19 protein-coding genes are annotated in these 42,195 nt (G+C 67.2%); 14 read left to right on the top strand and 5 right to left on the bottom strand.

The features are described from left to right. From KF785_16315 to KF785_16295, 5 genes are all read left to right on the top strand, one after another. Positions 1-306 (top strand): acyl carrier protein (locus KF785_16315; GenBank protein MBX3148330.1); only part of this gene is annotated, 306 nt, incomplete at its 5' end. Beyond that, a complete protein-coding gene (locus KF785_16310; GenBank protein ID MBX3148329.1) occupies positions 303-7,919 on the top strand; it encodes an SDR family NAD(P)-dependent oxidoreductase in 7,617 nt (2,538 codons plus the stop codon). The genes KF785_16315 and KF785_16310, both read left to right, overlap by 4 nt. Positions 7,920-7,921: 2 nt before the next feature. Further along, positions 7,922-14,638: an SDR family NAD(P)-dependent oxidoreductase gene (locus tag KF785_16305; GenBank protein MBX3148328.1), complete on the top strand. Its 6,717-nt coding sequence runs from the start codon at positions 7,922-7,924 to the stop codon at positions 14,636-14,638. Next, complete coding sequence (locus KF785_16300) at positions 14,635-21,138, top strand: type I polyketide synthase (GenBank protein MBX3148327.1); 6,504 nt, start codon at positions 14,635-14,637, stop codon at positions 21,136-21,138. Before KF785_16305 ends, KF785_16300 begins: the two co-directional genes overlap by 4 nt. Further along, positions 21,135-22,013, top strand: a complete 879-nt coding sequence (locus KF785_16295; GenBank protein MBX3148326.1) for a DMT family transporter — start codon at positions 21,135-21,137, stop codon at positions 22,011-22,013. Before KF785_16300 ends, KF785_16295 begins: the two co-directional genes overlap by 4 nt. Here the strand turns inward: KF785_16295 and KF785_16290 are convergent. From KF785_16290 to KF785_16280, 3 genes are all read right to left on the bottom strand, one after another. Next, positions 22,010-23,296: an amidohydrolase family protein gene (locus tag KF785_16290; GenBank protein ID MBX3148325.1), complete on the bottom strand. Its 1,287-nt coding sequence runs from the start codon at positions 23,294-23,296 to the stop codon at positions 22,010-22,012. The genes KF785_16295 and KF785_16290 overlap by 4 nt on opposite strands. A gap of 82 nt (positions 23,297-23,378) precedes the next feature. Beyond that, positions 23,379-27,017 carry a multifunctional oxoglutarate decarboxylase/oxoglutarate dehydrogenase thiamine pyrophosphate-binding subunit/dihydrolipoyllysine-residue succinyltransferase subunit gene (locus KF785_16285; GenBank protein ID MBX3148324.1) on the bottom strand — a complete coding sequence of 1,213 codons (3,639 nt, stop codon included), beginning with the start codon at positions 27,015-27,017 and terminating at the stop codon, positions 23,379-23,381. A gap of 278 nt (positions 27,018-27,295) precedes the next feature. Beyond that, positions 27,296-28,969 carry a glycerol-3-phosphate dehydrogenase/oxidase gene (locus KF785_16280; protein ID MBX3148323.1) on the bottom strand — a complete coding sequence of 558 codons (1,674 nt, stop codon included), beginning with the start codon at positions 28,967-28,969 and terminating at the stop codon, positions 27,296-27,298. Between the two features lie 27 nt (positions 28,970-28,996). On the opposite strand from KF785_16280, the gene KF785_16275 reads away from it, so the two are divergent. Genes KF785_16275 through fadJ form a run of 3 tightly spaced genes read left to right on the top strand, consistent with a single transcriptional unit; the run spans position 28,997 to position 32,958 of the window. Further along, complete coding sequence (locus KF785_16275; protein MBX3148322.1) at positions 28,997-29,533, top strand: class I SAM-dependent methyltransferase; 537 nt, start codon at positions 28,997-28,999, stop codon at positions 29,531-29,533. A gap of 2 nt (positions 29,534-29,535) precedes the next feature. Next, on the top strand, positions 29,536-30,819 hold the full coding sequence (locus KF785_16270) for an acetyl-CoA C-acyltransferase (GenBank protein ID MBX3148321.1): 1,284 nt from the start codon (positions 29,536-29,538) through the stop codon (positions 30,817-30,819). Positions 30,820-30,822: 3 nt separating this feature from the next. After that, positions 30,823-32,958, top strand: a complete 2,136-nt coding sequence (fadJ, locus tag KF785_16265; protein MBX3148320.1) for a fatty acid oxidation complex subunit alpha FadJ — start codon at positions 30,823-30,825, stop codon at positions 32,956-32,958. Here fadJ and KF785_16260 read toward each other — a convergent pair. Together KF785_16260 and KF785_16255 are read right to left on the bottom strand one after the other, a co-directional pair. Next, entirely contained in the window at positions 32,946-33,608 is a 663-nt protein-coding gene (locus KF785_16260) for a response regulator transcription factor (GenBank protein ID MBX3148319.1), read from the bottom strand. The genes fadJ and KF785_16260 overlap by 13 nt on opposite strands. Beyond that, complete coding sequence (locus tag KF785_16255; protein MBX3148318.1) at positions 33,605-34,642, bottom strand: PAS domain-containing protein; 1,038 nt, start codon at positions 34,640-34,642, stop codon at positions 33,605-33,607. Before KF785_16255 ends, KF785_16260 begins: the two co-directional genes overlap by 4 nt. Before the next feature lie 140 nt (positions 34,643-34,782). Between KF785_16255 and KF785_16250 the strand changes: the two genes are divergently transcribed. The 6 genes from KF785_16250 to KF785_16225 all read left to right on the top strand — a co-directional run bounded on the left by KF785_16250 (position 34,783) and on the right by KF785_16225 (position 42,029). Continuing rightward, complete coding sequence (locus tag KF785_16250; GenBank protein ID MBX3148317.1) at positions 34,783-36,345, top strand: M20/M25/M40 family metallo-hydrolase; 1,563 nt, start codon at positions 34,783-34,785, stop codon at positions 36,343-36,345. 222 nt (positions 36,346-36,567) lie between these two features. Further along, positions 36,568-37,815 carry an HlyD family efflux transporter periplasmic adaptor subunit gene (locus KF785_16245; protein ID MBX3148316.1) on the top strand — a complete coding sequence of 416 codons (1,248 nt, stop codon included), beginning with the start codon at positions 36,568-36,570 and terminating at the stop codon, positions 37,813-37,815. 36 nt (positions 37,816-37,851) lie between these two features. Further along, positions 37,852-38,556, top strand: coding sequence for an ABC transporter ATP-binding protein (locus tag KF785_16240; GenBank protein ID MBX3148315.1), 705 nt, complete (start codon positions 37,852-37,854; stop codon positions 38,554-38,556). A gap of 75 nt (positions 38,557-38,631) precedes the next feature. Next, positions 38,632-39,309: an ABC transporter ATP-binding protein gene (locus tag KF785_16235; GenBank protein ID MBX3148314.1), complete on the top strand. Its 678-nt coding sequence runs from the start codon at positions 38,632-38,634 to the stop codon at positions 39,307-39,309. Further along, on the top strand, positions 39,306-40,679 hold the full coding sequence (locus KF785_16230) for a sigma-54-dependent Fis family transcriptional regulator (protein MBX3148313.1): 1,374 nt from the start codon (positions 39,306-39,308) through the stop codon (positions 40,677-40,679). The genes KF785_16235 and KF785_16230 overlap by 4 nt, the downstream gene beginning before the upstream one ends. Before the next feature lie 15 nt (positions 40,680-40,694). Next, positions 40,695-42,029: a hypothetical protein gene (locus KF785_16225; GenBank protein ID MBX3148312.1), complete on the top strand. Its 1,335-nt coding sequence runs from the start codon at positions 40,695-40,697 to the stop codon at positions 42,027-42,029. The last annotated feature ends 166 nt before the right edge of the window (positions 42,030-42,195 follow it).

Raw genomic sequence — 42,195 nt, 5'->3', positions numbered from 1 at the left:
CGGCGTCACCGGCTCATGGATCTCGGCCTCGACTCGTTGATGGCCGTGCAGCTCCGGAACCGACTGGCCACGGGTCTTGGCCTGGGTGAGGTCCTCTCGGCCACCCTGATGTTCGATTATCCGACCATCGAGGCGATCGCCCGGCATCTGCTCGAGCATCTGGATCCATCGACGTCGCAGGCGGGCGATGCGCCCGCGACACCTGCCGCGCCGTCCCGGTCATCGATTTCTGAAGCGACGCTGGCCGAAATGACGGAAGAAGATGCCGACGCCCTGTTGCGCAGCCGTCTGAGCGAGCTGTCATGACCTCCCCCCTCTCCTCTGCCAAGCAGGCCCTGCTGGCGATCGAGAAGCTGACGGCACGCGCGGAGCAGGCCGAGCGCGCCAACCGGCAGCCCATCGCGATCGTCGGCATGGGGTGCCGATTCCCCGGTGGAGTCGACAGTCCGGCCGTGTTCTGGAACCTGCTCGCGCGCGGGGACAACGCAGTCACGGAAATCCCGCCTGATCGCTGGGACGTCGATGCGTACTATGACCCGGATGTCGAGGCGCCGGGCAAGATGAACACACGGTACGGCGCCTTTCTGCGGGACATCGACCGGTTCGACCCGGCGTTCTTTGGCATCTCGCCCCGTGAGGCGGCGAGTATGGATCCACAGCAACGGCTCCTGCTCGAAGTCGTCTGGGAGGCACTGGAGCATGCCGGGCAGGCTCCTGACCGGCTCTCGGGCACCCGGACCGGCGTGTTCGTCGGCATCGCCGGCACCGACTATGCGCAGCTGCAACTCGAGAACGGGGCCATCGGCAGCGATACCTACTACGGCTCGGGGGTCGGACACAGCGTCGCGTCGGGGCGGATCTCGTATGTGCTCGGCCTGCAGGGGCCGAGCGTGTCCATCGACACGGCCTGCTCCTCGTCGCTGGTAGCCGTGCATCTGGCCGTACAGAGCTTGCGGTCCGGCGAGTGTTCGATGGCGCTGGCCGGGGGCACCAATGCGATCCTGGCGCCGGAGACGATGATTGCCCTGGCGAAGTATCGGATGTTGGCGCCCGACGGCCGTTGCAAAGCATTCGATGCGGCGGCCGATGGGTTCGTGCGAGGCGAGGGCGTCGGCGTCGTGGTGCTCAAGCGCCTCGCGGACGCGGTGGCCGCGGGCGACACCGTACTGGCGGTGATCCGCGGCTCCGCCGTCAATCAGGATGGTCCGAGCAGCGGCCTCACGGCGCCGAACGGTCCAGCGCAGGTGATGGTGATCCGGGATGCGCTGGCCAACGGCGGCGTCCGGCCCGCCGAGGTCAGTTATGTCGAAACGCACGGCACTGGCACCTCGCTGGGCGATCCGATCGAGGTCCAGGCGTTGGGCACGGCGCTGGGCGAGGGTCGCCCCGCCGATCGTCCGCTCTGGATCGGGTCGCTCAAGACGAACGTTGGCCACATGGAGGCATCGGCGGGGGTCGCAGGCCTGATCAAGGCGGTTCTGTGCATTCAGCATCGCGCCATCCCGCCACACCTGCATTTCGTGACGCCGAGCCCGTTCATTCCATGGGCCCAGCTACCGGTACGGGTGCCGACGACACTGACGCCGTGGCCGCTCGAGACGGGGCTCCTGGCGGGCGTCAGCTCGTTCGGTTTCAGCGGTACCAATGCGCACCTCGTGGTCGGCCCGCCACCGGACCTGCCGGCGGGGTCGGCCGCCGAGCCGGATCGGCCGCGGCACCTGCTCACGCTCTCTGCAGCTGGCGAATCGCCATTGCATGAGCTGGCAAGACGCTTCGCCGATGGGCTGGATGATGCCACACCCCTCGCCGATATCGCCTTCACGGCAAACACGGGCCGCGCCGCGCTGCCGTATCGGTGCGCGCTCGTTGCCGAGTCGACGGCGGAGGCGCGAGCGGCACTGCATGAAGTCGCGCAAGGCCGGGAGGCTGCCGGTGCGATGGTGCGGCGCGCGACCTTCCACGACCAGCCCAGGATCGCATTCCTGTTCTCGGGGCAAGGTGCCCAGTATCCGGCGATGGGTCGGTCGCTCTACCGGACGCAACCGGTCTTCCGCGCCGCGATCGACCGTTGCGACGAACTGCTCCGGCCGATTCTCCCGCATCCGCTGCTCTCCGTGTTGTTTCCCGACGACGCGGCGGCCGAGGCGCGAATCCATGATACGACCTATACGCAGCCCGGTCTGTTTGCGATCGAGTATGCGCTGGCCGAGTTGCTGGCGAGTCTCGGGATCCACGCGACGACGGTCTTGGGACACAGCGTGGGCGAGTATGCTGCCGCCTGCCGAGCTGGCGTCTTCGGCCTGGAGGACGGGCTCCGGCTGATCGCGGCCCGTGGCCGGCTGATGGGGGGCCTTCCGGCGGGAGGTGCCATGGCCGCTGTTCTGGCCGACCGGGCGGTGGTGGAGGAGGCGATTGCCGGGACGCGACTCGCGATCGCGGCCTACAACGGCCCCGCCAACACCGTGATCTCGGGGGCCGGTGTGGAGGTCGACGCCGTCTGCACTGCGCTCGGCGCACGGGGCATCACGACCCGTCCTCTCGTCGTATCACATGCCTTTCATTCGGCGCTGATGGATCCGATCCTCGACGAATTCGAGGCGATCGCGGCGACGGTGCAGTACACTGCGCCGAGCGGGCGACTGCTCTCCAATCTTTCGGGTGGGCCGGCCGACCCGGCTGAGGTGACGACGGCGCGCTACTGGCGGCGCCATCTCCGCGAGCCGGTCCGCTTCTCGGCCGCGATGGCGTCGCTTGCCGCGCAGGGCCACGAGGTGTTCATCGAGGTCGGGCCGCATCCGACGCTGATCAGCATGGCTCGGGACTCGGCGCCAGGGGATGGGCGCGTCTGGCTGCCCACATTGCGCCGCGGGAAAGACGATTGGACGACGCTGCTCGCAACGCTTGGTGAGCTCTGGACGCACGGGGTCGAAACCGACTTGTACGGTCTCGATGCCGGCGCTCCGCGCCGTCGTGTCAGCTTGCCGACCTATCCCTTCCAGCGGTCATCGTATTGGACTCGGCCCGCACCCGCCGGCCGGCGGGCCGGTTCGGCGGAGCATCCGCTGCTGGGAGCCCGGATCCGGTCGGCGCTGCGCGATGTGGTCCAGTTCGAGTCGACGATTGCCGCGGGCGGGGTCCCCTTCCTGGCAGACCATCGGGTCGACGGGCGTCCGATCCTGCCCGCCACGGGGTTTATCGAGATGCTGGCAGCTGGATCGGCTGCCGTCTTCGGCGAGATGCGGGCAATCGAAGACCTCGTGATCCGCGAGCCGCTCGCTTTTGCGCCCGACGAGCGGCGCCTGGTGCAGACGGTGCTCCGGCATTCGGAGGGTGGCGGTGCGGAGGTCGAGGTTTCCAGCACCGCCGAATCAGGAGACGGCACCGCCTGGCGGCTCCATGCAACGGCGCGGCTCGCCTCGGCGCGTCCGGAATCGTCCGGCGCGACAGATCTGGCGGCCGTGCGCGCGCGTTGCCTCGAACCACTGACCGCCGTCGACCATTACGGGGCGTTGGCGGCGCGCGGCCTCGATTTCGGGCCGAGCTTACGCGGTGTGGAAGCGGTTTGGCGTTGCGATGGCGAGGCCGTCGCGGACATTGTGCTGCCGGAGGCGGCCGGCAGCGCCGCGGGTTACCGGATTCATCCGGCGTTGCTGGATGCCTGCCTTCAGGGGCTGGCCGCCGCAATCCCCGAGAGCATCGCCGCGCGCGGTGCGTACCTGCCGCTGGCCGTCGATCGGGTGGCGATCCATCGGACGCCGGGCAATCGAGTCACCAGCGTGGCCACGGTGCTCCTGCCCCAGGCGGCGAGCGGTTCGCTTACCGCGGACATCGTCATCGCGGATGCGGACGGGGTGGTCGCGGAGCTTGGGGGAGTCACCCTGCGGCCCGCGCCCTCCGTCGTGAGCGGACGCGATGGCTGGACCTACGAGCTTGCCTGGCGGGCTGAGCCGGCCTCGGCCGCTGAGGGATTTCCGGCACCAGCCGCGCTGGAGCGACGCACCGCAACCGAGCTGCCGATACTTGCCGAGCAACACGGCCTGCCGACCTATCACGAGACCTACCTCGAGGTCGAAGCGCTCGCGACTGCCTTCATCCTCCGATCCTTCGCGGAACTCGGCTGGACCTTCGCAGTCGGGGAGGAGGTCACCACTGATGGATTGCTCGATCGGCTCGGGATCGTGCCGAGGTATCGGGGTCTCCTGATCCGGTATCTCGTGATCCTTGCCGAAGACGGAATCCTTGGGCGCAACGGCGATCGCTGGGCCGTGAGGGCGCTGCCGCCGGTGGTAGACGCTGCGGCATCGACCCAGTCGCTCCTGGCGCGTCGGCCGGCGTCGGCGGCGCAGATTACGCTGACCGCGTCCTGTGGCAGCGTGCTCGCCGAGGTATTGCGGGGCAGGGCCGATCCGCTCCAATACCTCTTTCCCGGCGGCTCCGCGGAGCTGGCGGAGTCGCTCTATCAGCATGCGCCGGAGGCGTTGGTCTACAACGGGCTGGTGCGCGCGTCCGTGGCGGAGCTCGTTTCCGGGTTGCCGCTGGATCGTCGGCTGCGCGTGCTCGAAGTTGGGGGCGGCACGGGCGCTACGACGTCGTGGGTGGTGCCGGAGCTGCCGGCGGACCGGACCGAGTACCTGTTTACCGACCTGAGCCCCACACTCGTAGCCCGAGCGCGGGAGAAGTTCGCTGCGCATCGATTCGTGCAGTGTCAGACGCTGGATCTCGAGCGTGAGCTCGCCGCCCAGGGCGTCGGCGCCGAAGGCTTCGATCTGATCATCGCCGTCAATGTGATCCACGCCACCGCCGACCTCCGGGCCACACTGGGCCGGATCCATCGTGCGCTGGCACCGGGCGGCACGCTCCTGATGCTCGAGGTGGCGGCGCCGGAACGGTGGATCGATGTCACCTTCGGCCTGACCGAAGGCTGGTGGCGTTTCACCGATCGGGCGATTCGGCCCGACTATCCGCTGCTCGATCGGGCTGCCTGGCAGCGGCTCTTCGAGGACCTGGGCTATGAAGCGGTCATCGCGCCGCCCGAATCGCCGCTCTCCCGTGAAGCGCTCGTCATCGGACGGAAGCCGGTCGATGCGCTGCCCATCCTGGGCGACCCAGGAGACTGGCTCCTCGTCGGCGACGGAGGTGATGTCACTGCTGGACTGGCCCGGCATCTGACTGCAGCCGGGCACCGCACGGTCGAGGTTCGGGAAGGCGACCACGATGGGTTCGGCCGGCTCGTCGCGGCGCGGTCCGCGACCTTGCGCGGCGTGATCCACCTGGGCGCGCTGGCGCACGACGATTCCGCGATCGACGCGACGGAGTCGGTGCTTGAGGCGCAGCAGGCAACCCTGGGCAGTATCGTAGCCGTCGTGCAGTCCCTTGGTACCCATTCCTTCGAGCACGGGGCCGTGCCGCGCCTCTGGCTCGTGACGCGGGGCGCCGTACCGGTGGAGGGCGCGGAGCCCGTTGCGGTGGCACAAGCACCGGTCTGGGGTTTGGGACGCGTCGTGGCGCTGGAGCATCCCGAGCTTGGGGCTACACGCGTCGACCTCGATCCGCGCGCGAGCATGGTCGATCAGGCGCGCGACCTGTTCCGAGCGCTCGGCGCGCCTGAAACGGAGGATCAGATCGCGGTGCGGGGCGGGCGCCGGCATTGGGCACGAATCGTCCCGGTCTCGGTGCGCAGCACAGCGCCGGATCCGGTCCGCCTCGCACCGTCGGCGACCGGTATCCTCGATGAGATCCGACTCGTACCGACGGCCCGCCGAGTGCCCGGCCCGGGCGAGGTGGAGATTCGGGTCTACGCCGCGGGGCTCAACTTCCGCGACGTGATGAACGCGGTCGCCATGCGGGCCGATCCGGAGCCGCTGGGCGGCGAATGCGCGGGCCGCGTCGTGGCGGTGGGACCGGGCGTTGAGCACCTGGCTCCCGGCGATGATGTCGTCGCGACGGGCCAGGGGTGCTTCGGGACCTACGTCACGGTAGACGCACGGTTCGTCGTGCTGCTGCCGCCAACGATCGGGCACGAGGCGGCAGCTACGGTGCCCTTTGCATTCATGACCGCACATTACGCGCTGGTCACCTTGGCCGGGCTCCAGCGCGGGGAGCGGGTACTGATCCACGCGGGCGCCGGCGGCGTCGGGATGGCGGCAATCCAGATTGCGCAGCGGATCGGTGCCGAGATCTTCGCAACGGCCGGCAGCGAGGAAAAGCGCAGCTATCTCCGTTCTCTTGGCATCGCGCACGTCTTCGACTCGCGCAGCCTTCGGTTCGCCGAGGAGATCCGTGCGGTCACGCATGGACGGGGCGTCGACGTGGCACTCAACTCGCTTGCCGGCGAGTTCATCCCGGCCACGGCGAGTGTGTTGTCGCCACGCGGCCGGTTCCTCGAAATCGGCAAGCGGGAGATCTGGACCGACGACGATTTCCGCCGCGTCCGGCCGGATGGCCGCTACCATGCGATCGACCTCGCCCGGCGGCACCTGGACGATCCAGTCGGATCCTCCGCGGCATTTGCCGACATCATGGCTACGCTGGCGCGCGGCGAGATCACCCCGTTGCCGCGATGGACCTTCCCCCTGGAACGCGCTGCCGAAGGCTTCCGATACATGGCGCAAGCCAGGCATGTCGGCAAGGTGGTGCTGACGGTGACGGCGCCGGATCGAGCGGGGCTCGGGTCGCTCTCGTGTCATGCCAGCTACCTCGTGACGGGCGGCCTCACGGGGCTCGGGCTCCTGACGGCGGAGCGACTGGTCGAGCGGGGTGCGCGTCACCTCGTGCTGGTGGGCCGGCGCGGGCCATCGGAGGCTGCGCAACAGACCATCGCCGGAATGGAGCAGGCGGGTGCGCAAGTCGCGGTACGGCGGGTTGACGTGTCTCGACCCGAAGCGATTGCCGAGCTGCTCGCCGAGATCGATACGACGCTGCCGCCGCTGCGCGGGATCGTGCACTCGGCCGGGGTCCTCGAGGACGGCGCCTTGCTGCAGCAGAGTTGGGACCGATTCCGGATCCCGCTTGGTCCGAAGGTGGCCGGCGCCTGGGCATTGCACCGGGGGACCTGCCATCGGCCGCTCGATTTCTTCGTGCTGTATTCGTCGGTGGCGTCCCTGCTGGGCTCGGCCGGTCAGGGCAACCACGCGGCGGCCAACGCCTTCATGGACGGGCTCGCTTACTACCGTCGGGCCTGCGGTCTGCCGGCGCTCAGCATCAGCTGGGGGGCGTGGTCGGAAGTCGGCGCGGCGGTGGAACACGGGGTTGACCGCCGGATCGAAGCCCAGGGGGTTGGGGTGATTCCCCCGGCCGATGGTCTCGCCCTGCTCGAAGCTGCCATGGAGGGGGCGCCCCCGCACCTCGGCGTGCTGCCGATCGATTGGAATCTGTTTGCTCGGCGGTTCGAGGCCGGGCAGCGGCCTGGCTGGGTCTCCGAGGTGGTCCAAGACCTGCATCGTACCGTGTCGGTCGCAAAATCATCCATTCGCCCGGCCGACCAGGGAACCGCGGGGACCGGATTCATCCAGCGATGGGCCGAGGCCGTCCCGGGCCGGCGGCGTGAACTCCTGGTCGACTTCGTGGGCGACCAGGTGGCGCGCGTATTGGGGGTGCAGGATGGTCGGGCCATCGATCAGCGGCAGCCTCTCAACGAACTGGGGCTCGATTCGCTGATGGCGGTCGAGCTCAGGAACCGGCTGGGTACCGCACTTGGCCTGACTCGGAGTCTGCCGGCGACGCTGGTCTTCGACCATCCGACGCTGGATGCGCTGGCGGCATTCCTGGAGACCGGGGTCCTCGCGGAGGCTGTTGGGGCGACGGGAACTACCGCGCCCGCCGAGCCTGCCCAGGAAGGCACCGATGCCGTGGGTGCGATCGAGGATCTTTCCGATGCCGAGGTGGAGGCGCTGTTTGCCCGCAAGATGCAGGGGTCGTGACGATGCGTGAGTTTTTGGACCGGATCAGCAGTTTCTCGCCCAAGCGGCTCGCCCTGCTCGCGGCGGAGCTGAATGCGCGGGTCCAGGAACTCGAGCAGGCATCGCATGAGCCGGTGGCGATCGTGGGGATCGGCTGCCGGTTCCCGGGTGCCGGCGACCCCGCCTCGTTCTGGGGTTTGCTGCGCGAGGGGCGCGATGCCATCAGCGAGGTTCCACGGGATCGGTGGGACATTGACGCCTACTACGACCCCGACCCCATGGCGCCCGGCAAGATGTCGACGCGCTTCGGCGGGTTCGTACCCGGGGTCGACCGATTCGATCCCCAGTTCTTCGGGATTGCTCCGCGGGAAGCGGAGACGATGGATCCGCAGCAGCGGCTGCTGCTCGAAGTGGCGTGGGAAGCACTGGAGCATGCCGGGATCGCGCCGGGCGGTCTGGAGGGCAGCCGGGCCGGGGTCTTCGTGGGGATGTCAGCGAATGACTACTTCCACCTGATTCGCGCGTGCGGTCTGGATCGCTTCGATGCCTACACGGCGTCAGGGACCGCGCACAGCATTGCCTCGGGCCGGTTGTCCTACGTGCTCGGCCTTTCGGGGCCGAGCCTGTCGGTCGACACAGCGTGCTCGTCGTCGCTGGTTGCGATTCACCAGGCGGTCCAGTCGCTCAGGCGGGGCGAGTCGGACCTCGCGCTGGCGGGCGGCGTCAATCTCATCCTTGGCCCGGATATCTCCATCGCGCTGTCCAAGTCACGGATGATGGCACCGGACGGCCGCTGCAAGGCTTTCGATGCGCGAGCCGACGGCTTCGTGCGTGGTGAGGGGTGCGGTATCGTCGTCCTCAAACGCCTGGCCGACGCCGTCGCGAGCCGCGATCGGATCATCGCGGTCATCCGCGGCTCGGCCATCAACCAGGACGGCCGCAGCAACGGGCTCACGGCGCCGAATGGTCCTTCGCAGGAAGGGGTGATCCGCGCCGCGCTCGAAGATGCCGACCTGACCCCGGACCGGCTCGACTATGTCGAGGCCCACGGGACGGGTACCTCGCTCGGCGATCCGATCGAGGTCCAGGCACTCGGTGCGGTGGTCGGTCCGTATCGGACCAAGGCCGATCCCCTGCTGCTGGGCTCGGTCAAGACCAACATCGGCCATCTGGAGGCCGCCGCCGGCGTGGCGGGACTGATCAAGGCGGCGCTGGCGCTGCACTACGGGGAACTGCCGGCGCAGCTGCATCTGCAGGAACTCAATCCCTACATTCCGTGGGGTGAGCTGCCCGTCGAGGTCGTCAACCGCTCGCGGACCTGGCAGCAGAGGCCCGAGCGGTCGCGGGTCGCGGGTGTGAGTTCGTTCGGGTTCAGCGGGACCAATGCGCACCTGATCCTCGAGGAGGCGCCGGCCCAGGAGCTGAACAGCCCGACGACACCCGAGCGGCCAGTCCACCTCCTGGCGCTGTCCGCGCAGGACGATGCTGCACTTTTGCAACTGGCGGGTCGCTACCGTGATCGTCTGCGGGAGGGCGACGCCAGCCTGGCAGACGTTGCGCATACGGCCAACACCGGACGATCACACTTCGACCGGCGTCTGACGCTGCTTGCGGCAGACAGCGCCACCGCAGCTGACGCGCTTGAGGCACAGCTCACCGGCGGTACGGCGGTCGGCGTGGACATCGGCGCCGTCACGTCGACCCGTGCACCGCGGGTCGCCTTCCTGTTCACGGGGCAGGGGTCGCAGTATCCAGGCATGGGGCGCGCCCTGTATCATGGCGAGCCCGTGTTCCGTGCCGTGATCGATCGATGTGCCGCCGTGCTGGATTCGCTGCTGCCGATGCCGCTCCTGTCCGTGTTGGATCCGGCGGAGGGGACAGTGTCTCCGATCGATGAGACTGCCTACACGCAGCCCGCGTTGTTTGCGCTCGAACTGGCGCTGGCCGAACTGTGGCAATCCTGGGGTGCCCGGCCGTCGATCGTGATGGGTCACAGCATCGGCGAGATCGTCGCAGCCTGCGTGGCTGGCGTGTTCAGCGTGGAGGATGCGCTTCGGCTGGTGGCGGCGCGTGGACGGCTCATGGGAGCGCTACCACGAAACGGCGCCATGCTGGCGATCCAGGCCGACGAAGCGTGGGTCCAGGACCTGATCGCGCTACACGATGTCGACGTGTCGATCGCAGCGGTCAACGGTCCGGCCAACGTGGTGATCTCTGGCCTGGCCACCACAATCGATGTGCTGGCCCGTCGCTGCGAGGAGACTGGTGTCACGGCGACGCGGCTCAACGTATCGCACGCATTCCACTCACCGCTGCTCGACCGGATGCTGGATGCGTTCGAAGCGGAAGCGCGGACCATCACGTACCGCCGACCCTCGATCGACCTCGTGTCGAATCTGACTGGGGAGGTGGCCGGGCCCGAGGTCGCGACGGCGCGGTACTGGCGCGATCACGCCCGCGGCGCCGTCCGCTTTGGCTCGGCCATCGCCACGCTGCACCGCGCCGGGGCGGAAATCTTCCTGGAAGTTGGCCCGGGCCCGACGCTGATCGGCATGGGCCAGCTCTGCGATCCGGCAAGTGGCGGGCTCTGGCTGCCGTCGTTGCGCAGGAACCGCAGCGACTGGGAGTCGATGCTCGGAAGCCTGGCCGCGATGTATCGGGCCGGCGTGCCGGTGTCGTGGTCCGCGCTGGATCGAGACCGGCCGAGGCGCAGGGTGACGCTGCCGACCTATCAGTTCCAGCGGGAGCGGTACTGGATCGACCTGCCGCGTCAACGCCCGACGGGGGGCATGCCGCTCCATCCGCTCCTTGGTGCCGAGGTGGTGCAGGCGGCCACGCCGCAGCGGATCTTCGAAACGACCCTCGGCACGCAGGATCTGCCCTATCTGGACGATCATCGGATCGCGGGCGTGCGGCTGTTTCCTTCGCCCGGCTACATCGAGATGGCGCTCGCGGTGGGACGGCGCGTGCTGGAGGCAGACGCCGTGCGCATCAGCGACTTCGTCGTGCATCGCCCATTGGAGGTCGACGAGGAGGGCACCACGGTACAGTTCGTTCTCGATCCTCCCGCGGAGGGACGCGCGGCGTTCACGGTCTACGGCCGAGATCGGTCGACCGCGACTTGGTTTCCGGTAGCAAACGGCGCGCTGAGCACGGCCGATTGGCCGCCGGCGGAAGCAGCCGAGTGGGCGGTTGTACGCGCGCGTGTGGCGGAGCCGGTCGATGTCGAGGCCTATTACGGTTGGTTGAGCAGCTTGGGGCTCGAGTTTGGTCCACGTTTTCGTGGGGCGGTCGAGGTCCACCGCCGCGACGGCGAAGTGATTGGCCGCATCGCCGCGCCTGCGGGGCTGACCGACGTCGCCTCGTATACTCTGCACCCTGCCTTGCTCGACAGCTGCCTTCACCTGATCGGCGCAGCCGTCCCGAGCGCAACCAGTACCGTCACGGATCCGTTCTTCCTGCTGGGCACAGACCGTATCGAGCTCTGTGGAGCCGTTGGGGATTCGTTCTACTGTCACGTGCGCGTGCGGCAGGAGCATCTCACCGACCTCGCCACGCGGGAGACCTTCACGGTCGACGTGCGGCTGATCGGCGACGACGGAACCACGCTCGCCTTGCTGGAAGGATTGCAGCTCAAACGGGCCGGGGTCGATGCCGCGGTGCGGAGCGGCCTACCGGGCCACGTGAAGCAGCTGCTCTATCAGGTCGTCTGGCGGCGCGACGACCATTCCGGTGCTCCGGTGGCCCCTTCCGTGCTGGCCCAGGCCGTCGAGCCGCTCGTTGCGCAACTCAGTCACGAACACGGCTTCGACCGGTTTGCCGATTTCCAGCCCGTCCTCGATACGCTGGTCACCGCATACATCGTGCAGGCGTTGCAGCGGCTCGGCTGGGATTTCGATCCGACCACACCTTGGACGGATGCGAAGCTTGCAGAGCAGCTTCGGATCGTGCCGGCTCAGCGGTCGCTGTTTACCCGGTTGCTCGCGATTCTGACCGAGGACGGCATCCTCGAACCCGCGGCCTCGGGCTGGCGCGTGAAACACGTGCCGCCAGTCGTGGATGCGGAGCGCGAATGGCAAGCCGTGGCCGGTCGCTTCCCGACCTTCGATGCCGAACTCGGTCTGACGCGCCGCTGTGCGCAGGATCTAGCCGGCGTGCTGCGAGGCGAGACGGATCCGCTGCAGTTGCTCTTTCCGGGCGGCTCGCTGGCCGATACCGAAAAGCTCTACCAGAACTCCCCGGCCTCACGGACCTACAACAGCGTGCTGGCGGCGCTGGTCGAGCGGATTCCCGGCGGCACCTCCACCCGCCCGCTCCGTGTGCTGGAGATCGGGGCCGGAACGGGCGGAACGACCTCGTATGTGCTCCCGGTGCTCGCGAAGCGGACCCAGGTCGAGTACACCTTCACCGACGTCTCGCCGCTCTTTCTCAACAAGGCTCGTGAGAAGTTTGCCGAGTACGCGCGAGTCGAGTACCGGACGCTCGACATCAGCCGGGCTCCGGCTGAGCAGGGATTCGAGACGGCCCGGTATGATCTGATTCTGGGAACCAACGTGATCCACGCGACTGCCGACCTGGCAGTGACGATGGGCCATGTTCACGACTTGCTTGCGCCCGGCGGTCTCGTGGCCCTGCTCGAGGGCACTGCCCCGCAGCGCTTCGGCGACCTGACGGTCGGCATGACCGACGGCTGGTGGGCCTTCAGCGACACCGAGCGACGATCCTATGCCCTAATGCCGCATCAGGCATGGCTCGATCTCCTGGCCAAGACCGGTTATACCGGTGCCACGGCGGTGCCGGGAGCCGATGCGGGTCCGGTCCTGTCGCAGCAGGCCATTTTCGTCGCCCAGCGTCCCGCCGTGAGCAGCCCCGCCGCCTCCAGCGACTGGATCGTAGTGCCGGATCGTGGCGGTGTTGCGGAGCTGGTGGTCGACGCCCTCGAGCGCCGCGGCGCTCGGGCGGTGACGGTTCCGGCGGAGTCACCTGACGCTCTGCGGAACGCGCTGATCGGAGGCGACAACGGCGCGCGACCGGTGCGCGGCATCCTCTATTTGCCGGCGCTCGATCTCGCCCTGACGGATGCGACATCCGCCGACGACCTTGCCCGCGGGCAGGCAACCGTCCTGGGCGGCGCCCTTGAGGTAATCCAGACCGCGACCGCTGCCGGGGCTGCGACCAAGCTCTACCTGGTCACGCAGGGTGCACAAGCCACCGAGGAAGGCGAGTCCACGGATCCTGCGCAGGCGACTCTCTGGGGACTGGGACATGTCGTCGCCCTCGAGCACCCGGAACTCGGCTGCGTTCGCCTGGATCTGGATCCCGCGCGTTCGGCCGCTGAGTCGGTCGAGGCGCTGCTGACGGCGCTCGATCGGCCCGCGGCGGAGGATCAGGTCGCCCTGCGCGGCAACGACACTCACGTCCGCCGCCTGGTGCGGATGCAGGATACCACGACGGATCTGGTTCGGACCACACTCGACCCCGAGGCCACCTATCTGGTCACGGGGGGCCTGCGCGGCCTGGGCCTCCGGGTTGCCGAGTGGCTGGTCGACCGGGGAGCGCGGCATCTCGCGCTCATGGGGCGTCGGCAACCGAGCATCGATGCGGAGGAGGCAACGGCCCGCATGGAGGCGCGCGGCGCGCAGGTTCGGGCCTTTCAGGGCGACGTCGGTCGACGAGAGGATGTCGCACGGGTGCTGGGTGAGATCGGCCGCGGCATGCCTCGGCTCCGTGGCGTGATTCACGCAGCGGGCGTGCTCGACGATGGCGTGCTGACTCAGCAGACGTGGCCGCGCTTCGAAACGGTTCTTGGTCCGAAGGTCCAGGGCACCTGGCACCTGCATCAGCTGGCGGGCGACCTGGACTTCCTGGTGCTGTTTTCGTCCGGTGCGTCGGTGGCCGGGTCCGTCGGGCAGGCCAACCACGCCGCGGCAAACACCTTCGAGGACATGCTGGCCTTCCGTCGGCAGGCGGAGGGACGCGCCACGGTCAGCATCAATTGGGGACCCTGGGCCGAGATCGGCGCCGCGGCAGATCGTCAGATCTCGGCGCGAGATTTCATGGGATCCATCAGTCCGGCGGACGGTCTGACCGCGCTCGAATGGGCAATGCGGGTTCGGCCGGACGGAACCTTCGCAGCTTCGCAGGTAGCGGTACTACCGGCCGACTGGGAGCGATTCCTCGCGACCTACCCGGATGGGGCCGCGCCGCCGCTCGTAGCCGAGCTGGCCGATGAAGTGGCGCGGCGGCGGGCCGCGCGCCCGGCGGCACCGGTGGCGGCCCGGTCGGTTGAGGGGGGACTCAGACAGCGAATCGCCGGGACGGTGCCGAACCGTCGCCTGGTGGTGCTGCGCGACTTCGTACGCGATCAGGCCGTCAAGGTGCTGGGTGCGGAACGGCGGGAGCGGTTCGATCTGAGCCGGCCGCTTCGCGAGCTGGGGCTCGACTCGCTTATGGCAGTCGAGCTGCGCAACAAGCTGGGTGCGGGGGTCGGCCGGATGCTGCCCGCGACGCTCACGTTCGACTGCCCGACGGCCGACGCCCTGGTCGACTACCTCGCCGCCGAAGTCTTCAGCGAGGAACTCGCGTCAGGAAGTGCGGCCGTGCCGGCGTCGGCGACGCACCATGCGACGCCCTCGGCCGAGGACGACGGCACACTGGATGAGCTGAGCGAAAACGATCTGGCCTCGCTCCTGGAAGCACGGCTCGACGGCATCGCAAGTCGAAAGGGTACGACCACATGACGGCCAAGCCGCCGCAGGACTATCGCGCGCTGCTCAAGCGCTCCCTGGTGGCGATCGACGAACTCAAGGCCCGGGTCGCCGAGTTGGAGCAGGCGCAGTCGGAGCCGATCGCGGTCATCGGGCTGGGTTGTCGGATGCCGGGTGGCGTCAAGGATCCGGAGTCTCTCTGGCAGCTGCTGGCCTCCGGGGTCGACGCGGTGACCGAGGTACCGGCGGACCGCTGGGACGTCGACGCTTATTTCGATCCGGACCCGGATGCCCTGGGCAAGACCTACAGCCGATGGGGCGCCTTCCTCGATAACGTCGATCGGTTCGACGCTCATTTCTTCGGCATTTCACCGCGTGAAGCGGTCAGCATGGATCCGCAGCAGCGCCTCCTGCTCGAAGTCGTCTGGGAATCGCTGGAGCATGCGGGAATCGGGCCGGCGCGCCTGGCGGGCAGCCAGACGGCCGTCTACCTGGGTGTGTCGACGCAGGATTATTCGAATCGGATTCTCGAGGCCCAGGGTCCGAGCCGCTCCGATGCGTACGCGTCATCGGGGACAGCCGACAGCATGGCTGCCGGGCGGATTTCCTATGTGCTGGGGCTGCACGGGCCCAACGTGGCGCTCGACACGGCATGCTCGTCGTCGCTGGTGGCGACCCATCTGGCAATGCTCAGCTTGCGGAATCGGGAAGCGGACCTGGCGCTCGCGGCCGGGGTGAATCTGACCCTGACGCCGAATGGCTCCATTCTCACGTCCCGTGGACGGATGACCTCGCCGACCGGTCGATGCCACACCTTCGACGCAGCGGCCGACGGTTATGTCCGCGGCGAGGGGTGTGCCGTGCTGGTGCTCAAGCGGCTGTCGGATGCACGGCGCGACGGTGATCGAGTCATGGCCGTGATCCGCGGGTCCGCCATCAACCAGGACGGACGGAGCAGCGGCCTGACCGCGCCGTACGGCCCGGCGCAGGAAGCGGTAATCGAGGCGGCGCTCGCCAATGCGCGGCTTACTCCGACCGACGTCGGATACGTCGAAGCTCACGGCACCGGCACCTCGCTCGGCGACCCGATCGAGATCAAGGCGCTCGGTGAGGTTTATGGACGGGGTCGTCCTGCGGATCGACCGCTCATGGTCGGGTCGATCAAGACCAATGTCGGCCATCTGGAGGGTGCCGCCGGCGTGGCTGGGCTCGCCAAGGCAATCGTGGCACTGCAGCACAAGCAGCTTCCACCGCACCTGCATTTCCACACGCCGAATCCGCTGATTCCCTGGGACAAGTATCCCATCGCGGTGCCGACGGTGCTGACCGACTGGACCGTGGCGCCGGATCAGCGCCGCCGGGTCGGCATCAGCTCCTTCGGGTTCAGCGGCACGAACGCGCACGTGATTCTGGAGGAAGCGCCGCCGGTCGAACCGACGGCGTGCCCGGTCGACCGATCGACCCAGCTGCTCGTACTGTCGGCCCAGACGCCGGATGCGTTGACGACGCTGGCCCGGGACTTCGCGGCATACTTCGACCGCACGGATGCGGCGCTTCTTGCGGACGTGGCGGCTACTGCAGCGAGCGGTCGGTCGCACTTCAGCGAGCGCCTGGCCGTCACGGCGAGCTCCGCGGAGGAAGCCCGCGATCGGCTGCGCGCAGCAGCGGCCGGCGAGATCGTCGCGGGCGTTGCGCGCGGTCGGGCGGGCGGCAACGTATCGCCCGACATCGTGTTCATGTTTACGGGGCAGGGGGCACAGTATCCCGGCATGGCCCGGGAACTCTACGAGACGCAGCCAACCTTCCGTCGGACGGTCGATCGCTGCGCCGCCATCGTGGATCAGCATCTCGACCGGCCACTCCTGAGCGTGCTCTTTGCCGACCAGGGTGCCGAGCCGCTAGTCGATCAGACCACTTATACGCAGCCGGCCCTGTTCGTGATCGAGTATGCGCTGGCCGAGCTGTGGCGCTCCTGGGGTGCCGAACCCGCGGTGGTGCTGGGCCACAGCGTGGGCGAATACGTCGCCGCGTGTGTGGCGGGCGTGTTCAGCCTCGAGGATGCGCTGCAGTTGATCGCGGTACGGGGCCGCCTGATGGGTGCGTTGCCGCGTAACGGAGGAATGGCCGCAGTGTTCGCCGCCGAAGCCGACGTGGCGCGGGTGCTGGCCGAGATCGGCGGACCGATTGCGATTGCGGGTGTGAACGGTCCGACCAACGTGGTCATCTCGGGGCGGAACGATCTCGTCGATCGCGCCGTCCAGCAATTTGCGGCGGCTGGCGTCGAGACGCAGCGGCTCAACGTGTCGCATGCCTTCCATTCGCCGCTCATGGACCCGATCCTCGATGAGTTCGAGAGCGTCGCCCAGAAGGTTCGGTTTGCCAGCCCGCAGATCGGCCTCGTGTCCAATGTGACGGGCCGCATGGCGGGTCCCGAGATCCTGACCGCGCGGTACTGGCGCGAACATCTGCGCGCCGCTGTCCGCTTTGCCGACTCGATTGCGACGCTGGATCAGGACGGCTACCGGCTGTTCCTCGAGGTCGGGCCCCATCCGACGCTCACCGGCATGGCGCGGCGGTGCCTGCCTGAAGGCCGGGCAACCTGGCTTGCCTCGCTCCGCAAGGGCCGCTCCGACTGGAGCGCGATGCTGGAGAATCTGGGTCAGCTCTACGTCAACGGCCTCAAGGTCGACTGGGCGGGCTTCGAGCGCGACTACGCCTCGGCGCGCCGCCGCGTGGTGCTGCCCACCTATCCGTTCCAGCGCGAGCGGTACTGGCTGGAGCTCGAGTCGTCACACCGGCAGGCGCTCGCGCCCACTGCAAGCGGCCACCCCCTGCTCGGCGGCAAGGTGCTGAGCCCGCTCGACATCTTCGAGACGTCCATCGGGCTCGCGGAATTTCCATTTCTGGCGGACCATCGCATCGCTGGTCTGACGCTGTTTCCGGGCACCGGGTATCTCGAGCTGGCACGCGCCGCCGCAGCGGAAGTGCGCGGCGGCGACGTGACCCTCGAGCAGGTCACCATCCAGGAGGCCATGGAGGTGCCGGATAGCGGGACGGTGACCGTCCAGGTCATCCTGGCGCCGACGGGCCAGGCCCACACCTTCCAGATCTTCAGCTCGACAGGTGACGATCCCAAGGCGCCGGTGTGGAAGCTCCACGCCTCGGGAACCGTGGCCGCGGCGGCGGACGCCCCCAGTGAACCGTACCCGCTCGACGCGATCCGAAGCCGGACGCGCGACACAGTCGATTTGCCGACCTACTACGAGAAGCTCGCCGCGGTTGGTGCGGAGTACGGGCCGGTGTTTCGTGGTATCACCGAGATTCATCGCGGCGTCGGCGAGGTGGTGGGCCGAGTCGTGCTTCCGGGCGCAGCGGCCCCGGGACGCTACGGACTGCATCCGGCGCTGCTCGATGCTTGCTTCCAGCTGACCGGCGCGGCGCTGCCCGATGCCGAGGGCGAGGCTTCAGACCGTGACGTCTACGTCCCGGTGGGTATCGGCGCGGTCGAGATGTTCCGTCCGGGCGCGAGCGACATCTGGTGTCACGTGACCCTGACCTCCGACGGACAGTCGGGTGACAGCGTGGCTGCCGATCTCGTCCTGGTTGATGCGGAGGGGCACATGGTGGCACGGGTCGCCAGTTTGACGCTCCGCCGCGTGTCGCGCCAGACGCTCGAACGTCTCTTCCGAAAGCGGGCGCCGGGCGACGGCGTCTTCGAGGTGGCCTGGCGGCAGGTGCCGAGCTCGTCCGCAGCAACCGCCGCGGCGCGCTGGCTCATCGTCGGCGAGGGCCGCGGGGTAGCAGATCGCCTGGCCGAACGGCTGCGTGCCGACGGTCATCGGGTCGATCTCGCCCGCGACGGCGCCGCATGGTCGCACCAGGGCGAGACCTGGCAGCTCGATCTGACGGATCGGGCCCAGGTCGACCGCCTGATGGCTGCCCTCGGCACGGCCGGCGACAGTCCGTTGCATGGGATCGTCTACCTTGCCGCGCTCGACGGCCCGCCGGACGCGTTCGAGGTTGCCCGGCAGCCCGATCGAGCTACCCTCGGCGCGCTCCATCTGGCCAACGCCTCGGCCGAAACCGGGGCGCGGCTCTGGCTCGTCACGGCGGGCGGCCAGCCGGTGGACGGCTCCATCTCTGACCCCGCCCAGGCGCCGCTCTGGGGGCTGGGCGCGGTGGTAGCGGCCGAGTATCCGTCGATGATGCTGGTGCGCCTCGATCTCGCCCCCGACCCGGCGGCCCATCTCGACGCGCTGCTCGATGCGCTGCTGCGACCCGATGACGAAACCCAGGTTGCCTATCGCGGTGGTCATCGTTTCGTCGCGCGGCTGGTGCCAGCACAGGTCGTCAGTCCCGTTGCCGAGCAACCGATCCGGCTGGAGATCCCGACCCGGGGCCAGCTCGACTATCTCGCGCTCCAGCCGATGCGTCGCACCCCTCCGGGGCCCGGAGAGGTGGAGATCCGCGTGCATGCCACCGGCCTCAATTTCCGTGACGTCTTGAATGCCCTGGGCATGTACCCCGGCGATCCCGGTCCCTTGGGCAACGAGTGTGCCGGCGTGGTTAGCGCCGTTGGCGCGGGCGTCGAGGATCTGGCCGTGGGCGACGAAGTCATCACCATGGTGGATCAGAGTTTTGCCACCTATGTGCTCGCGCCGGCCGTCCTCACGGTGCGGAAGCCGGCCAATCTGACGTTCGCCGAGGCGGCCACGATCCCGGTCACCTTCCTCACGGCCGATTATGCCCTCAACCACCTGGGTCGGATGAAGGCGGGCGACCGGGTGTTGATCCACGCGGCCACCGGCGGCGTCGGCATGGCTGCCATTCAGCTCGCCAAGCGGGCGGGTGCCGAGATCTTCGGAACCGCCGGCAACCCGACCAAGCGGGCAGTGGCGAAGCAGCTCGGCGCGCATCACGTGAGCGATTCGCGCTCCCTCTCCTTCGTGGATGACGTGCGCGCTGCCACCAACGGAGAGGGCGTCGACATCGCGCTCAACTCGCTGGCCGGCGAATTCATCCCCAAGACGCTCGAACTGTTGCGTCCGGGCGGTCGCTTCATCGAAATCGGCAAGACGGACGCGTGGAACCAGGCAGTCGTCGACGCGCAGTATACCGGGCTCGAATACTACCTGCTGTACCTGGGTGAAATCGCCGCGGCCGATCCGGCTCTGATCCGGCGGATGTTCCTCGACCTCCTGGCGGATTTCGAGCGTGGCGCGCTGACGCCGCTGCCGAACCATCTCTTCCCGTTGGAGCAATCGGTCGAGGCGTTCCGCTTCATGGCGCAAGCCAAGCACATGGGCAAGGTCGTCATCACGCAGCGGCATGGCCCCACCGTGCGGCCCGACGGCAGCTACCTGGTTACGGGTGGTGTGGGCGGCTTGGGCCTCGCGGTGGCCGGGTGGCTGGTGGCGCAGGGCGCGCGCGACCTGATTCTCACGGCTCGCCGGCCCCCGACCGATGCGGCTCGTGCGGCCGTGGCGGAGCTCGAGGCAGCCGGTGCGCGCGTCACCGTAACTCAGGGTGACGTGGCGGAACGGGACGACGTGGTCCGCATCCTCGAGGCCGCACGCCGCGACCACGCCCCGCTTCGCGGCATCATTCACGCCGCGGGTATCGTCGAGGACCGGATGCTGCCGGACCAGGACGTCGAGAGTTTCCGGCGCGTGATGGCGCCCAAGGTGGCGGGCAGCTGGCATCTGCACCAGCTCACCGAGCGCGTCCCGCTCGACTTCTTCGTGATGTTCTCCTCGGGGGCCGCTTTGCTGGGCTCACCGGGGCAGGGCAACTACGCCGCCGCCAATCTGTTCCTCGACATGCTGGCCCACCATCGCCAGGCCAAGGGGCTTCCCGCGCTCAGCATCAACTGGGGCAGCTGGTCCGAGGTGGGCATGGCCGCCAGCGTCAGCCAACAGCACCGCCGCCGCTGGGCCGCGCTCGGCCTCGAGATGATCACGCCGGAGGACGGCGTCCGCGCCCTGGGCGAGGTCATGGCCGGCGCCGTCTCGCCTCGTGTGGCCGTGCTGCCGCTTCGGCTGTCAAAGCTCACGGATGCGGCGGGTCCGTTCTTCCGGGAGCTGCTGGCTACGGTCACGACCACGGGTTCCGTTGCGGAGCCGGCGGTCGACATGCGGGCCGTTCTCGCCGCCGCGGCGCCCGATGACCGGCGTGGGCTGATCGTCGAGTTCCTTCAGGGCCAGCTGATTCGCGTGCTGGCGCTGAGTTCGTCATATCGGGTCGACCCCGACCGCTCCATCATGGACATGGGGCTCGACTCGCTGATGGCGATGGAACTCCGCAACCGACTCGAAGCCAATTTCCAGGTGACGGTTGCGGTGGCTGATCTGCTGCTCGGGCCGAGCACCAATGAACTCGCCTCCACCATCGAGGCGCAGCTCGCGCTCACAGCGGACGGTGCGGGTGCGGAGAACGCGGCACTACTCGAGAGCATCGATACGCTGTCGGAAGAAGACCTCGACGCTCAGCTGAGCAAGTTGCTGGCCGAGCGCGGCGGCGCGAGCAGCCCATGAGGCTGAACCGCTCGGCGCTGCTGCTGGCTGGGTTCTCGTTCTTCTGGTCGATCGCGGAGACCGTCGTGCCGGCAAGCGGCGTCTCGCTCTACCAGATCGTCTGGAGCCGGTACGCCGTCCATCTGGCCGTGCTGTTGCTGCTGTTCGCACCGCGCCGCGGTGTCACGGCGCTGGTACGCACCCCTCGGCCCGGCTGGCAGATCCTGCGCTCGCTCCTGATGCTCGGCATGCCCCTCTGCTTCATCTTCGGCGTGCGGATGCTGCGCCCCGGCAACATGCTGGGCGTCTTCTGGATCGCGCCGCTCATGATCATCGCGCTCGCTGCGCTCAGCCGCGCCTCCTTCGGCGGTGTACGGACGCTGGTCGCGGCGGGAACGGGGCTTCTGGGCGTCTGGCTCGTGCTGCGTCCCGACTCGGACGCACTGACCCTTCCCGCGCTGCTCCCGATCGGCATGGCGTTGTGCTTTGCGCTGTACATTCACATGACGGCGCAGATGCGCGACGAGGCCATCCTGCCCAAACTGGTGCACACGGCGCTCTGGGTCTTCCTCGCGCTCAGCTTGCTGATGCCGGCCGTATGGAGGACGCCGAGTCTCGCCGGCGTCGGTTCGCTGGTCGCGATCGGGAGCATCGGACTGTTCGGCCTCTACCTGCTCGACCGGGCGGTCGATACGGACCGCTGGGCGGCGCTGGCGCCCGTGCTCTATCTCCAGGTCGTGTACGAGGTGCTGTTCCGCTGGGGGCTCCGCGACATGGCACCGAGTCGCTTGGGGCTTATCGGGATGGGGTTGATCGTCTTGGCCGTCTTGCCGGCGTTCTTCGGGCGGGAGGAGCGCGGCAGCCGCGAGGAAGCGGCTCCCGTCCGAGCTGCTTAGCTTGCGCCGCTGCCCTTGATCACCTTCCCGGCATGCATCACCCAGCTGACCCGCTCGGTGGCCGTAATGTCCTCGAGCGGGTTACCCGGCACCGCAATCAGGTCGGCCAGGCGCCCCGCCTCGATTACGCCCCGATCAGTCTTGCCGAGCGCGTCGGCCGCGTGGACCGTCGCGCTGCGCAGGGCATCGATCGATGAAAGCCCGTATTTGACATAGAGCGCCAGCTCCCTGGCGTTCTCCCCGTGCGGATAGACCCCCGCGTCCGTGCCAAACCCGATCTTTACTCCGGAAGCGATCGCCTTCCGAAGGCTGGCCTGCGCGATCGGCAGAATCGCCTCCGCCTTCCGCCGGACCTGCGCCGGCAGCACCGCCAGGTTGATTCGACCAACGAGATAGGTCGTGGGGACGAGATAGGTGCCGTGCTGCTTCATCAGGGCGATGGCCTCATCATCGAGCTCGGAACCATGCTCGATCGAGGTGACGCCCGCGCGGACGGCCGCTTTGATACCGGCGTTGCCATGCGCATGGGCCGCTACCCGCACCCCGTGCCGGGCGGCCTCGTCCACCATGGCCTTGAGTTCTTCGTAGGTATACTGTTGCGCGCCAACCGGTCCTTCGAGCGACAACACGCCGGCGGTCGCGCAGGTCTTGATGACCTGGGCGCCGTGCTTGATCTGATAGCGAACCGCCCGGACCACATCCCACGGGCCGTCGGCAACACCGTCCTCGATGCGCTGCTCGAGCACCCCGGGCGCGAAGCCGGTCAGATCGCAGTGCCCGCCGGTAATGCCGAGCGGGTTGCGCGACGGAATCACATGGGGGCCCGTGATGATCCCTTTCTCGATCGCGTGTCCGAGTGCGACGGTGTTGTCGCCGCCAAAATCGCGAACCGTTGTAACACCGGCATGGATGGTTCGGAGGGCATACTGGACCGTGTTGAACGCCTCCGCGGCCGGAGTGGTCGTGGCTGCCGCCGTAAAGGAACTCGCGCCGATTTCCATCGACAGGTGGGTGTGCAGGTCGATCAAGCCAGGCAGCAGCGTGACATCGCCCAGGTCGATGGTGCGCGCGCCCCGGGGTGCCGCGGCCGGGTTGACGGCGGTGATCCTGTCGCCCTCGACCACCAGGACGGGGTTGCGCAGCAGCTGACCGCTGACCACGTCGACCATCCGGGCGGCCCGGACCACGATCGGGGTAGCAGGTTGCTGGGCGCTGAGCGGCTGACCGCCGCCTGCTGCGCTGGTAACGACGACGACCGACAGGGCGACTGCGAACAGACGCATGGATTCCTCCGAAGGGGCGATCGATCTGGGACTGCAGGGTAGCAAGAAACGCGGGGGGCCAGTGGCCCCCCGCGGGAGTAGTTCAGCTCAGGGCTTCTCCGACGATCCGTTCCTGCTCGATCGTATGAGCGTAGGTATAGCCCTCGGCCGGGCTGGCCCGATCCGGCCGACCAACATATCGAAGCGTCATCCGTTCGGGCAGTAGCCTGCGCAGCCGGGGCTCGACGAAGGTCCAGGCCCCCATGTTGCGCGGCTCTTCCTGGCACCAGACCAGTTCGGTCGCGCTGGGATAGGAGGCCAGTACCTCGCTGATCTCCGGTTCCGGGAAGGTGTAGAGCTGTTCCAGCCGAACCAGCGCCGGACGCGCGCCCCCCGCCTTCTCCGCCGCCGTCAGCAGATCGTAGTAGACCTTGCCAGAGCACAGCACCACACGCGAGACCGCCTCGGCCTGCTGCTGTGCGGTTGGATCGTTGAGGACCGGGTGGAACCTGCCCTCCGCGAGGTCACGCAACGTCGACGACGCCTGAGGCAGACGCAGCAGGCTCTTGGGCGTAAAGATCACCATCGGCCGCTGCCGATTGCGGCGGGCCTGCTGGCGCAGTGCGTGGAAGTACTGCGCCGACGTGGTGCAGTTGCGGAGCCGGATATTGCCCTCGGCCGCCAGCTGGAGGAAGCGCTCCATCCGGGCGCTCGAGTGCTCGGGGCCCTGGCCTTCGTATCCGTGCGGCAACAACAGCGTCAGCCGCGAGGTGACACCCCACTTCGACAGGCCTGCCGCCATGAACTGATCGACAATGACCTGGGCGCCGTTGATGAAGTCGCCAAATTGGGCTTCCCACACCACCAGCGACTCGCGGGCCGCGATGCTGTAGCCGTACTCGAAGCCCAGCGTCGCCAGCTCCGAAAGGGGGCTGTTATGGACCTCGAAGGAGGCCATCGCGCCCGGCAACCGCTGCATCGGACAGGTCCTGGCGCCGTTGACGGCATCGTGCAACACGAGATGGCGATGGCTGAAGGTGCCGCGCTCGGTATCCTGACCGGTCAGCCGAATCGGCACTCCCTCACTAACCAGCGACGCGAAGGCCAGCGCCTCAGCGTGGCCCCAGTCGATGCCGCCATCGGCGCCCATAGTGGTGCGACGACGCTCGAGCTGCCGGACCAGCTTCGGGTGCACCGTGAAACCTTCAGGATAGCTGAGCAGCTGGTCGTTGAGCGCAATCAACGTATCCGCAGCCACCGCAGTCACCGGTTCCTCACGGGTGATCTTGGCGGGCGCCGGCTCGGTCGGCGCGGGCTGGGCCTGCGAGGCTTTGAATCCCTGCTGCAGGTCGACCAGGTGCTGGTATGAGGCCTCGTAACGCCGCTCGGCGTCGTCGGCGGAGATGGTGCCGTCGCTCACCAGCTGTGAGGCATACCGGGCCCGAGCGGTCGGATGATTCTTGATCCGCTCGTACATGGTCGGCTGGGTGTAACCTGGCTCGTCACCCTCGTTGTGCCCATGCCGGCGATAGCCGACCAGGTCGATCACGACATCCTCGCGGAAGCGTTCCCGATACATCATGGCGAGACGCACGGCAGCCAGGCAGGCCTCCGCATCGTCGGCGTTGACGTGGATGATCGGAATGTCGAAGCCCTTGGCCAGATCGCTGGCGTGCTGGGTCGACCGCGAATCGAGCGCGTCGGTGGTAAAGCCGACCTGGTTGTTCGCGATGATGTGAATGGTACCACCCGTCGCATAGCCGCGCAGCACGCCGAGATTGAGCGTCTCCTGCACCACGCCTTGTCCGGCAAAGGCGGCGTCGCCATGAATCACGACCGGCAATGCGGCCGTCGGGTCATGATAGCCGGCACCGCTCTTTCGCTGCGTCTGCTTGGCGCGGGCCTGGCCGTCGACCACCGGACCGACGAACTCGAGGTGGCTCGGATTGTGAGCCAGCGAGACGGCAATCGACCGTCCCGTTTTGGTGACGAACGCGCCCTCGGCACCATGATGGTACTTGACGTCGCCAGTCCCGATGTCCTCGCCTTCCTTGCCGGGCTTCTGGCCTTCGAACTGCGCGAAGACCGTGACATAGGGACGACCCAGCGTGTGCACCAGCACGTTGAGGCGGCCGCGATGGGCCATGCCGAGCCCAACGTCCCGCGCCCCCTGCTCGGCCGCCATCTCGATGACGGTGTCGAGCATCGGGACCAGCAGGTCGACACCCTCGATCGAGAACCGCTTCTGGCCAAGGTAGGCTTTGTGCAGGAAGCGCTCGAAAGTCTCGACCTGAATCAGGCGATCGAGCAGGGCCAGCTTGGCGTCCCGGTCGAGTGGGGTCCGGTGGGAGCCCGATTCGATCTGCTGCCGGAGCCAGACCCGCTGGTCGTGGCTCGCCAGGTGCTCCACCTCATAGGCAAGGGTACCGCAGTAGGTCGCGTGCAGATTCGGCAGCGCCTCCGCCAGCGTCGCGCCAGGTACGGCGGTGCGAAGTATGCTCGACGGGATCCGTGCCATCCGCGCTTCATCGAGTCCGAGCGAGGTCGGATCCATCGCCGAATCGCCGATGGGAGTGCCGCTCAGTGGGTCGAGCCGAGCCGCCAGATGACCGTGAGTCCGGAAGCCCTTTAGCAGGCTCATGGCGGCGGACACTGCTTCCAGGTCGTCCAGGGTCGCGGCAGCACCATAAGCAGCGCTCGGCCGCCCGGTGCGAGCCACCGGTGAAGGTGGTGCCGAGGTTGCGGATTCGACGACCGGGACCGCGCCGAGCTGCACACCGAGCGATGCGGCCACGGCCTGGTAGAAGCCGTCGTTGCCCTGCAGCAGCTGCTCCATCGTGCGCAGGAACTCGCCGGACTCGGCGCCCTGGATGATGCGATGGTCGTAGGTGCTGGTGATCATCATCACCTTCGACACGCCCAGCGCCTTGATTGCCTCGGCCGAGAGGTTGCTGTACTCGGGCGGGTACCCGATGGCGCCGACCGCAATGATGCTGCCCTGGCCCGCCATCAGTCGCGGCACCGAGGCCACCGTCCCGATACCGCCGGGGTTGGTGAGCGACATCGTCGCGCCGGCGAAGTCGTCCGGCATCAGCTTGCTGGTGCGTGCCTTTTCGACCAGCGCTTCGTAGGCCGAGTGGAAGCCGGCAAAGTCGGCCTGCTCGGCATGTTTGATGACCGGCACCACCAGTCCGCGGCTGCCGTCCTTTCGCTGCGCATCGACCGCGATGCCCAGGTTGACCCCGGCCGGATCGATCCGATGCGGCGCGCCATCGACCGAAGCGAAGGTATGGGTCATCACCGGATGCGTCGCTGCCGCCCGCACCAGGGCATACCCGATCAGATGCGTGAAGGAGATCTTGATATCGCGGCCGGCCGCCTTGAGCTCGTTATTCAGGGCCGTCCGGTTCTGCTCCAGGGCACGCACCGAAATTTCCCGGAACGTCGTCGCCGTCGGAACCGTGAGGCTCTCGTTCATGTTGGCGACGAGGCGGGCCGCCGGGCCTTTGATGATTTGGGCGTTGTTCGGGGCCGTCGACTGCGCAGCAGGAGCGTCGGATGCGGGCTTGGCTCCATTGACGGCGGCGACGGGCGGCTGCTCACCGACGCGCCCGTTTTCGAAAAGAACCCGCCACTCGGGCGCTACGCCCGCCGGGTTCTTGAGGTACTCCTCGTAGATCGCCTGCGCGAAGCCGGCGTTTGCAGTCTCGAATACGTTAGGGTCGACGAACCGTTCGGCCATGATGTCGTGATCTCTCATCCCCGAAAAACGGGGTCTCCTCCAGCGTCAGGACCGGGGTGCCCCCCGATTCCGCGTCACTCCCGCGATCAGCGGGCCTCGGACCTCGCGGACGTGGCAACGCCGCGAGGTGTGCGTGTCGCACCCCCGCCCATGCAGGGACCGGTCGTAATGACGTTGAATAATAACCTGCGTCGGCCAGGAATGTCGTGACAGCGATCACTCCGGATTCCGAGCGGTCCGGTCGATCAGTCTGGGCCTGGCTCGGCTGGCGCTCGCGATCACGGTGCCGCCGAGCCGGATGCATACTCCCCGCCGTGTTCGGTGCCACGGGGAATCGCACGAGCGAGCTGCAGATAACGCTGAATCTCCTCCTGTCGTCGCGTCTCGTCCCACCCCAGTTCGAGCCCCATCAGCGTGGCAACCGGCTCGGCCGCTCCTGCTCCAGCATCGGGTGTCTCCGAGCCGATCGACAGGCGCCGGAAGAGCACGTCATCGAGGCGGCGGGCGAACTCCCGGCGGACCGCATGGACGACCTGGGCACCGATGGCGCCGTGTGGCGGGTGGACCGGTGCGGCAAGCTCGGGCCGCTCCCGGACCAGGTCGGTGATCAGCGGCAGGTCGGAGCCATACTGGCCGATCAGATGCGCCACGGTCGGTTCCGTGAGCCCGAGGGAGGCGCCTTCGGCTCGGTACGCCTCCGCGCGGTAGGCAGAGCCCCCCGGGAGGGTCTCCCTGGCGCTTCGAGTTTTCATCGGGTCGGTCGGCACGATCCGCCCAGTGCCGAGCTGCGGAGCAACAGTCTCGACCAGGTCGATGGCCATCCGGCGATAGGTGGTGAGCTTGCCCCCGGTAATGGTGACCAGGCCGCGTGAACCACTTTCGATCAGATGCTCTCGGGAACGCGCGGAGGGGGAAAGTTGGTCCGATCGGATCAAAGGCCTGAGCCCGGCCCAAGAGAGGGAGATGTCTTCGAGGCCGAGCCGCGCACCCGGAAACAGTGCATTGGCCGATCGAAGCAAGTACAGCATGTCGGTTTCGGTGGCGACCGTATCGTCCGGATGCTCGGTCGAATCGGTGTCTGTCGTGCCGATATAGGACCGGTCGCCCCACGGCAGCACGAACATCACCCGGCCATCGACCGGGCTCAGAAACGTGATGGCATGGTGATGACCGATCCGGGACCGCGGAACCATCACATGCGCGCCCCGGCTGGCACGCAGCAGCGCGGGTTGCGTCGGGTCCTCAAGGTGGCGGAGGTGATCGGTCCAGGGTCCGGTGGCGTTGACGGTCACGGTCGCGCGGACGGTGCCCTGGGCACCCGTCAGCTGGTCTTCGATGATCGCCCCGGCAACCCGCCCCTGGTCGAACTCCAGGGCGGTAACACAGGTGTAGTTGGCGACGAGAGCCCCGTGTTGGGCCGCTGACTGCAGGGTGGCAAGGGTCAGCCGGGCATCATCGCACTGGGCATCCCAGTACAGGGCCCCTCCCCGGAGCCCCCGCTCACGCAGCAATGGCTCCTGGTCGAGCACCGCTCGCTTGCTCAAGGCCCGATGCCGGCGCACATTTCCGCCCAGCGCCAGGATGTCATAGACTGTCAGGCCGAGCTCGAGCTTCCACCGGGGCACCCGGTCGGTGTCGAAGTTGGGAAACAGGAAGCCCAGGGGTCGGACCAGGTGGGGGGCGATTCGGAGCAGAACCCCGCGTTCGGTGAGCGATTCTCGAACCAGGGACCACTGCCGGTGCTCGAGGTACCGAAGCCCGCCGTGGATCAGGCGGCTCGATCGGGAACTCGTTCCGGCGGCAATGTCGCCCCGCTCGACCACTGCCACCGAAAGCCCGCGAAGCGCTGCCTCGCGGGCAATGCCGGCGCCCGTCGCGCCGCCGCCCACGACCAACAGGTCGAATCGGCGAGCCGAGAGATCCCAGATCGTTGCACGAGCGGAAGGGTTCATCCTCTGTCCATCGACTCAAGCACCTCTGTGCTCGGTTTTGAGCAGCGTCCGAGCTTTTGGTTCACGGCAAATGCCGGACTGTTTCGACCTGGTGTCCGGGTTCTGGACCTCGCCTCAGGTCCGGGTCGTCACGCCTTGGCTGCGGCCGCCCTCGGCGCCACTGTGGTTGCCGTCGATCGTGATGCGGGCCGACTTGCGGAGGGCCGGGCCGAATCCGAACGGCGGAAGCTGATCGTCGAGTGGGTTCAGGCGGACCTCGAGGGCCCATGGCCTGACCTGGGCCAATTCGATGTTGTGCTGGTGTTCAACTACCTCGATCGGGCCCGGATGCCTGCCGTGGCCCGATTGCTCAAGCCCGGCGGCTATCTTCTCTTCGAAACCTTCCTCGAGGTGCAGCGTCAGCTCGGCTGGGGGCCGACCAGCGATGCCCACCTGCTCAAATATGGCGAGGCTGCGGCGCTCATCGCCCCGCTGACCCTGGTGCACGGGCGCGAAGTGTTCGAGCCCGCCGACAACGCGCAGTGGGCGGCGGTGTCGAGTATTCTCGCCCAGCGAACAAAGTAACCATGGCAGCGCGCGAAGCGGTGATCGTTGCCGGGGTCAGGACCCCCTTCGCCCGCGCCGGGACTCAGCTGCGCGATGCCAGCGGCGTCGCAATGGCGCGGCACGCCGCCCGGGAGCTGATCTACCGGAGCGGGGTCGACGGCCGCGACGTGGACGAAGTCATCTTCGGCCAGGTGGTGCAGAGCGTGCTGGCGCCCAACGTCGCGCGTGAGGTCAGCCTGCTTCCGCAGCTGCCGCGAACCATTCCGGCCTATTCTCTCAATCGGGCCTGTGCCTCATCGGCGCAAGCCATTGCGTCGGCTCATGACCAAATCGTTCTCGGTCATGCGGATGCAGTCATTGCCGGTGGCGTCGAGTCGCTCTCGGACGTGCCGATTCTCCACTCGAAGCGCATGAGCCGCCTACTGGTCGACGCCAGCAAAGCCAAGACCCTGGGGGCCCGGCTCGGCACCTTCGCCAAGGTCCGACCGCGGGACTTGGTACCGGTATCTCCGGCCATTGCCGAGCCGTCGACCGGCGAGTCGATGGGGCAATCGGCCGAGAAGATGGCCAAGGAAAACGGGATTTCGCGGGCCGACCAGGATGCCCTGGCGCTGATGAGTCACCAGCGCGCCGCCGCCGCAACGGCCGATGGGCGGCTTGCCGCGGAGATCGCCCCGTGGTTTGGTGGCAAAGGGATGGACGAGGTCGTGACGAGCGACAACGGGATCCGAGCCGACGCCAGTCTGGAAGCGCTTGCTGCGCTCAAGCCGGTCTTCGATCGGCGCTATGGCTCGGTCACCGCGGGCAACGCCTCCCCGCTCACGGACGGAGCCGCAGCCGTGCTGGTAATGGAGCGGGCCAAGGCGCTGGCCCTCGGGTACCGCTCGCTGGTGTCGATCCGGAGTTATGCGGTTGCAGCGGTCGATCCGGGCTGGCAACTCTTGATGGGACCGCTCTTTGCGGTGCCGACGGCGCTCGATCGGGCCGGATTGTCCCTGGCGGATATGGGCCTGGTCGAGATCCACGAGGCGTTTGCCGCGCAGGTATTGTCCAACGTGCGCGCCTGGGGTTCGAAGGCCTGGGCCGAACGGGCCGGTCGGTCGGCGCCGGTGGGGGACGTCGACTGGGACCGAACCAACGTGATGGGCGGCTCGATTGCCATCGGCCATCCCTTCGGAGCAACCGGGGCCAGGATCGCGACCTCCCTGGCAAACGAGATGGTCCGCCGGGATGTTCAGTTCGGCCTGATTTCGATTTGTGCGCAGGGCGGGATGGGGTTTGCCATGGTGCTGGAGCGGAGGTAGCGAATGGCGATTCTCACCACGACTCTGGCAGAGCACAGCGTCGCCGTCGTGACCCTCGACGTGCCCGGCGAGCCGGTCAACACCTTCAATCTCTCGCACACCGACGAGCTCTGGGGCGCTCTGGAACGACTCGGCCAGGACTCCTCTGTTCGCGCCGTCGTGATCCGTTCGGGCAAGCCCGACAGCTTCATTGCCGGTGCGGACATCAACCAGTTCGTGGCCTTTTCGTCCGCCGCAGACGCCGAGGCAGCCAGCCGGGCAGGCCACGCCTTCCTCGACAAGGTGGAGCGATTTCCCAAGCCGATCGTCACCGCCATTCACGGTGCCTGCCTGGGCCTCGGTCTCGAACTGGCGCTCGCCACCAGCTATCGTATCGCCACCGATCATCCCAAGACTCAGCTTGGCTTGCCTGAGGTGCAGCTGGGCATACTCCCCGGCAGCGGCGGCTCGAATCGCCTGCCGAAGTTGATCGGCGTCCGGGCGGCTCTGGACATCATCCTGGCGGGCAAGAGCGAGCGTGCGCCCAAAGCGCTCCGCCTGGGGTTGATCGACGAGCTGGTGCCCGAAAGTATCCTGCTCGACACGGCGGTCGCGGCTGCGGATCGCCTGGCGCGCGGCACTCGACCGAAGCGGGTACCGGGAGGGAAAGGACTGGCAGCCGCGATTCTCGACCGAACCGCGCTGGGACGGCGGCTGGTGTATCGAACCGCGCGGAAGCAGGTGATGTCGCGGACCAAAGGGCATTATCCGGCTCCGCTGGCAGCCCTCGATGTCGTCAGAGCTGCCGTGGAGCAGGGGCCGAGCGTCGGGTATCCGCTCGAGGCCCGGGAGTTCGGCCGGCTGGCGGTCACGCCGGTGTCGCGCGAGTTGGTGCGCATCTTCTTTGCAACGACGGCCCTCAAAAAGGACGACGGCGTTCCGCCCGGTTCCGCGTCGCCGCGGGAGGTTCGCCGATTGGGTGTGATCGGTTCGGGCTTTATGGGGGCCGGCATTGCCGGCACGGCCATCGTCACTGCCAAGGTCGACGTTCGACTCAAGGACGCAGAGCTGGCCCGGGTCGGCAAAGGAATCAGCGCGGCGCTCGGTATCCCGCGCCGTCAGCTCGAACGAAAGCGGATTTCCCGGTATGAGTTCGAGCGTCTCGCCGCGCTCGTCTCGGGCGGGGTCGACAATCGCGGCTTCGAGGCGTGTGACCTGGTCATCGAGGCCGTCTTCGAGGACCTGAACGTCAAACGAGCGGTCCTGGCCGACCTCGAACCGGTGCTGCCGCGGCACGCGATCTTCGCCAGCAACACGTCGACCATTCCGATTGCTCGAATTGCGGAACACGCCGAGCGGCCCGAGAACGTGGTGGGGATGCATTTCTTCTCGCCGGTCGATCGCATGCCGCTGCTTGAGGTCATCCCGACCGAGCGCACCAGCCCGGAGACGATTGCCACGGCAGTTCGCTTCGGCAAGAAGATGGGCAAGACGGTCATCGTGGTCGCCGATACCCCGGGATTCTGGGTCAACCGGATTCTGTCACCCTACTTCGTCGAAGCTGGGCACCTGGTGATGGAAGGCGTTCCGGTCGAGACGATCGATCGGATCATGGTGCAGTACGGATTCCCGGTCGGGCCGGTGGCTCTGCTCGATGAGGTCGGTATCGACGTAGCTGCCAAGGGCGGGGTCGTGATGCGCGAGGCATTCGGTGATCGGCTCGCGCCGGCTGCTGCCATCGGACGGATGGTCGATGCCAAGCGCCTGGGTCGCAAGGCAGGCAAGGGCTTCTATCGTTATGACGACGGCAAGAAATCCGATCCCGACAGCGAGATGTACCGGTTGCTGGGCGTCACACCACTCGCCTCGGTCGACGAAGAGGAGATCCGACGCCGTCTGGTGTATCCCCTGCTCAACGAGGCCGGGCGTGCCTTCGGTGAGGGCGTGGTGCGCTCGCCCCGCGACGGCGACATCGGCGCCATCTTCGGGATCGGTTACCCGCCGTTTCTCGGTGGCCCGCTCCGCACCATCGATGCGATCGGTCCTGCTCAGGTTGTCGAGACCCTCGAAGGGCTCGCCTCGCGGCACGGGCCCCGCTTCACGCCAGCCGACACGCTGGTCGCACTCGCGCGCGCCGGCGCCCGGTACTATCCCGACTGACTGATCGTGCTCGGGCCGCTCAATCGGGCATGGTGCGCGGCTGCCTGAGATCGACGCTGAATTCCCAGTTTCTCGAAGATGCGGTGCAGGTAGTTCTTCACGGTTTTCGGTGACAGGTCGAGCGCGGCGGCGATCTCGTTGTTGGTCATGCCGGCAGCAACCAAAGCGACGATCTGCTGCTGCTTGTCACTCAAAGGGGGCGCCTCGAGGGCCGTGCCGGCCGGCACGTTCTGCATCACCCATTCCAGCATATTGCTTCGCAACCCTGCGTCGAGCAGCCGCTCGCCGCCAGCTACCCGTTTGATCGAGTCGATCAGGGAGGGCACATCGACTTCCTTGAGCAGATATCCGTGTGCACCGATCACGATTGCCGCGCGGACCAGCTCGTCGTCCGCAAACGCGCTCAGGAAGACGACCCGGGTGTCCGGCAGCAGTTCCAGAATCCGCCGGCCGGCCTCGATGCCGCCTTCATCGGGCAGGCGGACATCCAGTAGCGCGACGTCAGGCTCCAGGGCCTGAGCCTGTGCAACGGCCTCGTACGACGTCGCCCCCATCCCGACGATCTCGATACCGGGGTCCTGGCCCAGAACGGCGGCAAGCCCGACGCGAACCACCTCGCTGTCGTCGACCAGCAGGACACGAATCCTCACGTCGCGGCTCCTTGAATCGGAAGATCGAGTCGTACCCGAGTTCCTTCTCCCGGTGCAGACATGAGGGTCAGTCTGGCGCCCATCTGCGCTGCCCGTCGCGTCATGCTGAGGAGTCCGAAGCCCTGGGCCGATCGCTCGGGCGAAATGCCCTGTCCGTCGTCCTCGATCTCGAGGCACAAACCGTCGTGATCGTCGAACAGACGCACCGCGACGCGGCTTGCATTGGAGTGTCGCATCGCGTTGCTGACCGCTTCCCGCGCAAAGTAGACGATCTCGCGGCGGTGCTGTTCGGGGATCCGGTCGGCCACCTGCGGAGGAATGTCGATGCTGAGGCCGGGGCCATCGACCTGCTCGAGTCCCCGCAGCACGCCAGCGAGCGTATCCTTCCATTGGAGGCCCATCGACCCGGGCGCCCCTTCATCGCGGATGACGCGCCTGACTTCGGCCATCGCATCGCTGACCTGGGCCACGGCCTGGTCGAGATGCAGACCGGTGGCCGAGGGATCGGTGTTGAGCGTGGCCCGGGCTGCCGAGAGTCGGAGGCCAAGGCCGTAGAGCGATTGCAGAATGCCGTCGTGCATGTCGGCCGAGAGCTGCTCGCGCGCCTCGAGCAGGCGGTGGAGCGCGTTGACGCTCATCCGCAGCTCGACCGCTGACTGCTTCGTCCCGGTTACGTCGTGGCCGATCACCAGCACGCCCGTCGGTGCGCCCGAGGGACCGCGGATGGCGCTGATCGAGGCGCGAAACCAGCGGGACACGTTGTCGACCGGCATTGGCACGTCGCGTTCGACCCTGCCGACGGTTTCGGTAGCCGCGCGAATCGCTTCCATGACGGCCGGAGCAAGCCCCGGCATCAGCTCATCCACCGATTGGCCGACATTGGAACCGGTGCGGTCACCGCCGCCGGCCCAGCTGGTGTACCGAACGGTGCCGGTCAGGTCGAGCAAGGCGACATAGTAGTTCGTGCCGGTGACCAGGGCGTGCCAGATCGCGTCGGTCGGGAACGGGGTGGCGTCTCGCGATTGCATCGGCACCGAAGGGCCCTCGCGAAGGAGAAGCGATGCGCAGTGTCGGTTGCGCAAGTTGACGGTATCCCGCCCCGGTGTCTAGTATCCGCCAGTTCATCCTCGGGGCGCAGCTCGCTGTGCCCGTCTCAGATCTGGAGTCGATGCCGATGCGCCGCTCTGTCCTGCTTACCAGTCTGATCGCCAGCTTCGCTGGAGCCGTTCATGCCCAGTCCTTTCCCACAGCCGACCCCGTGATTCAGCGAATCTGGGACGAGGGCATGAACCGTTCCCAGGCCATGGACCTGATTCAGGTGCTGACCGATTCGATCGGGCCTCGCCTGACGGGAAGTCCCGGCACCGCGGCAGGGCAGGAATGGCTAGTGCGAACCTACGCCCGATACGGTGTGACGGCGCAAAACCAGCGATACGGCACTTGGCTCGGGTGGCGTCGCGGCGTGTCGCACCTGGATCTGGTCAAACCGCGGGTCCGTTCGCTCGAAGCGACGATGCTGGCCTGGAGCGGTGGTACCAAGGGCAAGCCGGTCGAGGGGTCGACCGTGATCCTGCCTCTGGTGCAGGACTCGGCCGCCTTCCAGGCCTGGCTGCCAAATGCGCGGGGCAAGTTCGTGCTGATCTCGCAGCCGATGCCGACCTGCCGTCCCGATGCCAGCTATCGAGAGTTTGCCTTGCCGCAGACCCTCGAGACCATGGCGCGCGAACGGAACGCGGCCCGCGATGATTGGGCCGAGCGGCTGCGACGGACCGGGTTGTCGAACCGCGATCTGCCAGTCGCGCTGGAACGAGCCGGGGCGCTTGGTGTGCTGACCTCGCTCTGGTCGCAGGGATGGGGAGTGACCAAGATCTTTCAGTCCCGGACCCGGGACATTCCCTCGATGGACCTGAGCTGCGAGGATTACGGCCTCGTGTACCGACTCACGGAAAAGAACCAGGGGCCGGTCGTCCGCGCGTTTGCCGATGCCGAATTCCAGGGTGAGGTCCCGGTCTTCAACACGATTGCCGAGATCCGGGGCTCCGAGCGGCCTGACGAGTACGTGATGTTGTCAGCTCACTTCGACTCGTGGGACGCCGCCAGCGGAGCCACCGACAACGCCACCGGCACTGTCGTCATGCTCGAGGCCATTCGGATCCTCCGCCAGGTGTACCCGAATCCGAAACGGACCATCCTGGTCGGTCACTGGAACGGCGAAGAACAGGGGCTCAATGGATCCCGCGCCTTCGTGGAAGACAATCCCAAGGTGGTCGCCGGCCTCCAGGCCCTCTTCAATCAGGATAATGGGACCGGACGGATCGTGAACATGTCAGCAGGCGGTCTCATCGGCGCAGCCCCGTTCCTGGCAGAATGGCTCAGCAAAGTTCCCAACGAGATTTCGCAGCATATCACCTTTCAGTTTCCCGGAACCCCGGCCGGGGGCGGCTCAGACCACGCCTCCTTCCTCTGCCACTCGGCACCCGGCTTCAGCCTTGGCTCGCTCAACTGGGAGTATGGGACGTACACCTGGCACACCAACCGTGACACCTACGACAAGGTCATTCCGGACGAGATTCGGAACAATGCGGTGCTGACCGCCATCCTCACATACCTGGCCGCTGAGGATACCCGGACCGTTCCGCGCCAGCAGCGAATCATGCCGGTCGGGCCCGGGGGCGGAACCGGGACGTGGCCGGCCTGCGTACCCGCAACGCGCAATTCGACCCAGTCGACCCGGTAGCCGACCACCGCCCCGAATAGCGGCCGAACTGGATCCAGGTCCGGTCGGCCGCCGTCCCATCCCCGCCATCTCGGTCCCACGAACGAACACCCGCCTCTCGGCCATGACTCCTGGTTGAATGGGTAAGTTCTTGCAGATCAATGGCCTAGGTCATAGGCTCTGGCGGCACGGAAGTTCCTTTAAGCCTGGGGAGCACCGTCCCTGATTCTGGAGCGCATTACCGTGGATATCGTCCGAGACAAGCCGCGTGACAAGAAGCGGATCATCCTTGGTATCGTCGGCGTCGCCAGCGTCGTGGCCGTTTCGGTGGCCCTGGCGAACCTGAAGCCGGCGGCCCCATCGGTCGACGCTGGCACGATCTATTTCGATTCCGTGGTGCAGGGGCAGATGGTCCGAGAGGTTCGCGGGCCAGGCACCCTCGTACCCGAGGACATTCGCTGGATTACGGCCGTTACCGCAGGTCGGATCGAGAAGATCCATCACCTGGCCGGGGTCGAGGTCGAGCCGGGCACGGTTCTGATGGAGCTGGTCAATCCCGACGTTCAGATTCAGACGCTCAACGCCGACCGGCAACTGACCGATGCCGAGGCGGCGCTGGTGCAGCTCAAGACCAACCTGGAGAACAATCGGCTCAACCAGGCCTCGCTGGTGGCCCAGATGCGCCAGGAGTCTGCCGACGCCAAACGGCGTGCCGAGGCGGGAGCCGAACTGTTGAAACGAAACCTGATCGTGCCGCTGGACCAGCAGCAGGCTCAGGATCGATCGGCATCTCTGATCGAGCGCCTCGAGCTCGAGAACCAGCGTCTGGCGATCCTTTCGAACACGATCGCCGACCAGATCAAGGTGCAGGAGGAGCAGGTCGAGCGCCTCCGGTCGATTGCCAAGTTTCAACATGGGCTCGCCGGCTCGATGACGGTCAAAGCCGGCGCCAAGGGCATCCTCCAGGAGGTGCCGTTCCAGGTCGGCCAGTATGCCCTCCCCGGTGCAACCCTGGCCAAGGTCGTCCCGACCCCCATCCGGCTCAAAGCCGTGCTCCGGATTCCGGAAACCCAGGCCCGCGACCTGGCAATGGGGCAGAAGGCAATGATCGACACACGCAACGGAATCGCCCCGGGAAGGATCATACGTATTGATCCGGCCTCGATTAACGGCACGGTCACGGTCGATGTGATCATGGACGGCGACCTGCCCGCCGGCTCGCGTCCGGACCTGAGCGTCGACGGCGTGATCGAGCTGGAGCGGCTGGACAACGTGATGCACGTCGGGCGCCCGACCGTGGCGCAGGCAAACAGCCTTGGCACCGTGTTCCGCCTGGTCGATAACAAGACCCACGCGGAGCGGGTCCAGGTGCGTTTTGGCCGGACGTCGGTGAGCCGGGTCGAGATCCTGGAGGGTCTCAATCCGGGTGATGTCATCATCATGTCGGACATGTCCCAGTGGGACAACGTCGACCGCGTCCGTATCAAGTAACTTCAACGAATCTGTCACCCTAACCTGGCAGCCCCAATGACCGGACCTGGTGAGACGCTGATCAAGCTCGAAGGCATCAAGAAGGTGTTTTTGACGGACGAACTCGAGACCCACGCGCTCGCCGATATTCATCTCGGCATCGAGAAGGGTGAGTTCGTGTCGATCTCGGGCCCGTCCGGCTGCGGCAAAACCACGCTGCTGTCGCTCCTGGGCCTGCTCGACACCCCGACCGGGGGCAAGTACACCCTGGCCGGGCACTCGGTGGAAAGCCTGACGCCCTCGGAGCGGGCCCGGGTCCGCAACCGGCAGATCGGCTTCATCTTCCAGGCCTTCAACCTGATCGGCGATCTCACGGTCTACGAGAACGTCGAACTGCCGCTCACCTACCGCGGCATGCCGTCGGCCGAGCGCCATCAGCGCGTCGTGGCAGCGCTCGAGCGGGTCGGGATGGCACATCGGATGAAGCACTACCCTTCGCAGCTGTCGGGTGGTCAGCAGCAGCGCGTCGCGGTCGCCCGCGCCGTAGCCGGCGACCCGGCCATCCTGCTCGCCGATGAGCCGACCGGTAACCTCGACTCGCAGAACGGCGAGGCGGTCATGGAGCTGCTCCGCGAGCTGCACCAGGGCGGGGCCACGATCTGCATGGTGACCCACGACGCCCGCTACTCGAAGTGGGCCGACCGCGAGATTCATCTGTTCGACGGCAAGGTGGTCGAGGAAGAGGAACTGGCCAAGGCGTAGCCACGTCTGCCGTGCTTGCCGCTCCGGTTAGCGGGGCGGCGGGCGCGGCCTCTTCCAACCACGTATCATTCCGTCATGATTCAGCTCGCAAATATCGAGAAGTTCTTCCAGACCGGCCCGACCCGGACCTACGTTCTCCGGCAAGTGAACCTGGACATCCGGGCCGGTGAGTTCGTCACCGTGATGGGCCCGTCCGGGGCCGGGAAGTCGACCCTGCTCGGTATCCTGGGCATGCTGGACGCCAACTGGAGCGGCGACTTTTTCTTTCTCGACCATGCCGTCCACACCATCAAGCCAAAGCACCGGGCTGAGCTCAACAAACAGTACATCGGCTTCGTCTTTCAGCAGTACCACCTGATCGACAGCCTGACCGTCTACGAAAACATCGAGACGCCGCTCACCTACCGCGACTACGGTCGCGCCGAGCGCCAGGCCATGGTGGCAGACATCCTCGACCGCTTTCAGATCGTCGGCAAGAAGGATCTCTTCCCAAGCCAGCTCTCGGGCGGCCAGCAGCAGCTCGTCGGCGTGGCCCGCGCCGTCGTCGCCAAGCCCAAGCTGATCCTCGCCGACGAGCCGACTGGTAACCTCCATTCCGACCAGGCGCGCGAGATCATGGAGCTGTTCACGCGGCTCAACAGCGAGGGAACCACGATCATTCAGGTGACCCACTCGCTCGAAAACGCCCAGTACGGCAACCGGATCGTCCAGCTCAAAGACGGTTGGGTCGTCGGCGAGGAACGGGTGCGATGAAGGATGGCCCGCCGGTCGTCCTGCTTGCCGACGACCAGCCGGACGTGCTGGAGGCCCTCCGCCTGCTGCTCAAGGCCGAGGGCTTTCTGGTCCAAACGGCGCACGTGCCGGAAGGTGTGATGGCCATCCTCGAGCGGAGTGTCGTCGATGCCGCGCTGATCGATCTCAACTACACTCGCGACACGACGTCCGGCCGCGAAGGACTCGATCTGCTGTCGCGGATCCGCGCCCACGACCCAACCCTGCCCGTCATCGTGATGACCGCCTGGGGCAGCGTCGACAAAGCCGTCGAAGCCATGCGGGTCGGCGCCCGTGACTTCATCGAAAAGCCATGGGACAACGCCCGGTTGCTGACCACCCTGCGAACTCAGATCGAACTCGCTCGCGCCCTGCGGGCGGCCACTCGACTCGAACAGGAGAACCGGCTGCTGCGCAACGACGGGCTGCCGGAACTGATCGCCGAGTCGGCCGTGATGCGTCCGATTCTGCAGGTGATGGAGCGGATCGCGCCGAGCGACGCCAACATCCTGATCACCGGGGAGCATGGCACCGGGAAGGAAGTGGTGGCCCGCTGGATTCACGCGGCCTCCCGTCGCGCCGACAAACCGCTGGTCATCGTCAACGCCGGTGGCTTGCCGGAAGGGGTGTTCGAGAGCGAGCTCTTCGGGCATGTCAAAGGGGCCTTTACCGACGCAAAGACCGATCGAATCGGCCGCTTTGAGATGGCCAGCGGCGGCACCCTCTTTCTGGACGAGATTGCCAACATCGGCATGGCCCAACAAGCCCGCCTGCTGCGCGTGCTGCAGACCGGTGAACTCGAACGGGTCGGCTCCTCCGTCACCCGCAGGGTCGATGTCCGGGTGCTGGCCGCGACCAACGCGAATCTGCAGGCCGAGGTGGCCGCAGGCCGCTTCCGCGAAGATCTGCTGTTCCGGCTCAATACCATCGAGATCAAGCTGCCCGGCTTGCGGGAGCGCCGTGAGGATATCCGGGCCCTGGCCGCCCATTTTCTGAGCCGCTACGGTCAGCGGTACCAGCGGCCGAGAACCGGGTTCTCGGACGACGCAATGCAGGCCCTGCTGAGCTACGATTGGCCAGGCAACATTCGTGAACTCGATCACGCCATCGAGCGCGCGGTCCTTCTCTCGCAGGGCGAGCGGATCGAGGTCTGGGATCTCGGCCTTCCGCGCCGGGGCGAGCGCTCGGCGGGAATCGATGAGCCACAAAGTCTCGACGACCTCGAGCGGGATGCGATCAAGCAGGCCCTGGCCAGGTTCGACGGCAATGTCAGCCTCGCCGCCAAGTCCCTCGGTGTCAGTCGATCGGCGCTCTACCGTCGGTTACAGCGTTTTGGCTTGTCCCCCTCCTGACGCCTGCGGCCACAGATGAAGCTCCGCCTCGCTCCCGACCAGCGAATACTGCTCTGGGCGCTGGCGGCGGGCGCGCCGGCTCTGATCGTTGCGGTGATCCTGCTCTGGCGCGCGCCGATGGATGGCCTGGCCCGCTGGACGATTCTTGGCGGCCTCGTCGGTCTCTGGCTGCTGGCCGCTCGTACCGCGCAGCTGCGCTTCGTTCGACCCCTCCAAGTCATTGCGAACATTCTGGCTGGCCTCAGGGAAGGGCACTTTACGATTCGCGCCCGGGAAGAAGAGGGCGACGACGTGCTCGGCGCGGTGCGGCGCGAGCTCAATGCGCTGGGGCAATCCCTCAAGGAACAGAGGCTTGGTGCGCTGGAGGCGGACGTGTTGCTCAAGCGGTTGATGGAGGAGATCGACGTCGCCGTCTTTGCCTTTGATCCCGACGGGATGCTCCGGGTGGCCAATAAGTCGGGCGAACGACTTCTGGGGCAGCCGATCGAGCGACTGCTGGGTCGCAGCGCAGGTTATCTGGGACTCGATGCCTGCCTGACCGGCGAGACCCCCCGCATCGTTCCCCTCGAAGTCGGTGGCGCCGGCGGTGGACGGTGGGAGCTCAGGCGCCGAAGTTTCCGGCAGGGAGGCCTCCCGCTGGAACTGGTGGTACTCACCGACCTGAGCCGGGTGCTGCGCTCCGAGGAACGGCAGGTCTGGCAGCGTCTGGTCCGCGTCTTGAGTCACGAGATCAACAACTCGCTTGCGCCCATCAAGTCGGTCGCGGGCACGCTGACGCAAATGCTCGATCGCGACCCGAGACCGGCCGACTACGAAGAGGACCTGCGGCGCGGCCTCGAGGTGGTTGCGGCCCGATCCGATTCTCTCAATCGGTTCATGGGCTCGTATGCCCGGCTGGCCAAGCTCCCCCCGCCGACGCCTCGGCCGATGCGCGTCCTGGACTGGGTCAACCGGGTGGTGCTGCTCGAGCAGCATCGACAGGTCCGCATCATTCCGGGACCTGATGTGACGATCGTTGCCGACGGCGACCAGCTCGACCAGGTGCTGATCAACCTGGTCAAGAATGCCGTCGAGGCGGTCGGGCCGGATGGCGGCGTCGAAGTGACCTGGACCGAGAACGGCGCCTGGTTCGAGCTGGTGGTCCGCGACGAAGGGCCGGGAATGGCGTCGACCACGAACCTGTTCGTGCCGTTCTATACCACAAAGCCGAGTGGGACCGGGGTCGGACTGGTGTTCTCGCGTCAGGTGATCGAGGCCCATGGCGGTCACCTGACCCTGGCCAATCGGAGTGATCGCCCCGGCGCCGAGGCCCGGATCGCGCTGCCGAAACGCCCGCCCACGGACAGCTAGCCGGATCCCGATCAGTGCGGTAGGTTGGAAGCTTGTGCCGGGCGATGAATGAATCGCTAAATCATTGTGTATTAATGCTTTACAAGGTTAGGGCTCGGGGGATATGGATCCGGTAATCACCCTCGGCGGGTACATGGCGAAGCATGACCGGGCCGCCGCGTTTGGG

The sequence above is a fragment of the Gemmatimonadales bacterium genome, from assembly GCA_019637315.1.
Lineage (GTDB): Bacteria > Gemmatimonadota > Gemmatimonadetes > Gemmatimonadales > GWC2-71-9 > SHZU01.
Note: the sequence above shows the minus strand (reverse complement) of the source record. Positions and strands in the feature narration are given on the sequence as shown.

Excerpts from the sequence above, each read along its gene's own strand:
- KF785_16225 (MBX3148312.1), top strand. The coding sequence starts at position 40,695 with ATGAAGCTCCGCCTCGCTCCCGACCAGCGAATACTGCTCTGGGCGCTG.
- KF785_16270 (MBX3148321.1), top strand. The coding sequence starts at position 29,536 with ATGGCAGCGCGCGAAGCGGTGATCGTTGCCGGGGTCAGGACCCCCTTC.
- KF785_16310 (MBX3148329.1), top strand. The coding sequence starts at position 303 with ATGACCTCCCCCCTCTCCTCTGCCAAGCAGGCCCTGCTGGCGATCGAG.
- KF785_16250 (MBX3148317.1), top strand. The coding sequence starts at position 34,783 with ATGCGCCGCTCTGTCCTGCTTACCAGTCTGATCGCCAGCTTCGCTGGA.
- KF785_16295 (MBX3148326.1), top strand. The coding sequence starts at position 21,135 with ATGAGGCTGAACCGCTCGGCGCTGCTGCTGGCTGGGTTCTCGTTCTTC.
- KF785_16235 (MBX3148314.1), top strand. The coding sequence starts at position 38,632 with ATGATTCAGCTCGCAAATATCGAGAAGTTCTTCCAGACCGGCCCGACC.
- KF785_16290 (MBX3148325.1), bottom strand. The coding sequence starts at position 23,296 with ATGCGTCTGTTCGCAGTCGCCCTGTCGGTCGTCGTCGTTACCAGCGCA.
- KF785_16230 (MBX3148313.1), top strand. The coding sequence starts at position 39,306 with ATGAAGGATGGCCCGCCGGTCGTCCTGCTTGCCGACGACCAGCCGGAC.
- fadJ (MBX3148320.1), top strand. The coding sequence starts at position 30,823 with ATGGCGATTCTCACCACGACTCTGGCAGAGCACAGCGTCGCCGTCGTG.
- KF785_16285 (MBX3148324.1), bottom strand. The coding sequence starts at position 27,017 with ATGGCCGAACGGTTCGTCGACCCTAACGTATTCGAGACTGCAAACGCC.
- KF785_16280 (MBX3148323.1), bottom strand. The coding sequence starts at position 28,969 with ATGAACCCTTCCGCTCGTGCAACGATCTGGGATCTCTCGGCTCGCCGA.
- KF785_16305 (MBX3148328.1), top strand. The coding sequence starts at position 7,922 with ATGCGTGAGTTTTTGGACCGGATCAGCAGTTTCTCGCCCAAGCGGCTC.
- KF785_16300 (MBX3148327.1), top strand. The coding sequence starts at position 14,635 with ATGACGGCCAAGCCGCCGCAGGACTATCGCGCGCTGCTCAAGCGCTCC.
- KF785_16240 (MBX3148315.1), top strand. The coding sequence starts at position 37,852 with ATGACCGGACCTGGTGAGACGCTGATCAAGCTCGAAGGCATCAAGAAG.